The 56049-nt window shown below is 67.5% G+C and carries 53 protein-coding genes and 2 tRNA genes (1 of these 55 running past the window's edge); 32 read left to right on the top strand and 23 right to left on the bottom strand.

All coding sequences use genetic code 11. From position 1 onward, the window contains the following. Positions 1–837: the 5' portion of a YicC/YloC family endoribonuclease gene (locus OEJ37_RS13245; RefSeq protein ID WP_034182984.1), read on the bottom strand. It extends 87 nt beyond the left edge of the window; the window shows 837 of its 924 coding nt (coding positions 1–837); it begins with the start codon at positions 835–837; its stop codon lies off the left edge, out of view. Between the two features lie 175 nt (positions 838–1012). On the opposite strand from OEJ37_RS13245, the gene rph reads away from it, so the two are divergent. From rph to OEJ37_RS13200, 9 genes are all read left to right on the top strand, one after another. Beyond that, positions 1013–1753 (top strand): ribonuclease PH, encoded by a 741-nt coding sequence (rph, locus tag OEJ37_RS13240; protein WP_174417784.1) that lies wholly within the window; start codon positions 1013–1015, stop codon positions 1751–1753. Next, entirely contained in the window at positions 1746–2372 is a 627-nt protein-coding gene (gene rdgB / locus OEJ37_RS13235; RefSeq protein ID WP_174417785.1) for an RdgB/HAM1 family non-canonical purine NTP pyrophosphatase, read from the top strand. Before rph ends, rdgB begins: the two co-directional genes overlap by 8 nt. Before the next feature lie 34 nt (positions 2373–2406). Then, positions 2407–3621, top strand: coding sequence for a radical SAM family heme chaperone HemW (gene hemW, locus OEJ37_RS13230; RefSeq protein WP_263344496.1), 1215 nt, complete (start codon positions 2407–2409; stop codon positions 3619–3621). Positions 3622–3714: 93 nt separating this feature from the next. After that, a tRNA-Ser gene (locus tag OEJ37_RS13225) sits at positions 3715–3802 on the top strand. 139 nt (positions 3803–3941) lie between these two features. After that, the gene (locus OEJ37_RS13220; RefSeq protein WP_174417787.1) at positions 3942–4337 is read left to right on the top strand and encodes a hypothetical protein; all 396 of its coding nucleotides are present in this window, start codon (positions 3942–3944) and stop codon (positions 4335–4337) included. 212 nt (positions 4338–4549) lie between these two features. Further along, the gene (locus OEJ37_RS13215; RefSeq protein ID WP_152855466.1) at positions 4550–4843 is read left to right on the top strand and encodes a hypothetical protein; all 294 of its coding nucleotides are present in this window, start codon (positions 4550–4552) and stop codon (positions 4841–4843) included. Between the two features lie 336 nt (positions 4844–5179). Next, the gene (locus tag OEJ37_RS13210) at positions 5180–5671 is read left to right on the top strand and encodes a TonB C-terminal domain-containing protein (RefSeq protein ID WP_263344495.1); all 492 of its coding nucleotides are present in this window, start codon (positions 5180–5182) and stop codon (positions 5669–5671) included. A 293-nt stretch (positions 5672–5964) separates the two neighbouring features. After that, on the top strand, positions 5965–7275 hold the full coding sequence (locus OEJ37_RS13205) for an MFS transporter (RefSeq protein ID WP_263344494.1): 1311 nt from the start codon (positions 5965–5967) through the stop codon (positions 7273–7275). A 104-nt stretch (positions 7276–7379) separates the two neighbouring features. Beyond that, positions 7380–7559 carry a hypothetical protein gene (locus OEJ37_RS13200; protein WP_152855469.1) on the top strand — a complete coding sequence of 60 codons (180 nt, stop codon included), beginning with the start codon at positions 7380–7382 and terminating at the stop codon, positions 7557–7559. A 24-nt stretch (positions 7560–7583) separates the two neighbouring features. Here OEJ37_RS13200 and waaC read toward each other — a convergent pair whose 3' ends face one another. Further along, the gene (gene waaC, locus OEJ37_RS13195; RefSeq protein ID WP_263344493.1) at positions 7584–8582 is read right to left on the bottom strand and encodes a lipopolysaccharide heptosyltransferase I; all 999 of its coding nucleotides are present in this window, start codon (positions 8580–8582) and stop codon (positions 7584–7586) included. Positions 8583–8754: 172 nt separating this feature from the next. Between waaC and OEJ37_RS13190 the strand changes: the two genes are divergently transcribed. Beyond that, positions 8755–10296 (top strand): chloride channel protein, encoded by a 1542-nt coding sequence (locus tag OEJ37_RS13190; RefSeq protein ID WP_263344492.1) that lies wholly within the window; start codon positions 8755–8757, stop codon positions 10294–10296. A 116-nt stretch (positions 10297–10412) separates the two neighbouring features. Here OEJ37_RS13190 and OEJ37_RS13185 read toward each other — a convergent pair whose 3' ends face one another. The 5 genes from OEJ37_RS13185 to OEJ37_RS13165 form a co-directional block, all read right to left on the bottom strand. Further along, on the bottom strand, positions 10413–10814 hold the full coding sequence (locus OEJ37_RS13185; RefSeq protein WP_174417792.1) for a YXWGXW repeat-containing protein: 402 nt from the start codon (positions 10812–10814) through the stop codon (positions 10413–10415). A 158-nt stretch (positions 10815–10972) separates the two neighbouring features. Further along, positions 10973–11227, bottom strand: coding sequence for a cell division topological specificity factor MinE (gene minE, locus OEJ37_RS13180; RefSeq protein ID WP_006486661.1), 255 nt, complete (start codon positions 11225–11227; stop codon positions 10973–10975). A 12-nt stretch (positions 11228–11239) separates the two neighbouring features. After that, entirely contained in the window at positions 11240–12055 is an 816-nt protein-coding gene (minD, locus tag OEJ37_RS13175; protein ID WP_034182973.1) for a septum site-determining protein MinD, read from the bottom strand. Positions 12056–12114: 59 nt separating this feature from the next. After that, a complete protein-coding gene (gene minC, locus OEJ37_RS13170; RefSeq protein ID WP_174417793.1) occupies positions 12115–12894 on the bottom strand; it encodes a septum site-determining protein MinC in 780 nt (259 codons plus the stop codon). Between the two features lie 169 nt (positions 12895–13063). Beyond that, positions 13064–13726 (bottom strand): GNAT family N-acetyltransferase, encoded by a 663-nt coding sequence (locus OEJ37_RS13165; RefSeq protein WP_254624527.1) that lies wholly within the window; start codon positions 13724–13726, stop codon positions 13064–13066. A gap of 518 nt (positions 13727–14244) precedes the next feature. On the opposite strand from OEJ37_RS13165, the gene OEJ37_RS13160 reads away from it, so the two are divergent. Further along, complete coding sequence (locus tag OEJ37_RS13160; RefSeq protein WP_263344491.1) at positions 14245–15405, top strand: alkane 1-monooxygenase; 1161 nt, start codon at positions 14245–14247, stop codon at positions 15403–15405. Positions 15406–15519: 114 nt separating this feature from the next. Here the strand turns inward: OEJ37_RS13160 and OEJ37_RS13155 are convergent, their stop codons facing one another. From OEJ37_RS13155 to serS, 3 genes are all read right to left on the bottom strand, one after another. Next, positions 15520–17055 (bottom strand): methyl-accepting chemotaxis protein, encoded by a 1536-nt coding sequence (locus OEJ37_RS13155; RefSeq protein WP_263344489.1) that lies wholly within the window; start codon positions 17053–17055, stop codon positions 15520–15522. Positions 17056–17486: 431 nt separating this feature from the next. Then, positions 17487–17577, bottom strand: a tRNA-Ser gene (locus OEJ37_RS13150). 115 nt (positions 17578–17692) lie between these two features. After that, on the bottom strand, positions 17693–18994 hold the full coding sequence (gene serS, locus OEJ37_RS13145; RefSeq protein ID WP_034182968.1) for a serine--tRNA ligase: 1302 nt from the start codon (positions 18992–18994) through the stop codon (positions 17693–17695). A 248-nt stretch (positions 18995–19242) separates the two neighbouring features. Between serS and OEJ37_RS13140 the strand changes: the two genes are divergently transcribed. After that, entirely contained in the window at positions 19243–19512 is a 270-nt protein-coding gene (locus tag OEJ37_RS13140) for a DUF2164 domain-containing protein (protein ID WP_111017623.1), read from the top strand. Positions 19513–19550: 38 nt separating this feature from the next. Here OEJ37_RS13140 and OEJ37_RS13135 read toward each other — a convergent pair whose 3' ends face one another. The 3 genes from OEJ37_RS13135 to OEJ37_RS13125 all read right to left on the bottom strand — a co-directional run bounded on the left by OEJ37_RS13135 (position 19551) and on the right by OEJ37_RS13125 (position 24117). After that, positions 19551–20861 carry a replication-associated recombination protein A gene (locus OEJ37_RS13135; protein WP_175947534.1) on the bottom strand — a complete coding sequence of 437 codons (1311 nt, stop codon included), beginning with the start codon at positions 20859–20861 and terminating at the stop codon, positions 19551–19553. Positions 20862–21071: 210 nt separating this feature from the next. Beyond that, positions 21072–21761: an outer membrane lipoprotein chaperone LolA gene (gene lolA / locus OEJ37_RS13130; RefSeq protein WP_152855478.1), complete on the bottom strand. Its 690-nt coding sequence runs from the start codon at positions 21759–21761 to the stop codon at positions 21072–21074. Between the two features lie 46 nt (positions 21762–21807). Then, positions 21808–24117: a DNA translocase FtsK gene (locus OEJ37_RS13125; RefSeq protein WP_174417798.1), complete on the bottom strand. Its 2310-nt coding sequence runs from the start codon at positions 24115–24117 to the stop codon at positions 21808–21810. 400 nt (positions 24118–24517) lie between these two features. Here OEJ37_RS13125 and trxB point away from each other — a divergent pair, with 400 nt between their 5' ends. From trxB to OEJ37_RS13110, 3 genes are all read left to right on the top strand, one after another. Next, entirely contained in the window at positions 24518–25480 is a 963-nt protein-coding gene (gene trxB / locus OEJ37_RS13120; RefSeq protein ID WP_152855479.1) for a thioredoxin-disulfide reductase, read from the top strand. Positions 25481–25615: 135 nt separating this feature from the next. Next, complete coding sequence (locus tag OEJ37_RS13115) at positions 25616–26395, top strand: Smr/MutS family protein (RefSeq protein WP_263344488.1); 780 nt, start codon at positions 25616–25618, stop codon at positions 26393–26395. Beyond that, positions 26382–27005, top strand: coding sequence for a trimeric intracellular cation channel family protein (locus OEJ37_RS13110; RefSeq protein ID WP_175918959.1), 624 nt, complete (start codon positions 26382–26384; stop codon positions 27003–27005). Before OEJ37_RS13115 ends, OEJ37_RS13110 begins: the two co-directional genes overlap by 14 nt. A 91-nt stretch (positions 27006–27096) precedes the next feature. On the opposite strand, the gene OEJ37_RS13105 is transcribed toward OEJ37_RS13110, so the two are convergent. The 4 genes from OEJ37_RS13105 to OEJ37_RS13090 form a co-directional block, all read right to left on the bottom strand. Then, positions 27097–28215: an ABC transporter ATP-binding protein gene (locus OEJ37_RS13105; RefSeq protein WP_131947152.1), complete on the bottom strand. Its 1119-nt coding sequence runs from the start codon at positions 28213–28215 to the stop codon at positions 27097–27099. Positions 28216–28325: 110 nt separating this feature from the next. After that, positions 28326–29183 carry a carbohydrate ABC transporter permease gene (locus OEJ37_RS13100; protein WP_072436117.1) on the bottom strand — a complete coding sequence of 286 codons (858 nt, stop codon included), beginning with the start codon at positions 29181–29183 and terminating at the stop codon, positions 28326–28328. Continuing rightward, positions 29173–30111: a carbohydrate ABC transporter permease gene (locus OEJ37_RS13095; RefSeq protein ID WP_174417800.1), complete on the bottom strand. Its 939-nt coding sequence runs from the start codon at positions 30109–30111 to the stop codon at positions 29173–29175. The genes OEJ37_RS13100 and OEJ37_RS13095 overlap by 11 nt, the downstream gene beginning before the upstream one ends. A gap of 138 nt (positions 30112–30249) precedes the next feature. Then, a complete protein-coding gene (locus OEJ37_RS13090; RefSeq protein WP_152855482.1) occupies positions 30250–31497 on the bottom strand; it encodes an ABC transporter substrate-binding protein in 1248 nt (415 codons plus the stop codon). A gap of 432 nt (positions 31498–31929) precedes the next feature. Here OEJ37_RS13090 and zwf point away from each other — a divergent pair, with 432 nt between their 5' ends. From zwf to OEJ37_RS13075, 3 genes are all read left to right on the top strand, one after another. Further along, positions 31930–33399 carry a glucose-6-phosphate dehydrogenase gene (gene zwf / locus OEJ37_RS13085; RefSeq protein WP_174417801.1) on the top strand — a complete coding sequence of 490 codons (1470 nt, stop codon included), beginning with the start codon at positions 31930–31932 and terminating at the stop codon, positions 33397–33399. A gap of 88 nt (positions 33400–33487) precedes the next feature. Continuing rightward, complete coding sequence (pgl, locus tag OEJ37_RS13080) at positions 33488–34168, top strand: 6-phosphogluconolactonase (protein ID WP_263344487.1); 681 nt, start codon at positions 33488–33490, stop codon at positions 34166–34168. Continuing rightward, positions 34146–36074 (top strand): bifunctional transcriptional regulator/glucokinase, encoded by a 1929-nt coding sequence (locus OEJ37_RS13075; protein ID WP_174417803.1) that lies wholly within the window; start codon positions 34146–34148, stop codon positions 36072–36074. The genes pgl and OEJ37_RS13075 overlap by 23 nt, the downstream gene beginning before the upstream one ends. Positions 36075–36173: 99 nt before the next feature. Here the strand turns inward: OEJ37_RS13075 and OEJ37_RS13070 are convergent, their stop codons facing one another. Further along, entirely contained in the window at positions 36174–37391 is a 1218-nt protein-coding gene (locus OEJ37_RS13070; protein WP_174417804.1) for a Bcr/CflA family multidrug efflux MFS transporter, read from the bottom strand. Positions 37392–37655: 264 nt separating this feature from the next. Here OEJ37_RS13070 and OEJ37_RS13065 point away from each other — a divergent pair, with 264 nt between their 5' ends. The 9 genes from OEJ37_RS13065 to OEJ37_RS13025 all read left to right on the top strand — a co-directional run bounded on the left by OEJ37_RS13065 (position 37656) and on the right by OEJ37_RS13025 (position 45926). After that, positions 37656–38108 carry a hypothetical protein gene (locus tag OEJ37_RS13065; protein WP_263344486.1) on the top strand — a complete coding sequence of 151 codons (453 nt, stop codon included), beginning with the start codon at positions 37656–37658 and terminating at the stop codon, positions 38106–38108. 188 nt (positions 38109–38296) lie between these two features. Continuing rightward, positions 38297–39580 carry a glutamate-1-semialdehyde 2,1-aminomutase gene (hemL, locus tag OEJ37_RS13060; RefSeq protein ID WP_014897811.1) on the top strand — a complete coding sequence of 428 codons (1284 nt, stop codon included), beginning with the start codon at positions 38297–38299 and terminating at the stop codon, positions 39578–39580. 15 nt (positions 39581–39595) lie between these two features. Beyond that, the gene (ribD, locus tag OEJ37_RS13055; RefSeq protein ID WP_174417807.1) at positions 39596–40717 is read left to right on the top strand and encodes a bifunctional diaminohydroxyphosphoribosylaminopyrimidine deaminase/5-amino-6-(5-phosphoribosylamino)uracil reductase RibD; all 1122 of its coding nucleotides are present in this window, start codon (positions 39596–39598) and stop codon (positions 40715–40717) included. A 14-nt stretch (positions 40718–40731) separates the two neighbouring features. Further along, positions 40732–41361 (top strand): riboflavin synthase, encoded by a 630-nt coding sequence (locus OEJ37_RS13050; protein WP_263344485.1) that lies wholly within the window; start codon positions 40732–40734, stop codon positions 41359–41361. A gap of 439 nt (positions 41362–41800) precedes the next feature. Further along, a complete protein-coding gene (locus OEJ37_RS13045; RefSeq protein ID WP_174417808.1) occupies positions 41801–42319 on the top strand; it encodes a DUF1993 family protein in 519 nt (172 codons plus the stop codon). Between the two features lie 185 nt (positions 42320–42504). Continuing rightward, entirely contained in the window at positions 42505–43647 is a 1143-nt protein-coding gene (gene ribBA, locus OEJ37_RS13040) for a bifunctional 3,4-dihydroxy-2-butanone-4-phosphate synthase/GTP cyclohydrolase II (protein ID WP_152864672.1), read from the top strand. Between the two features lie 53 nt (positions 43648–43700). After that, complete coding sequence (ribH, locus tag OEJ37_RS13035; RefSeq protein ID WP_174417809.1) at positions 43701–44228, top strand: 6,7-dimethyl-8-ribityllumazine synthase; 528 nt, start codon at positions 43701–43703, stop codon at positions 44226–44228. Then, on the top strand, positions 44225–44662 hold the full coding sequence (nusB, locus tag OEJ37_RS13030) for a transcription antitermination factor NusB (protein WP_152864676.1): 438 nt from the start codon (positions 44225–44227) through the stop codon (positions 44660–44662). Before ribH ends, nusB begins: the two co-directional genes overlap by 4 nt. Positions 44663–44729: 67 nt before the next feature. Further along, positions 44730–45926, top strand: a complete 1197-nt coding sequence (locus tag OEJ37_RS13025; protein WP_263344484.1) for a pyridoxal phosphate-dependent aminotransferase — start codon at positions 44730–44732, stop codon at positions 45924–45926. Between the two features lie 125 nt (positions 45927–46051). Here the strand turns inward: OEJ37_RS13025 and OEJ37_RS13020 are convergent, their stop codons facing one another. After that, complete coding sequence (locus tag OEJ37_RS13020; RefSeq protein ID WP_174417811.1) at positions 46052–47164, bottom strand: lytic transglycosylase domain-containing protein; 1113 nt, start codon at positions 47162–47164, stop codon at positions 46052–46054. Between the two features lie 595 nt (positions 47165–47759). On the opposite strand from OEJ37_RS13020, the gene OEJ37_RS13015 reads away from it, so the two are divergent. Beyond that, positions 47760–49316 carry a UbiD family decarboxylase gene (locus OEJ37_RS13015; protein ID WP_175918965.1) on the top strand — a complete coding sequence of 519 codons (1557 nt, stop codon included), beginning with the start codon at positions 47760–47762 and terminating at the stop codon, positions 49314–49316. A 58-nt stretch (positions 49317–49374) separates the two neighbouring features. After that, positions 49375–50043, top strand: coding sequence for a LysE family translocator (locus OEJ37_RS13010; protein WP_174422300.1), 669 nt, complete (start codon positions 49375–49377; stop codon positions 50041–50043). Between the two features lie 117 nt (positions 50044–50160). On the opposite strand, the gene OEJ37_RS13005 is transcribed toward OEJ37_RS13010, so the two are convergent. Next, positions 50161–50466, bottom strand: a complete 306-nt coding sequence (locus OEJ37_RS13005; RefSeq protein WP_027783774.1) for a hypothetical protein — start codon at positions 50464–50466, stop codon at positions 50161–50163. A 515-nt stretch (positions 50467–50981) separates the two neighbouring features. Between OEJ37_RS13005 and OEJ37_RS13000 the strand changes: the two genes are divergently transcribed. Both OEJ37_RS13000 and OEJ37_RS12995 read left to right on the top strand, forming a co-directional pair. Next, positions 50982–51911: a Rossmann-like and DUF2520 domain-containing protein gene (locus OEJ37_RS13000; protein WP_263344483.1), complete on the top strand. Its 930-nt coding sequence runs from the start codon at positions 50982–50984 to the stop codon at positions 51909–51911. Positions 51912–51987: 76 nt separating this feature from the next. Beyond that, on the top strand, positions 51988–52551 hold the full coding sequence (locus OEJ37_RS12995) for a YggT family protein (protein ID WP_152864691.1): 564 nt from the start codon (positions 51988–51990) through the stop codon (positions 52549–52551). A gap of 40 nt (positions 52552–52591) precedes the next feature. Here the strand turns inward: OEJ37_RS12995 and OEJ37_RS12990 are convergent, their stop codons facing one another. Next, complete coding sequence (locus OEJ37_RS12990) at positions 52592–52942, bottom strand: DUF190 domain-containing protein (RefSeq protein ID WP_175918967.1); 351 nt, start codon at positions 52940–52942, stop codon at positions 52592–52594. Between the two features lie 23 nt (positions 52943–52965). Continuing rightward, positions 52966–53352, bottom strand: a complete 387-nt coding sequence (crcB, locus tag OEJ37_RS12985) for a fluoride efflux transporter CrcB (RefSeq protein WP_034182940.1) — start codon at positions 53350–53352, stop codon at positions 52966–52968. 415 nt (positions 53353–53767) lie between these two features. Between crcB and OEJ37_RS12980 the strand changes: the two genes are divergently transcribed. Beyond that, the gene (locus OEJ37_RS12980) at positions 53768–54979 is read left to right on the top strand and encodes a S53 family peptidase (protein ID WP_263344482.1); all 1212 of its coding nucleotides are present in this window, start codon (positions 53768–53770) and stop codon (positions 54977–54979) included. Positions 54980–55016: 37 nt separating this feature from the next. Here the strand turns inward: OEJ37_RS12980 and OEJ37_RS12975 are convergent, their stop codons facing one another. Further along, a complete protein-coding gene (locus OEJ37_RS12975; protein WP_174420095.1) occupies positions 55017–55883 on the bottom strand; it encodes an SIR2 family NAD-dependent protein deacylase in 867 nt (288 codons plus the stop codon). Positions 55884–56049: the final 166 nt, after the last annotated feature.

The raw sequence follows: 56049 nt of genomic DNA, 5'->3' as shown, positions 1-56049 counted from the left end.
CTTCGAGCCGAGCGTGTTCGCTTCGCGATTCAGTTCCTGCATCATGAAGTCGAGACGCTTGCCGACGCGGCCGCCCTTCTCGATCACGTGACGCGTTTCGTTCAGGTGCGCGGTGAGCCGCGACAGCTCTTCCGCGATGTCGATCCGGATCCCGTACATCGTCACTTCCTGACGAATGCGCTCCGCGGCTTCCTCGCGCGTCACGATCGGCGCGCTGCCTTCGGGCGCCGCGATGCCGAGCGCTTCCTGCAGCCGCTCGACGATCTTCTGCTGATGCTTCGCGATCAGCTCCGGCACGAGCGGCGTGATGCGCGCGACGATCGCTTCCATCTCGGCGACGTTCGACAGCAGCATCGTCGCCAGTTGCGCACCTTCGCGCGAACGCACGACGACGAGCTCGCCGATCGCTTCCTTGCCGCACGCGAGCACCGCGTCGCGGATCGCGTCGGCCGACACGCCGCTTTCGGCGATCACGCCGGGCCAGCGCAGGATCTCGCCCGCACGCAGGCGGCCGACGCCCGGGAACGAGTCGAGCACCGCGCGCTCGAGATCGGCAAGCTGGCCGAGCGCCGACTGGTTCAGCGCGCCCGCGCCGATGCTCTGTTCGCCGCGCTGCAGGTTGATGCGCACGTCGACCTTGCCGCGCGACAGCTTGTTCATCAGCATTTCGCGCAGCGCGGGTTCGCACGCGCGCACGTCGTCCGGCATCCGGAAATTCAGGTCGAGGAAGCGCGAATTCACGGTGCGCAGTTCGACCGACACGCTGGTGCCGCCGTTGCCGGTGGCCGTCGCGAGTTCGCGCGTCGCGCTCGCGTAGCCCGTCATGCTGTAGATCATGGTTCGTCTCGCCGTCTGGGTGCCCTCGCGGGCGGGGGATAAGTCGAGGCGCCCGGCGCATCGGATAAGCGCGGGGCGGGAAGCGCGCATTATCCCATTTTTGCGGACCACCCCGCCGGGCAAGCCCGCCGTTCGGCGCTAAAATCGCGGTTTCCTCTCCTTCCGCGATTCCCACATGACGTCCTCCCTTTCCCGCCCGAGCGGCCGCCGCGCCGACGAACTGCGCAAGGTCGCCCTCACGCGCCACTACACAAAACATGCCGAAGGCTCCGTGCTGGTCGAATTCGGCGACACCAAGGTGCTCTGCACCGCGAGCGTCGCCGAACGCGTGCCCGAATTCCTGCGCGATCGCGGGCAAGGCTGGCTGACCGCCGAGTACGGGATGCTGCCGCGCGCGACGCACACGCGCAGCGACCGCGAAGCCGCGCGCGGCAAGCAGACGGGCCGCACGCAGGAAATTCAGCGCCTGATCGGCCGCGCGCTGCGCGCGGTGTTCGATCTCGAGGCGCTCGGCCCGCGCACGATCCACATCGACTGCGACGTGATCCAGGCCGACGGCGGCACGCGCACGGCGAGCATCACCGGCGCATTCGTCGCCGCGCACGACGCCGTGTCGAAGCTGATCGCGGCCGGCAAGCTCACGCGCTCGCCGATCACCGACCACGTCGCCGCAATCTCGGTCGGCGTGTACGAAGGCGCACCGGTGCTCGACCTCGACTACGCGGAAGATTCGCAGTGCGACACCGACATGAACGTCGTGATGACGGGCGCAGGCGGCTTCGTCGAAGTCCAGGGCACGGCCGAAGGCGTGCCGTTCTCGCGCGCCGAGATGAACGCGCTGCTCGACCTCGCGCAGGGCGGGATCGCCGAGCTCGTGCAACTGCAGAAGGACGTCCTGGGCGCCGGCCATGCCTGACGATCGCACCATCGCGCCGCTGTCGCGCATCGTTCTCGCGTCGAACAACCCCGGCAAGCTGCGCGAATTCACCGCGCTGTTCGCGACGGTCGGCATCGAGATCGTGCCGCAGGGCGACCTTGAGGTGCCCGAAGCGGACGAGCCGTTCGGCACCTTCATCGAGAACGCGCTGACGAAGGCGCGGCACGCGTCGCGGCTCACCGGGCTGCCGGCGATCGCCGACGATTCGGGCCTGTGCGTGCGCGTGCTGCGCGGCGCGCCGGGCGTCTATTCGGCGCGCTACGCGCAGCGTGCCGGCCGCGGCCAGGGCGACGCGGCGAACAACGCGTATCTCGTCGAGCAGTTGCGCGGTGTCGACGACCGGCGCGCATACTATTGCTGCGTGCTCGCGCTCGTGCGCCATGCGGACGATCCCGAGCCGCTGTTCGCCGAAGGGCGCTGGGCCGGCGAGATCGTCGACGCGCCGCGCGGCGAGCACGGATTCGGCTACGACCCGTATTTCTACCTGCCGTCGCTCGGCGCGACGGCAGCCGAACTCGAGCCGGACGTGAAGAACACCCACAGCCATCGCGCGCTTGCGCTGAAGGCGCTGCTTGCGCGGCTCGCGGAGGAAGCATGACCGTGCCAGATACCCATCCGCTGCAGGAGGTTGCATGAGCCAGGCCGCGGAAACCGGCGCGCGCGTCGTCGCGACGTTCACGTCGCCCGGACAGGTGCGGCTCACGTCGCTGCCGCCGCTCGCGCTGTACGTGCATTTTCCGTGGTGCGTGCGCAAGTGCCCGTACTGCGATTTCAACTCGCACGAGTGGAAAGGCGAACGATTCCCTGAAACCGAGTATCTCGACGCGCTGCGCGCCGATCTCGAGCAGGCGCTGCCGCTCGTGTGGGGACGGCAGGTGCATACCGTGTTCATCGGCGGCGGCACACCGAGCCTGCTGTCGGCGGCGGGTCTCGACCGGATGCTGTCCGACGTGCGCGCGCTGTTGCCGCTCGACGCCGATGCCGAGATCACGCTCGAGGCGAATCCGGGCACGTTCGAGGCCGCGAAGTTCGCGCAGTTCCGAGCGAGCGGCGTGAACCGGCTGTCGGTCGGCATCCAGAGCTTCAACGAGGCGCACCTGAAGGCGCTCGGCCGGATTCACGACACCGCGGAGGCGCGCGCGGCCGTCGAGATCGCCGCGAAGAACTTCGACAACTTCAACCTCGACCTGATGTTTGCGCTGCCGAACCAGACGCTCGACGAATGCCGCACGGACATCGAGACCGCGCTGTCGTTCGCGCCGCCGCATCTGTCGCTGTATCACCTGACGCTCGAGCCGAACACGCTGTTCGCGAAGTTCCCGCCCGTCGTCCCCGACGACGACGCATCGGCCGACATGCAGGAATGGATCCACGCGCGCACGGCCGAGGTCGGCTACGGGCGCTACGAAGTTTCCGCTTACGCGAAGCCGAATCATCAGTGCAAGCACAACCTGAACTACTGGCGCTTCGGCGACTATCTCGGGATCGGCGCGGGCGCGCACACGAAGCTGTCGTTCCCGAACCGGATCCTGCGGCAGGCACGCTACAAGCATCCGGCAACTTTCATCGAGCAGGCGATGACCGGCGCGGCGGTGCAGGAAGAACGCGAGGTCGGCGTACGCGACCTGCCGTTCGAGTTCATGCTGAACACGCTGCGGCTCGTCGAGGGCTTCCCCGTGCACAGCTTCGCCGAACGCACGGGCCTGCCGATGAGCACGATCGAGCCGGCGCTGAAGGAAGCGGAACGGCGCGGGTTGATCGAGCGCGATTTCACGCAGATCGCGCCGACGCCGCTCGGCCAGCGGTTCCTCAACGACCTGCAGGAATTGTTCCTGCGCGACGATTGACGCGATGAATGCAAAGCATGGGACCGGAGTAAGCACTGAAGTGCCAACTCCGGTCGACAGGCACGGCATTTCGGTTACAATGCCGCCTCGCGTGGAAGCGTGGCCGAGCGGTTTAAGGCACTGGTCTTGAAAACCAGCGACGGGAAACTGTCCGTGAGTTCGAATCTCACCGCTTCCGCCAGGAAATTCGCCAAACCCCGTCCATTCGCTGAATGACGGGGTTTTTGTTTGCCCGCACGCCCCTGCCCCACGTTCCGACGCATCGCGCCGGATGCCGTTACAATCCCGCGCTCCGATTCGCGAAACGGGAAACCCACGTCATGAAGCCCTTCCTCGCCTCATCGCTCGTCGCCATGCTGGCTGCCGTCAGCACGCACGCTGCGGCCGATACCGCCTCCGGCAGCGGCGCGCAGGCGTCGTGCGCGATCGCGTACGTGACCGGCGTCGGCGGCTCGCCGCGCGGCCTGAGCGAATACCTCGCGAGCCCGTCGCCCTACAACTACCTGAAGGACAACGATCTCCAGTGCAAGGTGTCGGACGACGGGCGCACGTCGAACTGCACCGGCGTGACCTACCTCAGGAACGAACAGGTCAGCGTATACGACGATTCCGATCCGGCAACGCTGACCGTCGTGGCGCGCGTGGAACTCGACCACGGCCAGAAGTACCCGGTGATCGTCGTCGTGCTGCGAAAGGACGCGCGCTGCAAACAATGACGCAGCCACGCGTGCGAGCCCGTCCGTCGGGACGGCACGCGCGCTCGCGGCAGCGCACAACCGAATCCGCGTAACGGCCGCTGTCGCGCCGCGCCGGAAGCCTCCCGGCCCGCCCCGCGATCACCTAGAATTCGTTCAACACGGCGGCACGACCGCCGCCGCGTACTCGATGCCGCACGCGCCACCCCTGCGCGCGGCACACGGAGATCGCCATGACCGAACTGTCGACACCGACGGGACACGTCGATTACGAAGGCTTCGAGATCCATGTCGTGCCGGCCACCGCGCCAGGCAGCGACACGCGCTACACCTACACCGGCTACGTGTGCCATCCGGGCGCGAATCCCGCGCTGCCCGGCCACGCGGTACCGTTCCACGCCGACGGCGAGGAAAGTTTCGCGAGCATCGACGAGGCGGTCCACGAAGCCGTGCACATCGGCAAGAGCATCATCGACGGCACGCACCCCGACCTGTCGGTGCTGTCGCTCGTCACGCACGGCTTCTGAACCCGGCGATCGGCATCGCAAGCGATTGTGCGGACGTCGGTCGCGGTGCCGCACTCGGCGAACGCTGCGTGCAGCCGGACGATCGTCGCGAGCCTGCGCGTGACTCGCGTGCCGCGCCTTTCAAGCTTTCAAACTTGCAACATGTGCACAGGCGCCGTGACGCCAGCGAGTCGAGCGCGCTGTCACATGTCACGTCACATCGCGACGTGCGGTGCGGCGCCCGGCCGTCATCATCAGCGATCGCAACGTCCCGCATCGCGCGTTATGCGTTTCTCCCGATATCGACTTGCGTGCGCACGCCTATCATTTTTTTATAGTCACTTCTGGCTATCTCCCATGCGCCCCGTTCTTACTCCGCGCGTCGACCGGCTGCGTGCTGCTGCGCTGGCCGTCGTCGCCATGCTTGCCGCATGCACGATCACGCCGCCGCCGTCGCTGCACCCGGTCCTGACGATCCCGTCGATCACGCGCAGCGCGAGCCGCGAGCAGTATCGCGTCGAGATCGCGCAACGCGTTGCCGAACGCAATCCGTCCGGCGTACTGCACGGCACGCCGCAGGCGATGCTCCGCTCGCTCGTCGTCGTCGCATTCACCGTCGATCGCAACGGCCGCCTCGTCCACGCCTCCGTCTATCGCAGCAACGGCGACAGCGAAGCGGAAGCGCTCGCGCTCGCGTCGCTGCGCCGCTCGGCGCCGCTGCCGACGCCGCCGTCGCGACTGCTCGACGGCAACGGCCAGATCGAAATGATGGAAGGCTGGCTCTTCAACGACGACGGCCACTTCCAGTTGCAAAGCACTGCATCCGCGCAGGCGCAATCGCTCGACTGACCGCCCGCCGCGCCGCGATTGCCGGTGTGCGGCGGCGCTGGCTATAATTTTCCGCAATCGCGCGGCCATCACGCCGCGCGCGCGTTCGCGCGCCCCACCCGGCATGCGAGCCGACCACGCCGGCACCGGGCGGCGGCGACATACCCGTCTCCATCGTCGACCGGCGGGTGACGTTCGCACCACGGCGCGCGTCCACGCCGCCACCGCATCATCCGCTCGGCTGCCCCCGGTAGGCGTCCGCCTGCCCGGGCGCACGCACAGCCGACCGCCCCAACGACAAAACGGAGACATCCATGTCCGCATCTCCCCCGGCCGTTGCACACGCAACCGGTTCGGCCGGCGCCGTCAGCCACCGGCGCATTGTGTTCGCGAGCTTCATCGGCACCGCGATCGAGTTCTACGATTTCTACGTGTACGCGACGGCCGCCGCGCTCGTCATCGGCCCCGTCTTCTTCCCGCACGGCTCCGCGACCGCGCAGGCGCTGTCCGCATTCGTCACGTTCGGCATCGCGTTCATTGCGCGCCCGATCGGCTCGTTCCTGTTCGGGCATTTCGGCGACCGCATCGGCCGCAAATCGACGCTCGTCGCGTCGCTGCTCGTGATGGGCGTGTCCACCACCGCGATCGGCTTCGTGCCCGGCTACGATGCGATCGGCACGCTCGCGCCGGTGCTGCTGTGCGTACTGCGCTTCGGCCAGGGGATCGGCCTTGGCGGCGAATGGGGCGGCGCGGCACTGCTCGCGACCGAGCACGCGCCGCAGGGCAAGCGCGGCTGGTTCGGGATGTTCCCGCAGCTCGGGCCCTCGGTCGGCTTCCTGATGTCGAACGGGCTGTTCTTCGCGCTCGCGCTGTCGCTGTCCGACGAGCAGTTCCGCAGCTGGGGCTGGCGCATCCCGTTCCTGGTCAGCGCGGTGCTCGTCGCGCTCGGCCTGTACGTGCGGCTCAAGATCACCGAAACGCCCGCGTTCCAGGCGGCGCTCGACCGCAACGAGCGCGTGCGCGTGCCGGTCGCGACGCTCGTCACGCAACACTGGCAGCCGACGCTGCTCGGCGCGCTCGCGATGGTCGTCTGCTACACGCTGTTCTACATCTCGACGGTGTTCTCGCTGTCGTACGGCGTGTCGGCGCTGCATATTCCGCGCCAGAGCTTCCTCGGCCTGCTGTGTTTCGCGGTCGTGTTCATGGGGCTCGCGACGCCGCTTTCCGCGTGGGCGTCGGACCGTTTCGGCCGCAAGCCGGTGCTCGTGGTCGGCGCGATCGCCGCACTGCTGTCGGGGTTCGCGATGGAACCGCTGCTCGGCAGCGGCTCGATGCCGCTCGTCGCGCTGTTCCTGACGATCGAACTGTTCCTGATGGGCGTGACGTTCGCGCCGATGGGCGCGCTGCTGCCGGAACTGTTCCCGACCAACGTCCGCTATACGGGCGCGGGTGTCGCGTACAACCTCGGCGGGATCCTCGGCGCGTCGATCGCGCCGTATATCGCGCAACTGCTGGCTGCGCGCGGCGGGTTGTCGTGGGTCGGCGGCTACGTATCGGTCGCGGCGGCGATCAGCCTGATCGGCGTGCTGCTGATGCGCGAAACGCGCGACGCATCGCTCGTCTGAGCCTCCGGGGCGACCCGGGTTGTGCGGCGACCGGCGCTGCCTATACTCGATCCTGGGCGCGCCGCCGCGCGCCCCCGGGATCCCGCCTCGAAGGAGCCGCCGCGATGAACATCCACCTCGGCAATGCCGATCTCGTCCTGATCCTCGCGCTCGCGCTGGGTGGCGCGCTGCTGCTCGCACTGCGCTTCCGGCCGAAGACGTGGCGCGGCCTCGTGTTCGAGGCGTTGCTGGCGAATCTGGCGGCCATCGCCGCCGTCATCACGGTCGAGGCGCTGCTCGCCTGAACCGGCCCGGCCCGCCCCGCTGCGTCAGGCGGTCAGCCGCGCGCGCAGCGCGCCGCAGGCGGGGCTGACCACCCCGATCGCGTCGAGCGCCTGCTCGACGGACGGAATCGTGCCGGGCTCGCCGATCGACAGTGCATGCGGTGCGCCGCCGATGCCGCAATGGTGGCGCGACGTCGCGACGAAGATCATCACGGTCGGCCGCTGCAGCGCGTGCGCCATATGCACGAACCCCGTATCGACCCCCACCACGAGCGCGGCCCGGCCGAGCGCCGCGCCGAGTTCGCGCACGGTCATCGCAGGCAGCACGATCGCGCCCGGCGCGCGCGCGGCGATGTCCTGCGCATCGTCATGCTCGGCAGCCGATCCCCACGGCACCAGCACGCGCACGCCGCGCGCCATCATCTGCGTGGCGAGCGCGGCCCAGTGGCCGGCCGGCCATTGCTTGTCGGGATTGGATGTCGCATGGAACAGCAGCATGAACGGCGCGCCGTCGGTCACGACGGCCGGCAGGCTCGCGTCCTGCGGCGCGACGATGCCGTACGTGGCGACGCCTTCGGGCACGTAGCCGAGCGCCTCGCCGGCGCTCACGCGCATCCCGTGCCATGCGTCGCAGTCCGGCCGCGGGCCGAAGCGATGCGAATACGCGAAGCGTGCACCCGTTTCGCCGAGATCCTGCGTCTGGTAGCCGACGCGGCGCGCGGCGCGCGCCAGCGCCGAAATGATCGCGCTCTTGTAGACGCCGTGCAGGTCGATGACGGCATCGTAGCGGTGCGCGCGCAACGCACCGATCGATGCCGAGATCGCCTTCAGGTCGCCGGCACTCCGGAGTTTCTTGAAGCGGCGCAGTGGCGCGCACAGGACGGCGCTCACGCCCGGGTGCCAGCGCACGACCTCGGCGCACGATTCGTCGACAGCCCAGTCGACCGTCACGCCGGGAAAGGTGCGATGCAGGTCCGCGACGACGGGTAGCGTCTGGACGACGTCGCCGAGCGACGTCACTTTTACGATGAGGATGCGTTTCACGATATGTGGGGATTGACCGGCCATTTCGGCATGCTAGCGACGGTTGTCGTGCGCGAGCATTACTCCAACATTACATTTGCAACAAAATGCTACAAACTTGCAAAACACTGTCAACCACGGCGGGGCTCCGGTTCGTTCTTATAATGCGCTCTTTGCCTTCCGGCCCGCGCCGATGCCACGCCCCGCCCTTCCCGCGCTGTTTCCTGCTCTCACCCGCCGCTCGCTGCGCATCTGGCGCCAGTACGGCGTTTTCTGGCTCGGCGCGATCGTCGTCGGCCTCGCGGCCGTGCTCTACGCGCGGCTGATCGACTGGGGCTACGAGACGTTCCGCACGATGCGCGATCATGCCGCGTGGCTGCCGCTGCTGCTGACGCCGGCGATCGCCGCCGCGTCGGTGTGGATCACGCGCCGGTTCTTCCGCGGCGCCGAGGGCAGCGGCATCCCGCAGGTGATCGCGACGCTGCATGCGCGCCCGAGTGCGTTCGGCGCCCGGCTGCTGACGCTGCGTATCCTGTTCGGCAAAGTGCTGGTCTCGTTCCTGGGCATCCTGGGCGGCTTCACGATCGGTCGCGAGGGGCCGACCGTGCAGGTCGGCGCGGCGCTGATGTTCAACCTGCGGCGCTTCTACCCGCGCTCGAACGCGCAGATCGAGCGCCAACTGGTGCTTGCCGGCGCCGCAGCCGGGCTGTCGGCCGCGTTCAATACGCCGCTCGCCGGGATCGTGTTCGCGATCGAGGAGCTGACCCGCAGCTTCTCCGCGCGCGCGAGCGGCGTGCTGATCACCGCCATCATCCTCGCCGGCGTCGTCGCGCTCGGCCTGAACGGCAACTATACCTATTTCGGCACGATCGATGCCGGCCCCCATTTCCCGAAGCTGCTGGCGCTCGCGGTGCTGGTCACCGCGATCGTGACGGGCATCGCGGGCGGCCTGTTCTGCTGGCTGCTGCTCAACACGGGGCGCTGGCTGCCCGCGCAACTGCTCGGCCTGTATCGCGAGCGTCCGATCGCGTTCGCCGCGCTGTGCGGCTTCGTGATCGCCGTCGTCGGCCTCGTGTCGGGCGGCACGACGTTCGGCAGCGGCTACGCCGAGGCACGCGGCCTGCTCGACGGCCGCGAGCAGTTGTCGGTGTTCTACCCGTTCCTGAAAATGGTGTCGATGGTCGCGTCGTACCTGCCGGGCATCCCGGGCGGGATCTTCGCGCCGTCGCTGTCGATCGGCGCGGGGTTCGGCAATCTGCTGCACGTCGTGTTCGGCAACATGAGCCTGCCGATGCTGATCGCACTCGCGATGGTCGGCTACCTCGCGGCCGTCACGCAGTCGCCGATCACATCGTTCGTGATCGTGATGGAGATGATCAACGGCCACGCGCTCGTGATTTCGCTGATGGCCACCGCGCTGGTGTCGAGCCGCGTGTCGCGCTTTTTCGCGCCGCCGCTCTACGAAACGCTCGCCCAGCGCTATCTCGCGCCGCCCGTCGCGGCCGCCGAACCGGCCGCGGCAACTGCGACGGCGACGACCGGCGTCACCGAGCCGCAGGATGCGACCGCCGCGCCCGCCGATCCGCTCGATACGCTGCGCGACGAAGGCAGCGACGCGCCGGCCGCCGCTGCGCCGGGCGAACACGCGGCACACGCAACGGCGACGCACGACGAGGGGCCGGCGGCGTCCGGCGCGCACGGTCCGGTGCAGCACGGCCCACGCGACGCTCAGTAGATCACGACGGGTGCCGGCCGGTAGTAGACGGGCCGCGCCGGCACGACGATGCACCCGGCCAGCGTGATCGCGACGAGCGCGATGGCGATTGCGGTTCTTTTCATCACGCGCCTCCATCACGCCCAGTGACCGCGGGTCCAGAACCAGTTCGGACCGCGCTGGTCCCAGTGGCCCGGCACCCATTGCAAGCCGACGCGCTCGGCTTCCCAGTGACCGCCGATCCACACGTAGCGGCCATGGTCCCAGTGCCAGTGACCGCGCTCCCACACGTAGCCGACCCGCGCGGTCGGCACGACCTCGTAGCGCACGGGCGGCGGCGCATTCGGCGCGACGACGACGATTTCCTCGGTGCGCACGGCGACCGGCTCGGCGATGACCACGCGGCCCTGCGGTGCGATCACGGGTGCGCCGACGAGAATCTCGTCCGCATGCGCGGCAAACGGCGCGACGACGGCTGACAGGCCCGCGGCAAACAGCGCGAGCGAAACGATACGACGTTGAACAGTAGAGACAGCCATCACAACCTCCTGGTTGAACAAGTAACGCGAGCGTATTCGTTCAATGCGGGAGGACCGATAACGGCCGACATTCGCCGTGTTACGGCGTGCCCGAAAGTGCAACAGGGCGTAAGACGCGCACGGCGGCGAGTGCCGCCGTGCGGAGGGACAGCCAAGGGTCAGGCTTGCGGAATCTCGATCTTCACTTCGAGGACTTCGAGATCGTCCTGGCGCTCGAGGCTCACGCGGATGTCATCGTTCGAAATATGGACGTACTTCGAGATGACCGCGACCAGCTCCTTCTGCAGCGCCGGCAGGTAATCGGCCGGCGGCCGGCCGCCGACCCGCTCGTGCGCGATGATGAGCTGCAGGCGCTCCTTCGCGACCGATGCGGACTTCTTCTTCTCGCCGAGGAGAAACGAAAGGATGGACATGGGCGGCCTCCGTTACTTGCTGCCGAAGAGGCGCTGCAGCAGGCCCGGCTTCTGGTAATCGGTGAAGCGCAGCGGCTTGTCCTCGCCGAGGAAGCGCGCGACGACGTCCTTGTACGCTTCGGCGACGTCGGTGCCGTCGATGTGCACGGCCGGCAGGCCCTGGTTCGACGCGTGCAGCACGGCTTCCGACTCGGGCACCACGCCGATCAGCTTGATGCGCAGGATCTCGCTGATGTCCTCGAGCGACAGCATCTCGCCTTCGCTCACGCGCTTCGGGCTGTAGCGCGTGATCAGCAGGTGTTCCTTGATCGGATCCTTGCCTTCGGTCGCGCGCTTCGTCTTCGACGACAGAATGCCGAGAATGCGGTCCGAGTCGCGCACCGACGACACTTCCGGGTTCGTGACGATCAGCGCCTCGTCCGCGAAGTACATCGCGTGCAGCGCGCCGGCCTCGATGCCGGCCGGCGAATCGCAGACGATGTATTCGAAGTCCATCGCGACCAGGTCGTTCAGCACCTTCTCGACGCCGTCGCGCGTCAGCGCATCCTTGTCGCGCGTCTGCGACGCCGGCAGGATGAACAGGTTCTCGCACTTCTTGTCCTTGATCAGCGCCTGGTTCAGGTTCGCTTCGCCCTGGATCACGTTCACGAGGTCGTACACCACGCGCCGCTCGCAGCCCATGATGAGATCGAGGTTGCGCAGGCCGACGTCGAAGTCGATCACGGCCGTCTTGTGGCCGCGCAGCGCGATACCGGACGCAAAGCTCGCGCTCGTCGTCGTCTTGCCCACGCCGCCCTTGCCCGAGGTCACCACGATGATTTTTGCCATTTACCCAATACCCTGTGTTCGTCAATGAGAGCCGATCGATCCGGCGTGCGCCGCGTGAATTACGTCAGGCGCAGCGGTTCGATCATCAGTTTTTCCTCTTCGAGCCGGATCTGCACCGCTTTGCCCAGTACTTCGGCGGGCAACGGGTTCTCGGTTGTTCGATAGATGCCCGCGATCGAAATCAGTTCCGGTTCGAGACACGTGCAGAAAATGCGCGCGTCGTGATTGCCGTGCACGCCCGCGAGTGCGCGGCCGCGCAACGGCGCGTAGATGTGGATATTGCCTTCCGCGATGATCTCCGCGCCGTGACTGACCGGCGCGAGTACCACGAGGTCTCCTTTCGCGTAAATCTGCTGCCCCGAACGCAACGGCCGGTCGATCACGAGCGTCTGGCCGCCCGCCTGGTTCGACGCCGGCGCCGGCTCGGCCCCCTGTTCGGGCGCCGCCGCGGCTGCTGCGGCGACGACGGCCTCGGCGACCGGCGACGCTTCCGAGCCCTCGGCCGGCTTCGCGGCCGGCGCGCGGCGATCGCGCGCCTCGAGCAACGGCAGGCCGGCTTCCCCCGCCCAGCCCTGCGTTGCCGATGCGACCACGCCCACCGGACGCATCCGCACGTCGTTCAGCATCTGGCGGATATCGGCCAGCGCGACGCGCTCGCCCTCCGCCAGGCGGCGGACGTCGATCGCGACGACATCGTCGGCAAAAAACTCGGGAGTCGCTTCGAAGCGCTTGACCAGTTCGGCACGCAACGCGTCGAGATCGGTCGTCTTCACGGTGAACAGCAACGTATCGACCGATCCGCTGCGCAGCTCGAAGAATGGCGATTTTTTAAGCGACATGGACACTCTGCAAAAATTTTTTGCGTATTTTACAGGCGTCCACGCGCTGGGCCATTATTTTTGGGACGCCGGTTTGCTAGGGCCCCGGCGGGCGCGCGACCGGCAGGCGGGCAGGCAAGCGTGCGACCAGGCCTTCATCGCACCGCGCGGCCCGTGTTTTGACGTCACTTCAGTGCTTCACCTGCGACACGAACAGCGATTTCATCGCGCCGGGCATCCGCGCGATCGGCGCGTGTTCGCCGGTGTTGCCGAAACCCGCGCGCTCGTAGAAACGGATCGCATTGCGGTTCGCATCGGCGATCCATGCATAGACCTCCTGGGCACCGCGCTCGGCGAGCCACGCGGTGGCCGTTTCCAGCAGCAGCACGCCGCCGCGCAGGTGACGCACCGCGTGCGCGACCCACAGCTCGCTGACGAACGCGCGCCGCTCGGGCGTGTTGTCGAAATACGCGCCGATCATGCCGGCCGGATGGCCTTCGGTGTACAGCAGGAAAGTCGTCGACTCGTCGGACACGGCGCGTTGCGCGGCAATCGCCGACGCTGCGTCCGTTTCGACGTTCAGCAATTCGGCCTCCGGCGCTTCGCCGGGCGCGTAGGGCTCACGCAGCGACGCGGCGCGGAGTTCGCGATACACGCCGCCCTGGTCGGCAACGATACGACGAACGGTCAAGGTCGAACTCATGCAGGCACAGCCCCCTTCGGACAGCAAGCTAGTAGCTTCAACCGAAAGCGGGGCATGAGTCAAATCGTAATTTTCAAATGGCGGCACGAATCGAAAGGCGGCAGACGCCGCCGCCGGCGGTGTGCGCCAACCGGTGTGCAGGTGCAGCATCGGCGCATCGATACGCGCCGACGGACGGCAGTCATGGCCTCTTCGTTCGACGCATCGCTTCGTTCGCCTTGCGATGCACGGCAGGCGCGTTTCGGGCCGCTCCGCATCTCGTCCGGGGATCGTAATGATTCGTAATATATGTAGCTGAAATAGGCGCTCCGCCGATACCCGCCCCATTTCGCTTATTGCGACGCAACATTCGTTGTGAACCCGCGGAGCCGATACCTGCGAGCGTCACGCAGCGCCAATCAACTGACAAACAGATGGATCGCGCGGGCCGATCCGGCCTCCCGGGCATGTTTCAATCGGCGCGCGCCGGCCCTTCCCGGCATGCGTCGCACGCGGCCCTCCGTTTGGAGCCTCGCGCCTAGCGCCAGGGTTTGGAAAGCGTGCGCACGGGTCGTATAACAGGCAGAACCGGGCGACGATCCGGCGCCACCGCGCGTGTCGCGGGCCGACGAGAATTCGAACAACCGTGCATGCGGTCGCCCACCGGGCCGGCCGACTGGAGGGAGACAATGGCAATGACCGACGGATCGGCTTCGGGCTGGTCGGATGGCAAGCGTTATCTGTGGCTGCTCAGCGCGCTGACGATCACGTTACCGATCCTCTCCGCCCAGCTCGCGCTGGCGACAGGCCTTCACGTGTTCTGGTGGTTCGGTCCGCTATTCGCATTCGGCGTGATCCCGATCCTCGACACGCTGATCGGCGACGATCGCGACAATCCGCCCGAAGCCGTCGTGCCGCATCTCGAACGGGAGCGTTATTACCGGTTCATCGTCTATCTCGCGACGCTCGTCGAATACGTCGCGTTCTTCGTGTGCGTATGGATCGTCGGCACGCACACGCTCGCGTGGTACGACTACGTCGGCTTCGCGCTGTCGCTCGGCGCCGCGACGGGCATCTCGATCAATACCGCGCACGAGCTCGGGCACAAGACGAACCGCTTCGAACGCTGGCTCGCGAAGATCACGCTCGCGCCGGTCGCGTACGGCCACTTCTACGTCGAACACAACCGCGGTCACCATGTGCGCGTCGCGACGGCCGAGGATCCGGCGAGCGCGCGCTATGGCGAGTCGTTCTGGGTATTCCTGCCGCGCACCGTGGCCGGCAGCATTCGCTCCGCGTGGCGGCTTGAAAAAGTACGCCTCGAGCGGCTCGGGCATTCGCCGTGGACCTGGCGCAACGAGGTGCTGCACGCATGGGCGATGACCGTCGTCGTTTGGGGCATCGCGATCGCGATGGCCGGCAAGGCCGTGATCCCGTTCCTCGTGATCCAGGCCGTCTACGGCGCGTCACTGCTCGAAGTGGTGAACTACGTCGAGCACTACGGGCTCGGTCGCCGCAAGCTGCCGAGCGGCCGCTACGAGCGCTGCACGCCGCAGCATTCGTGGAACAGCAATCACGTCGTCACCAACCTGTTCCTGTACCAGTTGCAGCGGCACGCCGACCATCACGCGAATCCGACGCGCTCGTACCAGGCGCTGCGCCACTTCGACGATTCGCCGCAACTGCCGGCCGGCTACGCGACGATGATCCTGTTCGCGTACGTGCCGCCGCTCTGGTATCGCGTGATGAATCCGCGCGTCGTCGCGCACTACGGCGGCGACATGACGCAATCGAACATCAAGCCGTCGATTCGTGCCAGGGTGCTCGCGCAGTTTCCGGCCGCGGCGTGATTGCGGATGACCGACCGGCGGGAGTCGGTGCGCGCTCGCCACGTCGCGCGCCGCTGAAAGCCGCCGCCGCGCCGGCATCCGGTTCCTTCGGAACCCGGCGCGACGGCCACGCCGTCACGCCATTTCCGGCAGCCTGAACACGGCCACCGCGTGCCGCAGCGCGCTCGCCTGCTCGGCCAGCGCCTGCGTCGCGGCCGCGGCCTGCTCGACGAGTGCGGCGTTGCGCTGCGTCGCTTCGTCCATCTGCGTGACCGCGACGTTAACCTGCTGGATGCCGCCGCTCTGCTCCTGCGACGCCGACGAGATCTCGCCGACGATCGTCGTGACGCGCTGCACCGCGCCGACGATCTCGTGAATCGATTCGCCCGCGCGGCCGATCAGCACGGCACCCTCGTCGACCCGCTGCGTCGATTGCTCGATGAGCCCCTTGATCTCCTTCGCAGCCGACGCGCTGCGCTGCGCGAGCGTGCGCACCTCGGCCGCGACGACCGCGAAGCCGCGGCCCTGCTCGCCGGCACGGGCCGCCTCGACGGCCGCGTTCAGCGCAAGGATGTTGGTCTGAAACGCGATGCCGTCGATCACCGCGATGATTTCGCCGACCTTTGCCGCGCTGTCGGCGATGCCGTTCATCGTGTGGACGGCATCCGTCATCACGCCGCCGCCCGCGGACGCGATATTCGACGCGTCGCGCGCAAGCTGCGCCGCGTGCTGCGCGTGCTCGGCCGACTGGCGCACGATGCCCGTCAGTTCGGTCATGCTGGCCGCCGTCTCCTCGAGCGACGCGGCCTGCGACTCGGTGCGCGACGACAGATCGTGATTGCCCGACGCGATCTGCGCGCTCGCGGTCGCGACGGCTTCGGCATGCGTCCGCACTTCGAGCACGACGCCCGACAGGCTCGTCTGCATCGTCTGCAACGCACGCAGCAGATCGGCGATCTCGTCGTGGCCGGTCGCGTCGACGTCGCGTGTCAGGTCGCCGCCGGCGACCGCCTGTGCACACGCAACCGCACGGTCGAGCGGACGCAGGATCGCGCGGCTGAACAGGAACGCACCGACCATCGCAACGCCGAGCACGACCAGCATCAGCGCGAGACTCGCGGTGGTCGCGTGCTGCGCGTCGCGGCTCGCCTGCGCCGACACGGCGGCACTCTCGTCGGCGATCGACTTCGCGGCCCGCTCCAGCAGCGCCGCCGGTTCGCGGTCGACGCCCGCGACGGCGGCATCGCCTGTCGACGGCTCGAAGCCGGCCGCCTTGAACGCGTCGAAGCCGCGCCGGTAACCGTCGCCCATCGCCGTGTGCGCACGCATGAACTGCTCGACGAGCGAGCGGCTCTCGCCGGGCGGCAACTGACGCACGAGCTGCGCGGCGAGCGAATCGACCGTCCGCTCGCGCGTCTGGAATGCCTGCCAGTACCGGTCGAGCTTGTCGGGCTGCTTGCCGCGCAGCAGCGTGTCCTTCCACTCCTGCACCTGCAGCTTGAACTGCACGAGCGTGGCCGACACGAGGCGTTCGTTGCCGACGTTCGTCTGCACGTCTTCGGCGAACGTATCGATCGACCGGTTGAGGATGTGGATGCCATACAGCGCACCACCGAACATCAGCAACAGCACGGCGGCGAATGCGAGGGGAATCTTGTAGCTCAGCTTCATGGGACCTTCAATCGACGGGGGGACGATGCGGCTCGGCAAGGGTGCCGGCCGCCGCACCGTGTTAACGGCGCGGGACGAGAAGGCTTAAAGCTGAGGAAAGTGGCGAAGACCGACTCCGCATTGCCGAGCGTCAGCGCCATGCCGGCACGATGCGCGCCGCGGATGTCCACGACTGCGATGATGACAGTCAGCAGTGCAAAACCTTCGGGGCGTTCGACAGTCGGTTCGTCATTGGGTCGCGGTGCTTGCCATGCGGCGCAGCCGCATCGAAGACGCGATACGATCGTGCGCGCAGTTCGTCGCCATCGCATCTGCACGTCCGATGTGCCGATGGCCAAAGCCGTTGCCACTGCAACGGCAATCGACACATCGCGCCGCAGACCCAAAACGAAAAACCCCTTGATCCTTCCGGATCAAGGGGTTTCGTATTCTGGCGGAGAGGGTGGGATTCGAACCCACGGTACGGGGAAACCGTACGCCTGATTTCGAGTCAGGTACATTCGACCACTCTGCCACCTCTCCGTTTTACTGCATTTCCCGGTTGGTCATGTCCGGGAAAGAAAAGATTATAAAACGATCTTTTCTGAGCTGGCAACCCCTTCCGCAAATTTTTTTGCGAGGGCTTCGGCAGCCGATTTCACGACGCCTGTGCAGGCGCGTCGATCCGCTCCATGCCGCCCATGTACGGACGCAGTACTTCCGGCACCGTGACCGAGCCGTCCGCGTTCTGGTAGTTCTCCAGCACCGCGACGAGCGTACGGCCGACCGCGAGACCCGAACCGTTCAGCGTATGCACGAGTTCCGGCTTGCCCTGCGCGTTGCGGAAACGCGCCTGCATCCGGCGCGCCTGGAACGCCTCGGTATTCGAGCAGCTCGAGATCTCGCGATAGGTGTTCTGCGCGGGCAGCCACACCTCGAGGTCGAACGTCTTCGCGGCCGAGAAGCCCATGTCGCCCGTGCACAGCGTGATCACGCGGTACGGCAGGCCGAGCTTCTGCAGGATCGCCTCCGCATGGCCGACCATCTCGTCGAGCGCCGCGTACGACGTTTCCGGTGCGACGACCTGCACCATCTCGACCTTGTCGAACTGGTGCTGGCGGATCATCCCGCGCGTGTCGCGGCCGTACGAACCGGCTTCCGAGCGGAAGCACGGGGAGTGCGCGGTCAGCTTGATCGGCAGCGCGGACGCGTCGACGATCGACTCGCGCACGGTGTTCGTCAGCGAGATCTCGGACGTGGAGATCAGGTATTGCGTGACCGTGTTCTCCGCGCCGCCCTTCTCGACCCGGAACATGTCGTCCGCAAACTTCGGCAACTGGCCCGTGCCGTAGAGGATCTCCGGGTTCACGATGTACGGCGTGTACGTCTCGGTGTAGCCGTGCTGCTGCGTGTGCGTGTCGATCATGAACTGCGCGAGTGCGCGGTGCAGGCGCGCGATCGGGCCGCGCAGCATCGTGAAGCGCGCGCCGGCGAGCTTCGCGCCCGTCTCGAAATCGAGGCCGAGCGGCGTGCCGACGTCGACGTGATCCTTCACCTCGAAGTCGAACTGGCGCGGCGTGCCCCAGCGGCGCGCCTCGACGTTGTCGGCTTCGTCGTTGCCGACCGGCACGCTTTCGTGCGCGACGTTCGGCATGCCCAGCATCAGGTCGGACAGGCGTGCCTGGATGTCGCCGAGCTTGGCTTCTCCCGCCTTCATCTCGTCGCCGATCCCGCCGACCTCGGCCATCACGGCCGACGTGTCCTCGCCCTTCCCCTTCATCGCGCCGATCTGCTTCGACAGGCTGTTGCGGCGCGCCTGGAGCTCTTCGGTACGGGTCTGGATCGCGCGGCGTTCCGCTTCGAGTGCAGAGAACGCGGCGATGTCGAGGGTGTAGCCGCGATCGGCGAGGCGCTTCGCGACGCCGTCGAGGTCTTTGCGCAGCAACTGGATGTCGAGCATGGGAGGACTTGGAAAATCGTTGTGTAAGACGGGAATTCTAACGCACCGCGCGGCCGCCACGGCACTGGCCTGATGGACGATGCCCGAAAACGGCCGGTCGTGGCAGTATCGCCATGCCGGCTCGCCTAAGCGGCCGGGGCGTCACATCGTGCCCAACCACATTGCGGACGGCGAAACGCCTGCACCGGCCGCACGCAACGCGTCGTACGACGCACCCGCATCCGCATCACCGCCATTCAAGGAACCCGATGGCCATCGAACTGGACAAGGATGTACGCGACCGCGCAATCGCGTCGCTGCAACGCTATTTCACAGAAAACATGGACGAGCCGATCGGCAACATCCAGGCCGGCGCGCTGCTGCATTTCTTCGTCGAGGAGATTGCGCCCGCGATCTACAACCTCGCGATCGCCGACGCGCAGGAACGCCTGCACGCGCGGGTCGCCGAGCTCGACATCGACTGCCACGAAGAACCGTTCGAGTACTGGAAGAAACAGCAGCCCGGCCGCAAGCGCTAACGCATCCGATACGGCGCCGGCCGGGCGCGCGTCGCCCATCAACCCTTCTTGCCAGCCTCGCGGTCGAGCTCGCGCAGCCACGCGAGCTTGTCGGCGATCTTCGATTCGAGCCCGCGCGGCACCGGCTTGTACCAGTGTGGCTCGCGCACCCCGTCCGGCAGGTACGTCTCGCCGGCCGCATACGCGTTCGGTTCGTCGTGCGCGTAACGGTACGCGTGGCCGTAGCCGAGTTCCTTCATCAGCTTGGTCGGCGCGTTGCGCAGATGTACGGGCACCTCGCGCGACTTGTCCTGCTTCACGAACGCCATCGCCTGGTTGAACGCGTTGTAGCCCGCGTTGCTCTTCGCCGCGCACGCGAGATAGATCACCGCCTGCCCGAGCGCGAGTTCGCCTTCCGGCGAACCGAGCCGCTCGTAGGTCTCGGCCGCGTCGTTCGCCATCTGCAGCGCGCGCGGATCGGCGAGGCCGATGTCTTCCCACGCCATCCGCACGATGCGCCGCGCGAGATACTTCGGATCCGCGCCGCCGTCGATCATCCGGCAGAACCAGTACAGCGCGCCGTCGGGGCTCGAACCGCGCACCGACTTGTGCAGCGCCGAGATCTGGTCGTAGAAGTTGTCGCCGCCCTTGTCGAAGCGCCGCGCGTTCAGCGTCATCGCACTGCTGACGAATTCGGCGTCGATCGTCGCGACGCCAGCCGACGATGCCGCCGTCTGCGCCTGTTCGAGCAGGTTCAGGAAACGCCGCGCGTCGCCGTCCGCATAACCGACCAGTGTATCGATCGCCTTGTCGTCGAATGCGAGGCCATCGAGCGCGATTTCCTGCGCGCGCTTCAGCAACTGGCGCATCTCGTCGTCGTCCAGCGACTTCAGCACGTACACCTGCGCACGCGACAGCAAGGCCGAGTTGACCTCGAAGCTCGGGTTCTCGGTCGTAGCTCCAATGAAGGTCACGAGCCCCGACTCGACGAACGGCAGCAATGCATCCTGCTGCCCCTTGTTGAAGCGGTGGATCTCGTCGACGAACAGGATCGTGTGGCGACCGGTGCGGTTCAGCGTGTCCTTCGCCTGCTCCATCGACTCGCGGATGTCCTTCACGCCGCCGAGCACCGCGGACAGCGCAATGAATTCGCAGTCGAACGCGAGCGCGGTGAGCCGCGCGAGCGTCGTCTTGCCGACGCCGGGCGGCCCCCACAGGATCATCGAATGCGGCTTGCCCGATTCGAACGCGAGCCGCAGCGGCTTGCCTTCGCCCAGCAAATGCGTCTGGCCGATCACCTCGGCGAGCGTCTTCGGCCGCAGCGCCTCGGCGAGCGGCCGGCGCGGCTCGACTTGAAACAGGTCGGACATGAACCCTCGCTCCACATCAAACGATGGCGGCCGAACCGGCCGCCGGACCCGACATTATGACAGCCGCGCAACGGCGCCGCCGTGCCCGGTGCCCGGTGGCTCGCGCCTGATGCCCGCGCCCGGTGCCCGCGCCCGGTGCCCGCGCCCGGAAACGACACGGGCCTGCCGTCGCCGGCAGGCCCGTTGCAGAAGAGAGGCGCGTGGCGCCGGTCAGCCGTTGATCACGTCGGCGCCCTTCGGCACGACGAACTTGAACGTATCGCCCTTCAGCGGCGGATTCGTCTGGATGTTCGTAAACGTCAGCAGCGTGACGTTGCCGAACACGTCATGCAGCTCCATTGCGGCGAGCGTGCCGTTCCGGAAACCGATGCCGATCCGCTGGAACTGCGTGTCCTGCGCCTTCGGCAGCATCTCGAGCCACTCGATGCCACCCTTCTCGCCGGCATCGCGCAGCGTGTAGTTCTTGTCGAGATCGTTGCTGCCGAACAGGATCGCGGCGGGGCTCGCGCCCAGCGCGCCGTTCAGCTTGCGCTCGGTGACCTGGTTCAGGTCGCGGTCGTACACGTAGAGCTTGTCGCCGTCGGCCTGCAGCACCTGCTGGTACGGCTTCTGGTACGTCCAGATGAACTTGCCCGGCCGCGCGAACACGAACGTGCCGCTCGAATTGTCGGTGGGCTTCGGCGCGGCCTGCACGGCGCTCGCGCCCTTGGCCGGCGCCTTGACGATCTGCTGCGTGAAGTCGCCCTTCGCCGAGCGCACCTGCGACACGAAGGCCTTCAGTTGCTCGGTGCCGCCCGCGAACGCGTGCGTCGCCGCGAGCATCAGCGATGCGCCGGCGAACGCCGCACCGAGCCAGCGCCGCGTCGAACGAAGAGACATTGCGAACGAATGTTGCTGCATATTGCGGTTTTCTCCGTGGGTGGCCGGCGCTGCGGGCGCCGCGGACTCATTCCGCGTCGCGCGCCGGCACAAGAATTTCGCGGTTGCCGCTCGACGACATCGCCGATACGAGCCCCGACTGCTCCATCTGCTCGAGCAGCCGCGCCGCGCGGTTATAGCCGATCCGCAGATGACGCTGCACGAGCGAGATCGACGCGCGGCGGTTCTTGATGACGATCTCGACCGCCTGGTCGTACAGCGGATCAGACTCGCCGCCGCCTTCGCCGGTTCCCGCGCCGGCCGAACCCTCGTCGCCGTCGGCGGTGCCGCCTTCGAGCAGACCCTCGACGTAGTTCGGCTCGCCCTGCTCCTTGAGCTTCTCGACGACGCGATGCACTTCGTCGTCGCCGACGAACGCGCCGTGCACACGCACGGGCAGCCCGCTGCCCGGCGGCAGGTACAGCATGTCGCCCATCCCGAGCAGCGATTCGGCGCCCATCTGATCGAGGATCGTGCGCGAGTCGATCTTGGACGACACCTGGAACGCGATCCGCGTCGGCACGTTCGCCTTGATCAGGCCGGTGATCACGTCCACGGACGGGCGCTGCGTCGCGAGGATCAGGTGGATGCCGGCCGCGCGCGCCTTCTGCGCGATCCGCGCGATCAGTTCCTCGACCTTCTTGCCGACGACCATCATCAGGTCGGCCAGCTCGTCGATCACGACGACGATGTTCGGCAGGCGGCCGAGCGGTTCGGGATCATCCGGCGTCAGGCTGAACGGGTTCGGCAGCTTCTCCTCGCGCTTGGCCGCGTCGTCGATCTTGTTGTTGTAGCCCGCCAGGTTGCGCACGCCGAGCTTGCTCATCAGCTTGTAGCGGCGCTCCATCTCCGCGACCGTCCAGTTCAGCGCATGGCCGGCCTGGCGCATGTCGGTGACGACCGGGCACAGCAGGTGCGGAATGCCTTCGTAGACGCTCATTTCGAGCATCTTCGGATCGATCAGGATCAGGCGCACCTGCTCGGCGGTCGCCTTGTAGAGCAGCGACAGGATCATCGCGTTGATCCCGACCGACTTGCCCGAACCGGTCGTGCCGGCGACGAGCAGGTGCGGCATCTTCCCGAGATCCGCGCACACGGGCTTGCCGCCGATGTCCTTGCCGAGGCTCAGCGTCAGCGCCGACGATGCGGCCGCATACACCTCGGAGCCGATGATCTCGGACAGGTGCACGGTCTGGCGGCGCTGGTTCGGCAGCTCGAGCGCCATGTAGTTCTTGCCGGGGATCGTCTCGACGACGCGGATCGACACGAGCGACAGCGAACGCGCGAGATCCTTCGCGAGGTTGACGATCTGGCTGCCCTTCACGCCGGTGGCCGGCTCGATCTCGTAGCGCGTGACGACCGGGCCCGGATACGCGGCAACCACACTCGCCTCGACGCCGAAATCCTTCAGCTTCTTCTCGATCAGGCGCGACGTGAATTCGAGCGTATCGGCCGAAATCGCTTCCTGCGTCTTCGGCGCGGGATCGAGCAGCGACACCGGCGGCAGCGTCGAATCGCCCGGCAGGTCGGTGAACAGCGGCACCTGGCGCTCGCGCTCGACGCGCTCGGACTTCGCCGGCGTGACGACCGGCGGCACGATCGTCACGGGTTCGTGATCCTCGATGCGCACGCGCTCCTCTTCGACCTTGCCTTCGCGGCGCACGGCCGCGGCCTCGCCGAGCTTGCGGTCGCGCTCGGCCTCGCGGCGCAGCTTCGCGACGTTGACGGCGGACAGGATCGCGCCGCCGACGCGCTCGGCGACCGACAGCCACGAGAAGCGGAAATACAGCGACAGGCCAATTGCGAGCGCGATCAGCAGCAGCAGCGTGCCGCCCGTGAAGCCGAACGCATGCGACATCGCACCGGCGACGGCCTCGCCGACGACGCCGCCCGGCGCACGCGGCAACTGCACCTTCAGCGACCACATGCGCAGCGCCTCGATGCCGTCGCACGCCAGCACGACGAGCACGAACGCGAAGATCTCGGTGAGCCAGCCGATCGGCCGCTCGGGTTCGTCGGGAATCGCCTCGTGGCGCGTGATGCGGCGGTAGTTGACGGCGATGCGCCGCCCGAGCGGCACGATCAGCCAGTAGGCCGACAGGCCGAACAGCAGCAGGATGATGTCGGCCGTCCACGCGCCGACGCGGCCGGCCCAGTTCGAGATGTGGTCCACCTGCGCGGCGTGCGTCCAGCTCGGATCGCGCCGGCTGTAGCTCAGCAGGGCCATCACCAGAAATGCGCAGAGCGCGACCTGGAGAATCCAGCGGATCTCCGTGAGGAGCTTCGACATCCGGTGCGGCAACGCCTGTGCCTGGGCGGAATAAGGAGCTTTTGCCATGAATCCGTATAAAGAGGACGGGCCGTGCGCCCGCCTGTCGTTCGATCCCGCTTATTGTAAACGCTGCACCGGGCCGCCAAGTGTAAATGACGGTTACATAACAGGGACGGGGTGCCGAACCGCGCGCCGCACGCGAGCGCAAGCCGGCCGGACGGCCGCTCCCTTGACCGGACCTGCGACAACGCACCGCCGCAAGCCGGCAGCCTGCCCGGCCTGCCGCGCCGGCGCGGGAGGCTCGCCGCCAAACGCTATCGGCACGATTGAAACTCTCGTTCGGCAACGCAGCAACGGGGCCTTTATAATGCGCGACTGATACCCATCTATGACGGCATCCCGGTCAACCCGGATCGTACGGCGAGCCTTACCCCGCCCGCCGCGGCCGCCTTTTACGGATTCGCACATGTCCACGCCCAAACACGCCAAAGTCCTGATTCTCGGTTCCGGCCCCGCCGGCTACACGGCTGCCGTTTACGCAGCACGCGCCAACCTGTCCCCGGTGCTGATCACCGGCATCGCGCAGGGCGGCCAGCTGATGACCACGACCGATGTCGAAAACTGGCCGGCAGACGCGAAAGGCGTGCAGGGTCCGGAGCTGATGGCGCGCTTCCTCGAGCACGCCGAGCGCTTCAACACCGAAATCGTCTTCGACCACATCCACACCGCGAAACTGCACGAGCAGCCGATCCGCCTGATCGGCGACTCGGGCGAATACACGTGCGACTCGCTGATCATCGCGACCGGCGCGTCCGCGCAGTATCTCGGCCTGCCGTCCGAAGAGGCGTTCATGGGCAAGGGCGTGTCGGCCTGCGCGACCTGCGACGGCTTCTTCTACCGCGGCCAGGAAGTCGCGGTGATCGGCGGCGGCAACACGGCCGTCGAGGAAGCGCTCTACCTGACGGGCATCGCGAAGAAGGTCACGGTGATCCACCGCCGCGACAAGTTCCGCGCGGAGCCGATCCTGATCGACCGCCTGCTGGAAAAGGAAAAGGAAGGCGTCGTCGACATCAAGTGGGATCACGTGCTCGACGAGGTGACGGGCGCGGATTCGGGCGTCACGGGCCTGCGCATCAAGAACGTGAAGACCGGCGCGAAGGAAGACCTCAACGTGCAGGGCGTGTTCGTCGCGATCGGCCACAAGCCGAACACCGACCTGTTCCAGGGCCAGCTCGAGATGAAGGACGGCTACATCCTGACGAAGAGCGGCCTGCACGGCAACGCGACGTCGACGAGCGTGCCGGGCGTGTTCGCCGCGGGCGACGTGCAGGACAACGTGTACCGCCAGGCGATCACGAGCGCGGGCACGGGCTGCATGGCCGCGCTCGACGCGCAGCGCTACCTCGAAAGCCTGCACGACAAGAAGTAAGCCGCAAGCCTTGCCGCGCCGGGCGCTACAATGGCGTCCGCTGCCGCGAAGCGGGCCCGACCGGAAAGCCGCTGCCGCCGCGCAGCGGCTTTTTTTTGCCCGCGCGCCCGAACGCGCCTGCCCTGCTACCGAATCATGGCGAAGAACCAGCCCCATCCGAGCGATCCCGCGAAGCGACAGATCGCCGCCCGTCCCGCGAACCCCGCGCCGGCCGCCGCGCCGCCCGCGCCCGATCCGGCCGCGTTGCGCGGCCAGGGCCTCGCCGGCCTCGGCGCGCTGCGCAAGTCGCTGCAAGGCGAAGCCGATCGCCGCGAACGCGAGCGCATCGAAACCGCGAAGGCCGAACGCAAGGCGGAAGCCGACGCGAACCTGTTCCGCAACGAAATCGGCGCGATCCGGCCGCTGAACGCGCCGTCGCGCGCGGCGTCCGGCCGCATGCCGCCCGACCCGGTGCCGAAGCAGACGCAGCGCGACGAGGAAGCCGTGCTGAACGCGACGCTGTCCGACGAATTCGATCCCGAAACGCTGCTCGACAGCGACGACTCGCTGTATTACCACCGCCCCGGCATCAGCCGCGACGTGGTGCGCAAGCTGAGGAGCGGCGCGTGGATCGTGCAGGCGCAGCTCGACCTGCACGGGATGCGCCGCGACGAGGCACGCGACGCGCTTGCCGAATTCATCCGCGAAGCCGGCAAGAAGGGGCTGCGCTGCCTGCGCGTGATCCACGGCAAGGGGCTCGGCTCGATCGGCAAGGAACCCGTGCTGAAAGGCAAGGTGCGCGCGTGGCTCGTGCAGAAGGAAGAAGTGATCGCGTTCTGCGAGGCGCGCGGCAACGACGGCGGCGCGGGCGCGGTGCTCGTGCTGCTGCAGCCGCTCGCGGCGCCGGCCGACCGGGGGCCGCGTGCCGCATCCTAGGCTGACGCTCGCGATCGCCGTACTGGAGGCGATCGCCACGCTGGCATTTGCGATTTCGGGTTTCATCGAGGCGCGCAAGAACCGCCTCGACTCGGTCGGCACGTTCGTCGTCGCGCTCGCCACCGCGTTCGGCGGCGGCACGCTGCGCGACATCCTGCTCGAGCGCCGGCCGTTCTACTGGGTCGTGCACGACGACTACGTGATCGCGATCTTCGTGCTCGCGCTGTTCGCGCCGTTCGTGCTGCGGATGCTGTCACGGCTGTCGGCCGAGCGGCTGCTGCTGGTCGCCGACGCGATCGGACTCGGCATCTTCAGCATCTCGGGCACGGCGATCGCGCTCGACGCCGAAATGCCGCGCTTCATCGCGGTGATGATGGGCGTGATCACCGGCGTGGTCGGCGGGATCATCCGCGACGTGCTGTGCAACGATATCCCGCTGATCCTGCGCGATTCGCGGCCGTACGCGACCTGCGCGTTCGTCGGCTGCTGGTTTTACCTGCTGCTCGTGTGGCTGCAGTTCGATTCGGTATACAGCGTGCTGCTCGCGACCGGCTTCATCCTCGCCACGCGGCTGGCGACGTTCAAGTTCGACGTGCGGCTGCCGCACTGACTGCCGCCGCAGCGCCAACCGCATCGCCAGAAACAAAAGGGGCCGCTCATTCGAGACGGCCCCTTCTCCTTCATTCAGCGCGAACGCCGCATCACGCGATCCGCTCTTCCGATGCCGGATCGAACAGCACGGCCTTCGACACGTCGAACAGCAGCGACTGCGTCTGCCCCGGCTGCGGGTTCGCGGCCGGATGCACGCGGCTCACGATGCGCTTGCCGTTCACCTGCGCGAATACGTGCGTGTCCGGCCCGGTCGGCTCGGTCACGTCGACGCGCACGTCGATCGGCTGCAGGCTCGACGCCTCGCCGTTGTGCGCGTTGCGTGCGTCGGTGATGCGCTCCGGACGCAGGCCGAGGATCACCTCGCGGCCGACGTGGCCGTTCATCCGCTTCGCGTCGAACGGCAGCTTCAGCGCGCTGCGCGCGAGGCCCGTGTCGATCTCGAGCGCGATCCCGCTGCCCTGCTCGACCAGCTTGCCGTTGATGAAGTTCATCGGCGGCGCGCCGATGAAGCCCGCGACGAACAGGTTCGCCGGCGAATCGTAAATCTCCTGCGGCGCGCCGAACTGCTGGACCACGCCGTCCTTCATCACCGCGATCCGGTCGCCGAGCGTCATCGCCTCGATCTGGTCGTGCGTCACGTAGACGATCGTCGTGCCGAGGCGCTGGTGCAGCAGCTTGATTTCCGCGCGCATCTCGATGCGCAGCTTCGCGTCGAGGTTCGACAACGGCTCGTCGAACAGGAACAGCGAAGGATCGCGCGCGAGCGCGCGGCCCATCGCGACGCGCTGGCGCTGGCCGCCCGACAACTGGCCCGGCTTGCGGTCGAGCAGGTGCTGGATCTGCAGCATCTGCGACACGCGGTCGACGATCTGCTGCTGCTCGTTCTTCGGCACCTTGCGGATGTTCAGGCCGAACGAGATGTTCTCGCGCACCGTCATCGACGGATACAGCGCGTACGACTGGAACACCATCGCGATGTCGCGATCCTTCGGCGACAGGTCGTTGACGACCTTGCCGTCGATGCAGATCTCGCCGCTCGTCACGGTTTCGAGCCCGGCGATCATGTTGAGCAGCGTCGATTTCCCGCAGCCCGAACCGCCGACCAGGATCAGGAACTGTCCGTCCTCGATCTCGATGTCGACACCCTTCAGGACCGGCACCCCGTTCGGGTAGGTCTTGTACACGTCACGGATGGAAAGGCTTGCCATGCTGTGAATCCTCTGTCTCGTCTCGCGCGGCGCTACGGCGCCGCGTCGGGTTCGTTTCGATGCGCCGCGCGACGTGCGCGGCCGGTTCGTCGTATCGGATAAGGCCGCGCCTACCCCTTCACCGCGCCCGCCGTCAGCCCGCGCACGAAGTAGCGGCCGGCGACGATGTAGACGAGCAGCGTCGGCAGCGCGGCGATGATCGCGCCGGCCATGTCGACGTTGTACTCCTTCACGCCCGTCGACGTGTTGACGAGGTTGTTCAGCGCCACCGTGATCGGCATCGAATCGACGCCGGAGAACACGATCCCGAATAGGAAGTCGTTCCAGATCTGCGTGAACTGCCAGATCAGGCACACCATGAAGATCGGCAGCGACACCGGCAGCAGGATCTTCGTGAAGATCGTGAAGAAGCCCGCGCCGTCGATACGCGCGGCCTTCACGAGCTCGGACGGCACGCTCACGTAGAAGTTGCGGAAGAACATCGTCGTGAACGCGATCCCGTACACGACGTGCACGAACACGAGGCCGGGAATCGTGTTGGCGAGGCCGAGCATCCCCTGCAGGCGCGCCATCGGCAGCAGGATCACCTGGAACGGGATGAAGCAGCCGACCAGCATCATCGTGAACAGCGCGTCCGCGCCGCGAAAGCGCCAGTGCGTGAGCACGTAGCCGTTGAACGCGCCGATCAGCGACGAGATCAGCACGGCCGGGATCACCATCTGCAGCGAATTCAGGAAAAACGGCTTCATCCCGTCGCAGCGCACGCCGGTACACGCGCCGCTCCACGCCTTCACCCACGGCTCGACGGTCCAGCTGGTGGGCGGCGTCAGCAGGTTGCCGGTGCGCAGCTGGTCGAGGTCCTTGAACGACGTCGACAGCATCACGTAGATCGGGAACAGGAAATACAGCGCGAACAGGATCAGCGCCGCGTAGATCACTGCCCGGCTGATCGTCATCTTAGGCTGCATTGCGGGTGCTCCTCGATTCCATATACATCAGCGGCACCAGCACCGCGACCACGGTCGCGAGCATCATCACCGACGACGCCGCGCCGAGCCCGAGCTGGCCGCGGTTGAACGAAAACGTATACATGAACATCGCCGGCAGCGACGACGACGTACCCGGGCCGCCCGCCGTCAGCGCGACGACGAGGTCGAAGGTCTTGATCGTGATGTGGCAGAGGATCAGCAGCACCGAGAAGAACACCGGGCGCATGCTCGGGATCACGATCTTGCGGTAGATGGTCGGCAGCGTCGCGCCGTCGACCTGCGCGGCCTTGAAGATTTCGGCGTCGACACCGCGCAGCCCTGCCAGGAACAGCGCCATCACGAAGCCGGTCGACTGCCACACGGCCGCGATCACCACGCAGAAGATCGCCTTGTCCGGATCGTCGAGCCAGCCGAACGAGAAGCTCGTCCAGCCCCAGTCGTGCATCACCTTCTCGAGACCGAGGCCCGGGTTCAGGATCCATTGCCACGCGGTGCCGGTGACGATGAACGACAGCGCCATCGGGTACAGGAAGATCGCGCGCAGCGCGCCTTCGTTGCGGATCCGCTGGTCGAGCAGGATCGCGAGGAACAGCCCGAGCGCAACGCAGACCGCGATGAACGGAATCCCGAACCAGCCGAGGTTCGCGGCGGAGGTCCACCACACGTCGTTCTGGAACAGGTCCGAGTAACGGCCGAAGCCGTCGAATTCGTAGTTCGGCAACAGCCGCGAGTTGGTCAGCGACAGATAACCGGTAATCAGGATGAAGCCGTAGATGAACACCACGGCGATCGCGACGCTCGGCGCAAGCACGAGCTTCGGAATCCAGCGATCGGCGAAGGCCGACATCGGCGACGTACGCCGTGCGGCGGTATCACCGGATCCGTTTCCGCTAAGAGGGGCAGCCACTTGATTCGACTCCTGGAACGAGGGCGGCGCAGGCCGGGCCGGCGCCGGGTACGGCGCGGGCCCGCGGGCGAGCCCGTTTGCTGCACTTGCAAAAACGCCCGGCCGATGAAGCGTGTCCGGCCGGGCGCCTGTCGCGCGTTACTTGACCTTCGCGGCCTTCGCGAGCGCGGCGACCGCGCTCTTCGAATCCTGCTGCGAGTTCATGAACTTCGTCACGACGTCCGTGATCGCGCCGGCGGTCGCATCGCTCTGCGCCATCCCGTGTGCGAGCGACGGCACGAAGCCGCCCGACTTGATCGCGGTCTGCTCGTCCGCATACGACTTCTTCGCGCAATCGTCGAACTTGTCCATCTTCACGCCGAGGCGCACCGGCACCGAGCCCTTCAGCAGGCTGAACTGCTCCTGGAAGTCCGGCGTCATGATCGTCTTCGCGAGCGCGATCTGGCCCGGCGTCGCGGCCTTCTCGCCCTTCTGCTGGAAGAACACGAACGAATCGACGTTGAACGTATACGCATTCGCCGTACCCGGCACCGCCGCGCAGATGTAGTCCTTGCCCGCCTTCTTGCCCGCGTTCTCGAACTCGCCCTTCGCCCAGTCGCCCATGAACTGCATGCCGGCCTTGCCGTTGATGACCATCGCGGTCGCGAGGTTCCAGTCGCGGCCGTTACGGCCCGTATCGAAGTAGCCCTGGATCTTGCGCACCGTGTCGAACACGGACAGCATCTGCGGCGACGTCAGCGTCGCCTGGTCGAGGTCGACCAGCGCCTTCTTGTAGAACGCCGGGCCCTGCGACAGCACGACGTCTTCCCACAGCGTCAGGTCCTGCCACGGCTGGCCGCCCATCGCGACCGGCTGGATGCCCGCGGCCTTCAGCTTGTCGGCCACCGCGAAGAATTCAGGCCAGGTGGTCGGCACCTTCGCGCCGATCTTGTCGAGCGCGGCCTTGTTGATGTACAGCCAGTTCACGCGGTGCACCGAGAACGGCGCGGCGACGGTGTGGCCCTTGTACTTGATGATCTTGTCGATTTCCGGCGGCAGGTTCTGCTTCCAGTCTCCGGCGGCGGAATCGATGTTGACGAGCACGCCCTGGTCGGCCCAGTCCTGGATCAGCGGGCCCTTGATCTGCGCGGCCGACGGTGCGTCGCCGCTGATCACCTTGGTCTTCAGCGCGGTCATCGCCGCGGCGCCGGCGCCGCCCGCGACCGCGAAGTCCTTCCACACATAACCCTGCTTCTGCACGTCGTCCTTCAGCACGCCGACGGCCTTCGACTCGCCGCCCGAGGTCCACCAGTGCAGCACCGTTACATTCTCGGCTGCCTGCGCCGCCACGGCGCCAGCCATCAGACCTGCCGCGCAGAGCGCGCCCATGATCGAGCGAACTTTCATTACTTATCTCCTCCAGACTGAATCAACTCGTGAGGTTCCCTGACCGGGAACCGGCTTCTTGATAACGACGGGGAAATCGAGCCGCGGGACGCATGCAGCGTACGGGGCCGATGACCGGCCGGGCTCTTACAGAAAGCGTGAATCGAGATTCAACGGTGTGTCTCCTCTTTGTGTTTCTGGCCCGCCGCGATGATGCGACGCGAGCCCGGGGCCAACGGTGCGCGGACGATGCGCGCCGTCAATGTCCGATAACATTCGGCACAAGGCGCTCCCGAAGGCGAAGCTCGCGCAGTTCATCGACCGCACTTCTTTTTTTCTTCACCCAGGTGCTACCCCTTGCGGCGGATTGTAGTTAAACTACAATTCAGTGTCAAAAATATTTTTATCGCACTACGGATCGCTTCCAAGCACCCCCAAACCCGGCGGAGACACATGCATACCGATTCCAGCTTTACCTTCGTACTTTTCGGCGGCACCGGCGATTTGTCGATGCGCAAGATCCTGCCCGCGCTGTTCGAAGCGCACCGTGCGAACATGCTGGCGGAGAGCGGCCGGATCGTCGCAGTGGCGCGGCACGAATCGGATCAGGCGGGTTATCTGGAGTGGGTCGATACGCATGTGAAGCCGCATGCGGTCAAGGCGGCCGGCAAGGCGTTCGACGAAGCCGCGTGGAAGTCCTTTCTCCAGCGCATCGAGTACGTGAAGCTCGACCTCGGCCGCGCGGAAGACTACGTCGTGCTGCGCGACGCGATCGCATCGCTGCCCGGCATCCGCGTGTTCTATCTGGCGACGGGCCCGTCGCTGTTCGTACCGATCTGCAACGCGCTCGCGTCGGTCGGCCTGAACGAAGGCTCGCGCATCGTGCTCGAGAAGCCGCTCGGCTACGACCTGCGCTCGTCGAATGCGATCAACGACGCGGTCGGTGAAATCTTCGCGGAAGGCCAGATCTACCGGATCGACCACTATCTCGGCAAGGAGCCGGTGCAGAACCTGCTTGCGCTGCGTTTCGGCAATGCGCTGTTCGAGCCGCTGTGGCGCCGCGAATGGGTCGAGAGCATCCAGATCACGATCGCCGAGGAACTCGGCGTCGAAGCGCGCGGCGATTTCTACGACAATACGGGCGCGCTGCGCGACATGGTGCAGAACCACCTGCTGCAACTGCTGTCGATCGTCGCGATGGAGCCGCCGCACTCGATGGATTCCGACGCGGTGCGCGACGAGAAGCTGCGCGTGCTGCGGGCGCTGAAGCCGGTCGATCCGCGCGACATCGGCAAGGTTGCCGTGCGCGGCCAGTATCATGCGGGCGTGATCAAGGGCGCGCAGGTGCCGGCCTACGCGACCGAGCCGGGCGTGAAGACCGACAGCCAGACCGAAACCTTCGTCGCGCTGAAGGTCGAGATCGAGAACTGGCGCTGGGCCGGCGTGCCGTTCTTCCTGCGCACCGGCAAGCGTCTCGCCGATCGTGTCGCGGAGATCGTCGTCAACTTCCGCCCGGTGCCGCACTCGGCGCTCGGACCGACCGCGCTGCGCCCCGGTTCGAACCGCCTCGTGATCCGGCTGCAGCCGAACGAGACGATCCGCCTGTACTGCCTCGCGAAGCAGCCCGGCGAAGGGATGAACCTCGCGAGCGTGCACCTCGACCTCGCGTTCGACCGGTTCTTCAAGGAAGGGCAGATGGAGGCATACCAGCGCCTGCTGCTCGACGTGATCAACGGCCGGCTCGCGCTGTTCGTGCGTCGCGACGAACAGGAAGCCGCATGGCGCTGGGTCGAGCCGATCCTGAACGAATGGGCGCGCTCGCTGAAGCCACCAAAGCCGTACGCGGCGGGCACGTGGGGGCCGGCCGCGGCGAGCGCGATGCTCGCGCAGCACGACACCTGCTGGCTCGAAGAAGAAAACTGATGCAAGCCGTTGCCGCGCGCGTGACCGCGTCCGGCAACGTGCCCCACGATTCGTACGATTTGAACATACAAAGCAGTCCGGAGGAGATGTGATCGAGATCCACGCTTTCGACACCCAGGAAGCGCAAAGCGAAGCGCTCGCGCGCGCCGTCGGCGATGCGCTGCGCGCCGCGCTCGCCGGCCCCGCGCGCCCGACGCTCGCGGTGTCCGGCGGCACGAGCCCGCGCCCGTTCCTGCAAACGCTGTCGCATGCCACGCTCGACTGGGCCGGCGTCGACGTGACGCTGGTCGACGACCGCTGGGTGCCGGAGGACGACGCGGCCAGCAACGCGCACCTCGTGCGCGATACGCTGCTGCAGCACGCGGCGGCCCCTGCCCGCTTCCTGCCGCTCGTCGACACGCGCGCCACGCTCGACGCGCACGTCGCCGCGCTGAACGCGAACGCCGACTACCGCGTGCCGAACGTCGCGGTGCTCGGCATGGGCGAGGACGGCCACACCGCGTCGATCTTCGCAGACGCGCCCGAGTGGGACCACGCGATCGCGACGTCCGAGCGTTTCGTCGCCGTGCATCCGGGCGCCGCGCCGCACGCGCGCGTGAGCTTTTCGCTCGATGCGCTCAAGCGCGTCGAGCGGCTGTTCCTGCTGATCGCGGGCCCCGCCAAGCGCGCCGTGCTCGACGCCGCGGCCGCGTCGCTGCAGAAAAACGCGATTTCCCAACTGGCCAACGACAAGGGGACTCAGCTCGATGTCTACTGGTGCGCAAAGTAAGGCGGTCGTCGCGGGTCAGCATGCCGACGGCCCGCGCCTGCTCGCGGACGTCGGCGGCACCAACGCGCGCTTCGCGCTGGAAACCGGTCCGGGCGAGATCACGCAGATCCGCGTGTATCCCGGCGCCGACTATCCGACGATTACCGACGCGATCCGCAAGTACCTGAAGGACGTGAAGATCAGCCGCGTGAACCACGCGGCGATCGCGATCGCCAATCCGGTCGACGGCGACCAGGTCACGATGACCAACCACGACTGGAGCTTCTCGATCGAGGCGACGCGCCGTGCGCTCGGCTTCGACACGCTGCTCGTCGTCAACGATTTCACCGCGCTCGCGATGGCGCTGCCGGGCCTGACCGACGCGCAGCGCGTGCAGGTCGGCGGCGGCACGCGCCGCCAGAACAGCGTGATCGGGCTGCTCGGGCCCGGCACGGGGCTCGGCGTGTCGGGGCTGATCCCGGCCGACGACCGCTGGATCGCGCTCGGCAGCGAGGGCGGCCACGCGTCGTTCGCGCCGCAGGACGAACGCGAGGACCTGGTGCTGCAGTACGCGCGCAAGAAGTTTCCGCACGTGTCGTTCGAACGCGTGTGCGCGGGCCCCGGCATGGAGATCATCTATCGCGCGCTCGCCGCGCGCGACAAGAAGCGCGTCGCCGCGAGCGTCGACACGGTCGAGATCGTCGAGCGCGCGCAGGCGGGCGAAGCGCTCGCGCTCGAGACGGTCGAATGCTTCTGCGGGATTCTCGGCGCGTTCGCGGGCAGCGTCGCGCTGACGCTCGGCGCGCTCGGCGGCGTATACATCGGCGGCGGCGTCGCGCTGAAGCTCGGCGAACTGTTCACGCGCTCGTCGTTCCGCGCGCGCTTCGAGGCGAAGGGCCGCTTCACGCACTATCTCGAGAACATCCCGACCTACCTGATCACCGCCGAATACCCGGCGTTCCTCGGCGTGTCGGCGATCCTCGCGGAGCAGTTGTCGAACCGCTCGGGCGGCGCGTCGTCGGCCGTGTTCGAGCGGATCCGCCAGATGCGCGATGCGCTGACGCCGGCCGAGCGCCGCGTCGCCGATCTCGCGCTGAACCATCCGCGCTCGATCATCAACGATCCGATCGTCGACATCGCGCGCAAGGCCGACGTGAGCCAGCCGACCGTGATCCGCTTCTGCCGCTCGCTCGGTTGCCAGGGGTTGTCGGACTTCAAGCTGAAGCTCGCCACCGGCCTCACCGGCACGATCCCCATGAGCCACAGCCAGGTGCATCTCGGCGACACCGCCACCGACTTCGGCGCGAAGGTGCTCGACAACACGGTGTCGGCGATCCTGCAGTTGCGCGAGCACCTGAACTTCGAGCATGTCGAGAACGCGATCGAGATCCTGAACGGCGCGCGGCGCATCGAGTTCTACGGGCTCGGCAACTCGAACATCGTCGCGCAGGACGCGCACTACAAGTTCTTCCGCTTCGGGATTCCGACGATCGCGTACGGCGACCTGTACATGCAGGCCGCATCGGCCGCGCTGCTCGGCAAGGGCGACGTGATCGTCGCGGTGTCGAAGTCGGGGCGCGCGCCCGAACTGCTGCGCGTGCTCGACGTCGCGATGCAGGCCGGCGCGAAGGTGATCGCGATCACGTCGAGCAACACGCCGCTCGCGAAGCGCGCGACCGTCGCGCTCGAGACCGACCACATCGAGATGCGCGAGTCGCAGTTGTCGATGATCTCGCGGATCCTGCATCTGCTGATGATCGACATCCTCGCGGTCGGCGTCGCGATCCGCCGCGCGTCGCCGAACGGCGAGCTGCCCGACGCCGTCGCGCAGGCGAAGGCGCGCGCGAGCGACGACGAAACGGCCGACGTGCTCGACTGGCTGAGCCACGGCGCGTCGCCGGCGGCGAAGGACGTCGCGCGGGATTGACGCACGGCGCGGCGTCAGCCGCTTCGCGCACCCCAAGAAAAAACGCCACCGGCGCATCGCGCGCGGTGGCGTTTTTCTTTATGTCGCCGGGCTGGCGGATCAGGCGCCCGCTGGCACGGGCCGCCCGTGCCAGCGCAGCACGAGGTAGCGCCCGGCGAAACACAGCACGCCCGTAACGCCGATCGTCACGCCCATCGCAAACGGCGTGCCGTCCGCGAGTGCGCCGATCGCGACGCTCGCGAGCGCGCCAAGCGCGAGCTGCATCGCGCCGAACACGGCGGCTGACGCGCCCGCGTTGTGCGGATAACGATGCATGAGGTCGGTCGTGCAGTTCGCGGACAGGATCCCGACCACGCCGACGACGAAGAACAGGCATACGACGATCGACCACAGCCCGCCCCACCCGGTCAGCGCGACGAGCGCGACCGCGAGCGACGCGATGCAGCTCACGAGCGACGCGGCCGCGATGATGCGCAGCGAGCCGACGCGGCCGACGAGCCGCGTGTTCGCGAAGTTGCCGATCATGATCCCGACGACGTTCAGGCCGAACAGCAGCCCGTAGTGCTGCGGCGACACGTGGAAATACTCGATGTACACGAACGGCGTCGCGGTGATGTACGAGAACATCGACGCGAATGCCATCCCGCCGCACAGCATGTGCCCCCATGCGACGGGGTCGGACAGGATGCGCCCGTACGAAGCGAACGACGCGAGCACGGCCGCGCTCTTGCGCCGCTCCTTCGGCCAGGTTTCGGGCACGCGCAGGTACGCGGTCGCCGCGCACACCGCGCCGAACACGGCCAGCACGACGAACACGCCGCGCCAGCCCGAGAAGCGCAGGATCTGGCCGCCGATCAGCGGTGCGAGCAGCGGTCCGACCGCGGTGACGATCGCGACCATCGACAGCACCTTCGCCGCGTCGCTCGGCTCGTGCGCGTCGCGCGCGATCGCGCGGGCCAGCACCGACGCGGCGCCGGCGCCGAGCGCCTGCAGGAAGCGCACGACGATCAGCATGTCGATCGAGCCCGACACGAAGCAGCCGATGCTCGCGAGCGTGAACAGCGCGATGCCGCCGAGCAGCACGGGGCGGCGGCCCCACGTGTCGGACAGCGGGCCGTACAGCAGCATGCCGATCGAGAAGCCGGCCATGAAGCTCGTCAGCGTGCGCTGCGCGGCGCCGGGGCTGACGGAGAAGCCGTCGGCGATCGACGGCAGGCTCGGCAGGTACATGTCGGTGGCGATCGGCCCGCAGGCGGCGAGCGCGCCGAGCAACAGGATCAGCCGGGCATCGGGCCGGCGCCGGACGACGTGAGACATGGGTATCCGGAATGGAGCCCGCGCGCATCGGGGCGCGCGTGGCGGTGAAGACGGGAGGCCGCGCCGCGGACGGCGCGTTCAGGCCCATGATTGTACGCGCAACTTTTTTTCGTGCTGAGGGCCGCATGCGGGGGGCAGGCCGGAAAGCACCTGCGCGGCGCCCGTCGCGCTGGATCGCTGGATCGCTGGATCGCGCGCGGATTCGATTAAGCTTGCTGCTGCCCTGCTTCTCTTGTCTGACCAATTCGACGCACGACCGAACCGATGACCGCTTTCCTGCTGATCTGGAGCCCCAAGAAATGGCCATGGCCCGAGCTGCCCGACGTCGCCGCACGCGTGAAGGCCGGCGAGGCCGTGCGTGACATGTGGGGCTGCGGCTTCGCGCGCGGCATCCTGCCGGGCGACCGCGTATTCCTGCACCGCGTCGCGAAGGAGCCCAAGGGCGTGTTCGGCTCCGGCTACGTGACACGCGCGCCATACGAGGTGCCCGATCCGTCGACGAAGCGCGGTTACCGGCTGTGCATCGACTTCGTGTACGACTGGCTGGTCGACGCGCACCAGGACGTCGTGATCGCGCGCGACGCGCTGCGCGTCCACCCGTATTCGGCGCAGACCTGGGATGCGCAGACGTCCGGCACGTCGATCAAGCCAATGGTCGAAGGCCCGCTCGAGAAGCGCTGGGCGGAGCTGACCGGCAAGCGCAAGCCGCCGCTATAACCGGATCGACGGCCGGATCGAATCGGCCCCTCGTTTCCGGTCCCCGTGCATCAATCCTACGCGCTGAAAGGCCGCAGACCAGCCTGCCGGCCCGCCGCGCGCGTCTCCGGTACAATCAGACGATCGTTCCGCCCAGGCGCCGCGGCCCGTGCACAGGCCCCCGCGCCCTTCTCTCGCAGGTTTCGCCCATGTCCAACAATCAGATCCTCTTCGAACGCGCCCAGAAGACCATTCCCGGCGGCGTCAACTCGCCGGTGCGCGCATTCCGTTCGGTCGGCGGCACGCCGCGTTTCGTCGCGCGCGCGCAAGGCCCGTATTTCTGGGACGCCGACGGCAAGCAGTACATCGACTACATCGGCTCGTGGGGCCCGATGATCGTCGGCCACGTCCATCCGGAAGTGCTGTCGGCCGTGCAGAACGTGCTCGCCGACGGCTTCTCGTTCGGCGCGCCGACCGAGGCCGAGATCGAGATCGCCGAGGAAATCTGCAAGCTCGTACCGTCGATCGAGCAGGTGCGGATGGTGTCGAGCGGCACCGAAGCCACGATGAGCGCGCTGCGTCTCGCGCGCGGCTTCACGGGCCGCAGCCGCATCGTCAAGTTCGAGGGCTGCTACCACGGCCACGCGGACAGCCTGCTCGTGAAAGCCGGCTCCGGCCTGCTGACGTTCGGCAACCCGACGTCGGCCGGCGTGCCCGCCGACATCGCGAAGCACACGACCGTCCTCGAATACAACAACGTCGCCGCGCTCGAGGAAGCGTTCGGCGCGTTCGGCGACGAGATCGCCGCGGTGATCGTCGAGCCCGTCGCAGGCAACATGAACCTCGTGCGCGGCACGCCCGAATTCCTGAACGCGCTGCGCGCGCTGTGCACGAAGCACGGCGCCGTGCTGATCTTCGACGAGGTGATGTGCGGGTTCCGCGTCGCGCTCGGCGGCGCACAGGCGTACTACGGGATCACGGCCGACCTCACCTGCCTCGGCAAGGTGATCGGCGGCGGGATGCCGGCCGCCGCGTTCGGCGGCCGCCGCGACATCATGGCCCACCTCGCGCCGCTCGGCGGCGTCTACCAGGCCGGCACGCTGTCGGGCAACCCGATCGCGGTCGCCGCGGGCCTGAAGACACTGCAACTGATCCAGGCGCCCGGCTTCTACGATGCGCTCACCGCGCAGACGAAGCGTCTCGCCGACGGCCTCGCTGCCGAAGCGCGCGCGGCCGGCGTGCCGTTCGCGGCCGACTCGATCGGCGCGATGTTCGGCCTCTACTTCGCGGAGCGCGTGCCGACCAGCTTCGCGGAAGTCACGAAGAGCGACACCGAGCGCTTCAACCGCTTCTTCCACCTGATGCTCGACGAGGGCGTGTACTTCGCGCCGTCCGCGTATGAGGCAGGTTTCGTGTCGAGCACGCACGACGACGCGGTGATCGACGCGACGCTCGCGGCCGCGCGCCGCGCGTTCGCGGCACTCGCCGCCTGACCCGGGGCCGCGCGCATGTTCTCGGATACCGATTTCGCCCATATGGAGCGCGCGCTCGCGCTCGCCGCGCGCGGCATGTACACGACAGCGCCGAATCCGCGCGTCGGCTGCGTGATCGTCAAGGACGGCGACGTGATCGGCGAAGGCTTCACGCAGCCGGCCGGCCAGGACCACGCGGAAGTGCAGGCGCTGAAGGACGCGCGCTCGCGCGGCCACGACGTCGCGGGCTCGACCGTCTACGTGACGCTCGAGCCGTGCAGCCATTTCGGCCGCACGCCGCCGTGCGCGAACGCGCTGAGCGAAGCGCGCGTCGCGAAGGTCGTCGCGGCGATGGAAGACCCGAATCCGCAGGTGTCGGGGCGCGGCCTCGGCATGCTGCGCGACGCGGGCATCGACGTACGCTGCGGGCTGCTCGCGCACGAAGCCGGCGAACTGAACATCGGCTTCGTGTCGCGGATGACGCGCGGCCGCCCGTGGGTGCGGATGAAGACCGCCGCGTCGCTCGACGGCCGCACCGCGCTGCCGTCCGGCGAAAGCCAGTGGATCACCGGCGAGGCCGCGCGCCTCGACGGGCACGCGTGGCGTGCGCGCGCCTGCGCGATCCTCACCGGCATCGGCACCGTGCGCGAGGACAACCCGCTGCTGACCGTGCGCGGCATCGACACGCCGCGCCAGCCGCAGCGCATCCTGGTCGACAGCCGCCTCGACCTGCCGCTCGACGCACGGCTGCTCGAAGGCCCGCCGCTGCTGATCTTCTGCGGCCGGCTCGACGCGAGCGGCGAAGTGCGCGCGAACGTGTTGAAGGCGCGCGGCGCGGAAATCGTGCCGCTCGCGAATGCGCACGGCAAGGTCGACCTGCCCGCGATGCTGGCGGCGCTCGGCGAGCGCGGCGTCAACGAGTTGCACGTCGAGGCCGGCCACAAGCTGAACGGCTCGCTGCTGCGCGAGCAATGCGTCGACGAATTGCTCGTCTATCTCGCGCCGAGCCTGCTGGGCGCCGACGCGGCCGGCATGTTCGACCTCGCCGCGCCGGCGAGCCTCGACGCCCGCACGCGGCTGTCGTTCCACGGTATCGAACGGATCGGCGACGATCTGCGGATCCTGGCGCGCTTCACGCAGCCCGACGCCACTCACTGAACGGGGCCGTCACGATGTTTACCGGAATTGTCGCGGCCGTCGGCCGCATCGAATCGATCGATCCGCTCGGCACGTCGGCCGATGCCGGTATGCGCCTGACCGTACTGGCCGGCGGGCTCGACCTCGCCGATGTCGCGCTGGGCGACAGCATCGCGATCCAGGGCGCGTGCATGACGGTGATCGAAAAGACCGACGCCGCGTTCGACGTCGACGTGTCGCGCGAAAGCCTGAACCGCACGGTCGGCCTCGCCCAACCCGGCGAAGTGAACCTCGAGAAGGCACTGCGCGCGCACGACCGCCTCGGCGGGCACATCGTGTCGGGCCACGTCGACGGCCTCGGCACCGTGTCGCGCTTCGCGCCGGTCGGCGAGTCGCATGAGCTGCGGATCGTCGCGCCGCGCGAGCTCGGCCGCTATCTCGCGTACAAGGGGTCAATCACGGTCAACGGCGTAAGCCTGACCGTCAACACGGTCGACGATCGCGCGGACGGCTGCGAATTCTCGATCAACCTGATTCCGCATACGGTCGAGGTGACGACGCTGCGTCACCTGAAGGCCGGCGACAAGGTCAATCTCGAAGTCGACATGATCGCGCGGTATGTGGAGCGGATGCTGTCGACGTCGCAGGGCGTGCATCAGGACTGATCGTCCTTTTTCGTGCTTTCTTGAGAATCGGGGTCGGCCGGTTCGGCCCCGGGCCGTCCGGGTCCGCATCGCCGCCGTTTTCTGCCAATCGCCGGCCGTCGTACACGAACCGCAACGTGTACCGGCGAGCCGCTCCATCAGCGCGTTGGCGCCCGCTCCGCCTTTCAGCGCTTCACTGCCTCGTCGATGACGGGGCGACGCCCTGGCCCCATTTCCAACCGCAGCCTGTCCGGTCGGCCAGTCGATTCCGATATCTGCGGACCATCGAAACAATTCCCGTCGCATCCGCTCGTCGACCCGGTGGCCCGATCCTCGGCCGAACGGCCAACGACGCGCACGGGTCATCCCGTCGCGCTAAGATGCGTCGACAGCGGTTTCAACGCCGCAACGCACGACGCGCCGCGCACCGGCCGCCCCTCTTCCCACAGGAGTCGTTCCCATGTCCATCTCGATGTACCAGGCTTCGCTGCCCGTCCTGATCCGCGGCCTGACCAACCTGCAGCACATCCTCGGCAAGGCTCAGGCGCACTCGGCCGAGAAGCAGATCGACCCGTCGGTGTTCGTCGGCGCTCGCCTCTACCCGGACATGCTGCCGCTCGTCCGCCAGGTCTACATCGCGACCGATACGGCCAAGGGCTGCGCCGCGCGGCTCGCCGGGGTCGAGATCCCGAGCTACCCGGACGTCGAGCAGACCTTCGACGAACTGCATGCGCGCATCCAGAAGACGATCGACTACCTGAAAAGCTTCGACGCCGCGCAGATCGACGGCAGCGAGGCGCGCCAGATCGTGCTGAAGATGCGCGTCGGCCCGATCGAGTTCAGCGGCCAGTCGTACCTGCTGAACTTCGTGCTGCCCAATTTCTTCTTCCACGTGACGACCGCGTACGACATCCTGCGCCACAGCGGCGTCGAGCTCGGCAAGCTCGACTACCTCGGCGGACGCAACGAGCACGCATGACGCGCGGCCGGGCAAAACCCGGCCCGCACCCGCGCGTGCAGGCAACGCGCGGCGGCCCGGCCGGGCCTGCCGCGCGGGCCGGCCGCACCGCCTTCCGGAGCGCTTGCCGCCCGAGCGCAACCCGCGCCAGCCGAAACGTCGTCCGGCTGGCGTAAAATACGCACTTTCCTCTTTCTCGCCCCCTTATGACGCTCGCCTCCACGCTCGACATCATCGCCGAGCTGAAAGCCGGCCGGATGGTGATCCTGGTCGACGAAGAAGACCGTGAAAACGAGGGCGACCTCGTGATCGCCGCCGAATTCGTCACGCCGGAAGCGATCAACTTCATGGCCAGGTACGGCCGCGGCCTGGTTTGTCTGACGTTGACGCAGGAACGCTGCAAGCAGCTGCACCTGCCGCTGATGACCTACCGCAACGGCACGCAGTACGGCACCGCGTTCACGGTCAGCATCGAAGCGGCCGAGGGCGTGACGACCGGCATCTCGGCCGCCGACCGTGCGCACACGATCGCCACGGCGGTCGCGCACGACGTGCGCCCCGAGCACATCGTGCAGCCGGGCCACGTGTTCCCGATCATGGCGCAGCCGGGCGGCGTGCTCGTGCGTGCGGGCCACACCGAGGCCGGCTGCGACTTCACCGCGCTCGCGGGCCTCACGCCGGCCGCGGTGATCTGCGAGATCATCAAGGACGACGGCACGATGGCGCGCCTGCCCGACCTGATCGAATTCGCGAAGGAACACGGTCTGAAGATCGGCACGATCGCCGACCTGATCCACTATCGCAGCCGCACCGAATCGATCATCGAGCGGATCGCCGAGCGCACGATGCAGACCGCGCACGGCACGTTCCGCGCGGTGCTGTACCGCGACCAGCCGAGCGGTTCACCGCACATCGCGCTGGTGCGCGGCGCGCCGTCGCCCGACGTCGACACGCCGGTGCGCGTGCACGAGCCGCTGTCGGTGCTCGACCTGCTCGAAACAGGCGTGTCGACGCACTCGTGGACGCTCGACGCCGCGATGCGCGACATCGCGGAACGCGACCTCGGCGTGATCGTGCTGCTCAACTGCGGCGACACGAAGGAACACCTGATCGACGTCTTCAAGGCGTTCGACGAGGAAGAAAAGGCCGCTGCGCTGAAGCGCCGGCCGGTCGATTTCAAGACGTTCGGCATCGGCGCGCAGATCCTGCGCGATGTCGGCGTCGGCAAGATGCAGGTGCTGTCGAATCCGCGCAAGCTGGGCAGCATGTCCGGCTACGGCCTCGAAGTCACGGGCTTCATTCCGATGCCCGGCGGCGAAGCCAAGTCCTGCCCGGCGTCCAACGCGTAACCCGCCACGGCGCTTTCGCCTTATAACCGTTCATCCACACCACGGACAAGATCATGGAAATCGGACAATACCAACCGAATCTCGAAGGCGACGGCCTGCGTATCGGCATCGTGCAATCGCGCTTCAACGAACCCGTGTGCAACGGTCTCGCCGACGCGTGCGTCGAAGAACTGGAGCGCCTCGGCGTCACCGGTGAGGACGTGCTGCTCGTGTCGGTGCCCGGCGCACTGGAAATCCCGCTCGCGCTGCAGAAGCTCGCGGAAAGCGGCCAGTTCGACGCGCTGATCGCTCTCGGCGCGGTAATCCGCGGCGAGACCTACCACTTCGAACTCGTGTCGAACGAGAGCGGCGCGGGCATCACCCGCATCGGCCTCGACTTCAACCTGCCTATCGCGAACGCGGTCCTGACGACCGAAAACGACGAGCAGGCCGTCGCGCGCATGACCGAAAAGGGTCGTGACGCCGCGCGCGTCGCCGTCGAGATGGCCAACCTGACGATGGCGCTCGACCAGCTCGGCGACGACGAGGACGAGGACGAGGACGAAGAAGAAGACGAAGGCGACGAAGAGGAGCGCGCATGAAGAAGAGCGCCCGCCGACAATCGCGCGAGCTGGCGACGCAGGGCCTGTATCAGTGGCTGCTGTCGAACGCGGCCTCCGGCGAGATCGACGCGCAGCTGCGCGGCGCACTCGGTTACGACAAGGCTGACAAGGATCTGCTCGAAGCCATCCTGCACGGCGTGATCCGCGAGCACGCGACGCTCGTCGAAGCGCTGACGCCGTCGCTGGACCGCCCGATCGAGCAGTTGTCGCCGGTCGAGCGCGCCGTGCTGCTGATCGCGACGTTCGAGCTCACGCACCACGTCGAAACGCCGTATCGCGTGATCATCAACGAAGCCGTCGAACTCGCGAAGACCTTCGGCGGCTCCGACGGCTACAAGTACGTGAACGGCGTGCTCGACAAGCTCGCCGCGAAGCTGCGCCCCGCCGAAACGCAGGCGCGCCGCAACGGCTGATACCGTTTGTTTGTCCACGGGCGCGCAAGCGCCCGTTTTTCATTCTCTCCCCCGCCCCGCCCGACCGATGAATACCACCGCCGATTCGCTCGTCACGCTCGCCGCACGCGTCGACGCGATCCAGCCCTTCTACGTGATGGAACTGATGAAGGAGGCACAGCGGCTCGAGTCCTCCGGGCGCGATGTTATCCACATGGGCATCGGCGAACCGGATTTCACCGCGCCGGAGCCTGTCGTCGAAGCGGCCGCGGCCGCGCTGCGCCGCGGCGTCACGCAGTACACGAGCGCACTCGGCATTGCGCCGCTGCGCGAGGCGATCGCCGCGCACTACGCGCGCGCGTATGGCCTCACGATCAGCCCCGAACGGATCGTCGTGACGGCCGGCGCGTCGGCCGCGTTGCTGCTCGCGTGCCTCGCGCTCGTCGGCCGCGACGACGAGGTGCTGATGCCCGACCCGTCGTATCCGTGCAACCGGCACTTCGTCGCGGCGGCCGAAGGCCGCGCGGTGCTCGTGCCGAGCGGCCCGGACGCGCGCTTCCAGCTCACCGAGGACGACGTCCGCACGCGCTGGAGCAACCGCACGCGCGGCGTGCTGCTCGCGTCGCCGTCGAACCCGACCGGCACGTCGCTCGAGCCGGACGAACTGAGGCGGATCGTCGAAGCCGTGCGCGCACGCGGCGGTTTCACGATCGTCGACGAGATCTACCAGGGGCTCAGCTACGACGCGGCGCCCGTGTCGGCGCTGTCGTTCGGCGACGATGTCGTCACCGTGAACAGCTTCTCGAAGTATTTCAGCATGACCGGCTGGCGGCTCGGCTGGCTCGTCGTGCCGCCCGCGCTGGTCGGTACGTTCGAAAAGCTTGCGCAGAACCTGTTCATCTGCCCGTCCGCACTCGCGCAGCATGCAGCGCTCGCGTGCTTCGAGCCGGCCACGCTCGAGATCTACGAAGCGCGCCGGCTCGAATTCAAGCGCCGCCGCGATTTCATCGCACCGGCGCTCGAACGGCTCGGCTTCACGGTTCCGGTGATGCCCGACGGCGCGTTCTACGTGTATGCGCATTGCGGAGGCGTTGCCCACCCGGCGGCCGGCGACAGCGCCGCGCTGACGCAGGCGATGCTGCACGACGCGGGTGTCGTGCTGGTGCCCGGCATGGACTTCGGCGTCCACGCGCCGCGCGACTATATCCGCCTGTCCTATGCGACCGCCTATACGCGGCTCGAAGAGGCGGTCGATCGGCTGGCAACGCTGTTCGGGCAGCACTGACGCCGCGGCCGGCACAGCGGCCGCTCCACACGCCACAAAAGGAAAAGGCACCCGGATCATCGGGTGCCTTTTCCTTTCCTGCCGGCCGGAACCGCGCGGTACGCGTCAGCGCGGTACGCGTCAGGTTACGCGCCGAGCTCCGAATGGTCGCCGTGCGCCTGCTTCGCGGTATCGACGCTCGCGTCGTCCTGCGGCGACGTTTCCTTGGACGCCGTCGTCTTCGCCGACGTCGCGGTTTCGAGCGTCGCACGCACGCGCTTCGCGCCGCCTGCCGATGCCGTCACGGCAGCGGCCGTGACGATCGGCTTCGCCGGCGCCTGCGGTGCATTGACCGGCACGCTGCGACCGTGCGACACGTCGCGCAGGCGGCCGCGCTCGGCCATCACCTTCGCGCCGTATGCGTTGTCGTCGGGGTTCGTCGAGCCGTTGTACAGCCGCAGGCCGTTCGCGAGCGAGCCGCCGCGGGCGATGCAGTCCTTCAGCACGAGCGCGCCGACCTGAAGGTTCGCGAGCGGCTGCAGTGCGGTATCGGTGCCGCCGAAATACTCGAACTTGTCGGAATGGACCTTCGACATGACCTGCATCAGGCCCTTCGCGCCGACGCCGCTTTCGGCATACGGGTTGAAGCCCGATTCGATCGCCATCACGGACAGCAGCAGCAGCGGATCGAGGCCGACGTCGCGGCCGGTCTGGAACGCGGCCTTGACGAGCTGGCCGAGCGGCTCCTGGGCGATGCGGTAACGGCGCGACAGATAGGTCGCGACGAGCGCCTGTTCGCGGTTCGACGCGAGCGCACGATCGTCGCGCGCATCGGCCGGCACCCGCTGGGTCGGGATCAGTTTCGCGAGCGCGACGGGCGACGGGCCGTTGCGGGCCGGATCGGACGCATCGCCCTGCGCGGCGGCTTCCGGTGCGACATCGAGGCCGACCGCAAGCGCGTCCGTTTCGGGACTCTCTTCCTGCTGCGGCTGCGCGCCGGCAGGCGCGAAGTTCGGCAGCGGATGGCCGGACAGCAAACGGGCAGGCCCGGCCTGCACGGCCGCGGATACGACCGGCATCAGCTTCGCGGCAAGCGTGCCGCGTACGGTTGGCAGCAGCCACAGTGCAAGCGCAACCGCGACAGCGAGACAGCCGACAACGCTGAATAGATGGTGACTGACACGCGTCCCGCGACGCAGCATGTTGCGCACGATTTGCGCATGCTGCTCAGTGGGACGCCACGATAACCAAGCGTTCATTCAGATCATCTCCCATGAACATGACTCGTGCGGCTCGCTCAGCTCGATGGCGAGACAGAAACGCGCCGCGGAATCACGACGCCGCACGCCTTGGTTGGGACGTGCAAGCATCGGGGAAACGGTATAAGTACCGTTCGAGGCCACGGTGCAAGAAGGCCGACGCCTTCGCACACTGGGCGAGACGGGCATACGCGGTGGCACCCACGCAAAAAACCAGCGTCTGGTAGCGCTGGCTGGGACTACGACTAAGGCCGTCGAATACGCCGTGCAGGGTTCGGCGGACGGTGACGCGCTGCGTCAAAGATCGGTGATTGGCGGCTCGAAGCCTTTTACCCTGCAACCAATGTGAGCGGATTCTAGCAGGGTTTTATAGATCGTCAACACTATAAAATCTCGAAATCATAACAAAAAGTAATTTAAAACCACTCTTCAGATCGGGAGCCCCGTGCCGTAGAGGGTTTGCGCGCGGTCGACTTTTTTCGCGGCCGGGCGTCCATGCGGCGGGCCGGGTAAAATCGTCGGTCGATTCGGGGCCGCAGCCGGCCGCTGCGCCCGCCCACCGTCGCCCGCCATGCGGGCGACCCGGACCTTCTTCATGAAATACAAAGACTTACGCGATTTCATCCAGCGCCTCGAGGCGCTCGGCGAACTGCGGCGCGTCACGCAACCCGTGTCGCCCGTGCTCGAAATGACCGAGCTGTGCGACCGCGTGCTGCGTGCCGGCGGCCCTGCGCTGCTGTTCAACGCGCCGCCCGGCCATGCGTTTCCCGTGCTCGGCAACCTGTTCGGCACGCCGCGCCGCGTCGCGCTGGGGATGGGCGTCGATGCGGGCGACGACGCCGCGCTCGATTCGCTGCGCGATCTCGGGCGCCTGCTGTCCGCGCTGAAGGAGCCCGATCCGCCGAAGAGCCTGAAGGACGCCGGCAAGCTGCTGTCGCTCGCGAAGGCCGTGTGGGACATGGCGCCGAAGTCGGTGTCGTCGCCGCCATGCCAGGAGATCGTCTGGGAAGGCGCCGACGTCGACCTGCACAAGCTGCCGATCCAGACCTGCTGGCCCGGCGATGCGGGGCCGCTTGTCACGTGGGGCCTGACGGTCACGCGTGGGCCGAACAAGTCGCGCCAGAACCTCGGCATCTACCGCCAGCAACTGATCGGCCGCAACAAGCTGATCATGCGCTGGCTCGCGCATCGCGGCGGCGCGCTCGACTTCCGCGAATTCGCGCTGCAGAACCCCGGCAAGCCGTATCCGGTCGCGGTCGTGCTCGGCGCCGATCCGGCCACGACGCTCGGCGCGGTGACGCCCGTGCCCGATTCGCTGTCCGAATATCAGTTCGCCGGCCTGCTGCGCGGCAGCCGCACCGAGCTCGCCAAGTGCCTGACGCCCGGCGTCGATACGCTGCAGGTCCCCGCACGCGCGGAGATCGTGCTCGAAGGCTTCATCCATCCGCAGGACGGCACCCCAGCCCCCGCTCCGGCCGGCGCGCCGCCGCGGCCGGCCGGCAACGCGTCCGCCGCGTACGAGCACGCGCTCGAAGGGCCGTACGGCGACCACACCGGCTATTACAACGAGCAGGAGTGGTTCCCGGTATTCACCGTCGAGCGCATCACGATGCGCCGCGACGCGATCTACCATTCGACCTACACGGGCAAGCCGCCCGACGAGCCCGCGGTGCTCGGCGTCGCGCTCAACGAGGTGTTCGTGCCGCTGCTGCAGAAGCAGTTCGCGGAGATCACCGACTTCTACCTGCCACCCGAAGGCTGCAGCTACCGGATGGCCATCGTGCAGATGAAGAAGAGCTACGCGGGCCACGCGAAGCGCGTGATGTTCGGCGTGTGGAGCTTCCTGCGGCAGTTCATGTACACGAAGTTCATCGTGGTCGTCGACGAGGACGTGAACATCCGCGACTGGAAGGAGGTGATCTGGGCGATCACGACGCGCGTCGACCCCGTGCGCGACACGGTGATGGTCGACAGCACGCCGATCGACTATCTCGATTTCGCATCGCCGGTTGCCGGTCTCGGCTCGAAGATGGGGCTCGACGCGACCAACAAGTGGCCCGGCGAGACGAACCGCGAATGGGGCCGCCCGATCGAGATGGACGCTGCCGTGAAGGCACGCGTCGACCGGCTCTGGCAGGAGATCGGGCTCTGAGGCCGTACGGCCGGCGCCCGCCGGCCCGTGCATCGCACCCACCACAAGAACGACGAAGATGAGCTTTCCTCCCGCCTCGATGCTGTCCGACGGTTTCTTCCTGTCGCTGTCGCTGTGTCTCGACATCGGCCTCGTGAACGTCGCGATGCTGTCGCTGACGCTGTCGCACGGCTTCCGGCCGGGCTTCTGGCTCGGCGTCGGCTCGTGCGTCGGCGATCTCCTCTACGCGGCGCTCGCGCTTGCGGGGATGGCCGTGCTGCTGCAGTTCGAGGCCGTGCGCTGGATCGTGTGGATCGGCGGCGGCGCCGTGCTGCTGTTCCTCACGTGGAAGATGGCGCGCGAAGCGCTGGCGCCGGCCAGCGCGGCCGACGACGACGCGGACGAGGCGCCGCCGCCGCGGGCGAGCGCGCGGCGCAGTTTCCTGCGCGGCATGTTGCTCGCGATGTCGTCGCCGAGCGCGATCCTGTGGTTCGCGGCGGTCGGCGGCGCGCTGATCGCGAAAGCCGGCGCGACCACGCCGGCCACCGCGTCGGTGTTCCTGTCGGGTTTTTTCCTTGGCGGCCTCGCGTGGACGCTCTTTATGTGCACGCTCGCGAGCCAGGGCCGCAAGCGCGCCGGCGCCGGGCTGATGCGCGCGTGCCACATCGCGTCGGCGCTGCTGTTTGCGTATTTCTCGTACAGCGTGATCGTCGGCGGGTACCGCGACCTGATCGTGCACGCGGCATAAGCGAAGCCGACCTGCACGGGCGGCGCGTCGAGCGACGGCACCAATGAAAAACGGCGCAGCGCCCCTCCCGGGACGTTGCGCCGTTTTGTCACGCGCGGTCAGGCCGCGCGGGACGGATCAGCGACGCCAGTAGCCGTGATGGCCCCAGCCGCCGTAACCATGACGCCAGTACGGACGACCGTAGTAACCACCGTAGCCGCCGACGACCACGGCGGGCGGCGGTGCATAGTAGGCCGGTGCCGGCGCGTAATAGACGGGCGGAGGCGGCGGCGCGTAGTACACGGGCGGCGGCGGTGCATAGACCGGATACGCGGGCGCGACCGGGATACCGATGCCGACCCCGATCGACACGTGAGCCTGCGCGGCGCTTGCGGCACCCAGGCCCAGCGCGGCGGCGGCGATGAACGGAATGAGCTTTTTCACTTCGATTCTCCTGCTGGAGCGGCATTTTATGCGCTCCTGTCGGCAACGGCGGGCATGCACGTCGCATGGAAGCAATGTAGCGAAAACCCGCTTCTCACGCGTCGCGCATTTGTTGCAAATTGCAATTGCACGCGGCCGCAGCCACCGTGCGGCGTGGCTTCCGCGTCCTGCGGCGACCCTTGCAGATCGCGCGATTCCGTCCGACGAGTCAGGTCGCAACGCGACGGCCGGTCAGTCTTACCGGATACGGCGCGCGCGGCGGGCACGCGTACGTAATGAACGATTACAAATTTGAGACAAGACGCCGACAATTCAAGCGGGACGCACGCGCGGCGCGTTTCGGGGTCGGATTCGAAGATCACGATTCGGCCGCAATGCCGGACGCAGATGCGCATGTGGATCGCACCGCATACCGGTAACGACTACATGCGTCCGCGCGGCAATCGACCTTCCGCGACCGCGCCTTTATTCCTGCGATACTGGCGGCTGCTTCGTTTTCGCTCACGTCCGCTGCCATGCCCCTCCCCGACACACCCCGTCTCGGCTTCATCGGCGCCGGCCGGCTCGCGCGCTGCGTCGCGCAGCGCGTCGCGCAGGCCGGCTTTCCCGTCGTCGCGATCGCGAGCCGCACGCCCGAATCGGCCGCGGCGCTCGCCGCACGCATCGACGGCTGCCGGGCCGTCGACACGCCGCAGCAGGTCGCCGACGCCGCCGACCTGATCTTCCTGACGGTTCCCGACGACCATCTCGCGTCGACCGCCGCGGCACTTCGCTTCGACGCGTCGCGCGCCGCCAGCCAGGCAATCGTCCACTGCAGCGGCGCGTCGGCGGTCGCGCTGCTCGATCCGGCGAAACGGCAAGGCACCGCCACCGGCGGCTTTCATCCGCTCTACCTGTTCGGCGGCACCGACGCCGACCTCGCGCGCATCGACGGCTGCTCGGTCACGATCGAAGCCGACGGCGCACTGCACGCGACGCTGATGCGACTTGCTGCCGCACTCGGCTGCCATCCGCTGTCGATTCCGGCCGGCGGCCGGATGCTCTATCACGCGGCCGCGCACTACGCGGCGAGCTTCGCACTGTGCGGGCTGTCGGAAGCGGTCGAACTGTGGCGCGGCCTCGGTTTCGACGAGGACGCCGCGCTGCGCGCGCTGCTGCCGATGCTCGCCGGCACGATCGAGACCGCGCGCGACAAGGGGCTCGCGAACGCGCTCGCCGGCCCCGTGTCGCGCGGCGATACGGGCATCGTCGAACGCCAGCTCGCGCTGCTCGAAGCGCGCGGCGGCGATCACGCGACGCTGTACGCGCTGATGACGCGCCGCGCGGTCGCGCTCGCGGCGAAGCGCGCCGCGCCGCCGGCGTCGCTGCCGGCGCTCGCCGAAGCCGTCGAAACGTCGCTCGCGCGCACCGCCGCGCACCCCTCCCCGCCGCGAGACGAGGCGTGATAAGGTGTCGGCCGATGCGCCGCCATCCGGCGTTGGCGGCCGCACGCTACTCGACTGTATAAAAAGGATGCCAACGATGTTCGGCGAGATCGCCCGTTTTCTGCTCAATACCATCTTCACGCTGTTCGGCGCCGCGCTGATCCTGCGCGTCTGGATGCAGGCCGTCCGCGTGCCGCCGTACAACCCCGTCACGCAGGCCGTGCTGCAGGCGACCAACTGGCTCGTGCTGCCGCTGCGCCGCGTAATCGCGGGCGTACGCGGCATCGACTGGGCCAGCATCGTCGCCGCGCTGCTCACCGCGCTCGTCTACGTCGTGCTGATGGTCGTGATGGCCGGCTTCGACCCGGCCGCGGTGATCGCGACGCTTGTCGTGGTCGCGCTGCTCACCGTCGTGAAGTGGGCGCTCAACCTCGTGATCTGGATGACGATCCTGATGGCGCTGCTGTCGTGGCTCAACCCGCGCTCGCCGGCGATGCCGATCCTCTACCAGCTCACCGCGCCGTTCCTGAACCCGCTGCGCCGCGTCATCCCGAACCTCGGCGGCATCGACCTGTCGCCGATCCTGCTGTTCGTGATCGTGCAGGTGCTGCTGATGATCGTCACGCGCGCCGCCGTGTCGCTGACGATGTTCGGCATCTGATGCCCCTGGGGCCTGGTCACGTCAATGACGGACACAGGCCCTACGCCGCCGGCCCCTGCGCCGGCGGCGCGCCGAGCGTGTCGATCACGCCGAAGCGCGCCGGAATCATCGCGTAGCACACGCGCACTTTTTCGCGCGACAACCGCTCCAGCAAACGCTGTGCTTCGTCCTCGGTGACGATGAATTCGACCTCGATCGCGAGCGAACCCTGCAGCTCGAAGAAGCGGTCCTCGTGCAGCACGCGATGCTGGCCGAAGCCGGCCATCGCGCGAAACGCGGAACCGCCCGCGACGCCCATCCGGTTCGCCTCCTCCAGCAGCCATTCCCACAGCGGCTTCCAGTGCAGCCGGTGCTGCTCGTGCAGGTAGAAGCGCAAGAAGATCCTGTCCATCGCTCCCTCCGGTGGCGGCGCGTTCAGGCCGCCGCGAGCCACGCGCGCGCGGTCCACATGCCGAGCGCCGTCAGCGCGAACGATCCAGTCAAGTGTAGGGCAGCCACCGCAAACGCCCATCCGAATTCGCCCTGCAACGCGTGCGTCATCACTTCGACGGAATAGGTCGAGAACGTCGTGAGGCCGCCGAGGAAACCCGTGATCACGAACAGCCGCCACTCGGGCGGCAGCCCGACGCGGGTCGTGAACACGACGGCGGCAATGCCGATCACGTAGCCGCCGATCAGGTTCGCGGCGAGCGTGCCGAGCGGCACCTCGGGAAAGAATTCGTTGAGCGCGAGGCTCAGGAACCAGCGCAGCAACGCGCCGAGCCCGGCGCCGACGAAGATCGCGACGATCGAATAGAACAAGGGCACTCCTCGCTGACGACGCCGCGTGGCGGATGCGGCCTACGCTGAACTGTATGCGGAATCGCGCCGCAGCGGCAACGCCGGCGGAGCGGGCCGTCGTACGCCGGATCGTGTCGCACGGGCACGATGCATTTCATTATTCCCCCGAATCCGCCGCACTCGATATTTTCCGACGCATTACGCAGGACATTACAAATCAATTTAAAACAATTGATTATCTAGCCGCTTTTTCAAAAATCGGCAAAGCCGCTTCATCCTCTGCGCGCCAACCTTGAAAACCCCATATTTCAAGGGGATTCCGCGTAGTTTCCCTTATCAGACATTCCCGTATCCGGCCGATATTCCATGCAATTGACTTCGCCGATTTTGTAGACTGGTTCGGCCAACCCACTCCATCGACATGGAGACTCGAAAAATGAACAATATCCGCCCGTCATCCATGTTGATTCCGGCGCTGTGTGTGTCGCTGCTCGCATCGAGTGTCGCGCTCGCCGATGGCAACGGACCGCCGTCCTATGTCGAAGGCAACCGCGCGCCGAAAGGATACGCGCGCCCGCCGTTCCACACGAAGCCGCGCGCGAGCACGGCGTCGATCTCCGGCCTCACGCCCGCGCTCACCCGACACGCGTACGGGTTCGACACGATCGCCAACCAGGGCGACGGGATGGTCGTCGCGATCGTCGATGCGTACGACGACCCGAAGATCGAGGCCGATCTCGGCGTGTTCAGCAACGCGTTCTCGCTGCCGGCCTGCACGTCGTCGAACGGCTGTTTCACCAAGGTGTACGCACGCGGTACACGGCCCAAGACCGATTCGGGCTGGGCGCTCGAGATGTCGCTCGACGTCGAGTGGGTGCATGCGATCGCGCCGAAGGCCAAGATCATGCTCGTCGAGGCCGCGTCCGCCAGCTTCAGTGACCTGCTGGCCGCGGTCGACGTCGCGGTCAAGCACGGCGCGTCGGTCGTGTCGATGAGTTTCGGCGGCAGCGAGTTCGGCAGCGAGACCGGCTTCGACAGCCACTTCAACGTCGCAGGCGTTACGTTCGTCGCGTCGTCCGGCGACAGCGGCACCGGGACCGAATACCCGGCCGCGTCACCGTACGTGGTGGCGGTGGGCGGCACGACGTTGTCCATCGATACGTACGGCAACTACGTCGGCGAGGCGGCGTGGAGCGGCAGCGGCGGCGGCGTGAGCAGCGTCGAGGCCGAGCCGGCCGGCCAGGCCGCGTGGCCGGTTCCGGTCGCCGGCAAGCGCGGTGTGCCCGACGTCAGCTACGACGCGAATCCGTCCAGCGGTTTCGCGGTGTACGACTCGGTCACCTATCAGGGGCAGGCGGGCTGGTTCCAGGTCGGCGGCACGAGCGCGGGCGCGCCGCAATGGTCGGCGCTCGTCGCGATCGCGAATTCGCTGCGCGCGGCGGCCGGCAAGAGCCGGTTGAGCGGCACCTACGACTCGCTCTATACGGTCGGGAAAACCGCGTACGGCAGCGACTATCACGACGTGACGACCGGGTCCAACGGCAGTTGCGGCAGCGTCTGCAGCGCAGCGGGCGGCTACGACTACGTGACGGGTCTCGGTTCGCCGCAAGCACCTGCGCTCGTGCAGGCGCTCGTCGCCCAGCCCTAACCGCGCGGCCGTCGCCGGTCGGCCCGTGGCGTGGCGTTCAGCCGCCACGCCATGCGCGGTCGAGCGCAGTCAGCGTCGCCAGCGCACCGCCCTTCAATCCGATCACGTCCGCACGGCGCGCATGCGCTTCGCGCGCGTTGATGCGGATCACGTCGGCACCGAGCCGTTCGCTCAACAAGCGCACGGTCGGAATCGCGGTACCCGCGCCGATCTCGACCACGGCGACGCGCCCGGCCCGCGCGATCCAGTCTTCCAGCGCACGTTCCTGCGCGTCGTAGCGCGCACCGAGCCAGCCGGTGTCGCCGAACATCAGGATGTTCGGCCGCGCGAGGCCGCCGCAGTGCGGGCAGCGCGGCGCTTCGCCGACCAGCCGGCAGGTGGCTTCGTCGACGTCCGGCACGAACGGTGCCGCGTCCCACGTGTCGTCCGAACAGGGCCGCAGGCACTGCATCGCATGAATCGAGCCGTGGATCTCGACGATCCGCGCCGGATCGAAGCCGGCTTTCTGGAACTGGCCGTCGACGTTGCTCGTCAGCACGAAGCCGCCGTTCGGCATCGCGTCGATCCAGCGGCGCAGGATCGCGAAACCCGCATGCGGCACCGTCGCACGGTAGAGCGCGAGACGGTGTCCGTAGAACCCCCACGCGAGCTGCGCACGCGCACGGAACGCGTGCGGCGACGCAATCTCGTGGAATTCGAAACGCTCGTGGCGCAGCGCCGGATACGCGCGCCAGAAGCCGTCGGTACCGCGGAAATCCGGCAGCCCGGAATCGACGCCGATGCCTGCACCGGCCGTCACGAGCAACGCGTCGGCGCACGCGAGCGCGTCAACGGCGGCAGCGACGAGATCGGCGGGAAGCTGCGTGGCGGCAGCGGTGGAGTCGTCGGAATCGGGGAACGGCATGATGGGGCGGCGGTAACGTCGAACGGTGCGCGAGTGGCGTCGCGATCATACGCCGGTTCGGGTGCCGTGCCGCATGCGCGATGCAGCGGCATGACGCGATCGCAACGTCGCGATCCGGCATGGCGCCGGGCTTTTCTCGCGGCAGCCGACGCAGGGAGGCACCGGC

This window comes from Burkholderia sp. BKH01 (assembly GCF_025685725.1).
GTDB lineage: Bacteria > Pseudomonadota > Gammaproteobacteria > Burkholderiales > Burkholderiaceae > Burkholderia > Burkholderia pyrrocinia_C.
The sequence above is the reverse complement of the archived record's forward strand: the minus strand, read 5'-3'. Positions and strand labels throughout refer to the sequence as shown.

Excerpts from the sequence above, each read along its gene's own strand:
- rph (WP_174417784.1), top strand. The coding sequence starts at position 1,013 with ATGACGTCCTCCCTTTCCCGCCCGAGCGGCCGCCGCGCCGACGAACTG.
- rdgB (WP_174417785.1), top strand. The coding sequence starts at position 1,746 with ATGCCTGACGATCGCACCATCGCGCCGCTGTCGCGCATCGTTCTCGCG.
- hemW (WP_263344496.1), top strand. The coding sequence starts at position 2,407 with ATGAGCCAGGCCGCGGAAACCGGCGCGCGCGTCGTCGCGACGTTCACG.
- OEJ37_RS13220 (WP_174417787.1), top strand. The coding sequence starts at position 3,942 with ATGAAGCCCTTCCTCGCCTCATCGCTCGTCGCCATGCTGGCTGCCGTC.
- OEJ37_RS13215 (WP_152855466.1), top strand. The coding sequence starts at position 4,550 with ATGACCGAACTGTCGACACCGACGGGACACGTCGATTACGAAGGCTTC.
- OEJ37_RS13210 (WP_263344495.1), top strand. The coding sequence starts at position 5,180 with ATGCGCCCCGTTCTTACTCCGCGCGTCGACCGGCTGCGTGCTGCTGCG.
- OEJ37_RS13205 (WP_263344494.1), top strand. The coding sequence starts at position 5,965 with ATGTCCGCATCTCCCCCGGCCGTTGCACACGCAACCGGTTCGGCCGGC.
- OEJ37_RS13200 (WP_152855469.1), top strand. The coding sequence starts at position 7,380 with ATGAACATCCACCTCGGCAATGCCGATCTCGTCCTGATCCTCGCGCTC.
- OEJ37_RS13190 (WP_263344492.1), top strand. The coding sequence starts at position 8,755 with ATGCCACGCCCCGCCCTTCCCGCGCTGTTTCCTGCTCTCACCCGCCGC.
- OEJ37_RS13185 (WP_174417792.1), bottom strand. The coding sequence starts at position 10,814 with ATGGCTGTCTCTACTGTTCAACGTCGTATCGTTTCGCTCGCGCTGTTT.
- minE (WP_006486661.1), bottom strand. The coding sequence starts at position 11,227 with ATGTCCATCCTTTCGTTTCTCCTCGGCGAGAAGAAGAAGTCCGCATCG.
- minD (WP_034182973.1), bottom strand. The coding sequence starts at position 12,055 with ATGGCAAAAATCATCGTGGTGACCTCGGGCAAGGGCGGCGTGGGCAAG.
- minC (WP_174417793.1), bottom strand. The coding sequence starts at position 12,894 with ATGTCGCTTAAAAAATCGCCATTCTTCGAGCTGCGCAGCGGATCGGTC.
- OEJ37_RS13165 (WP_254624527.1), bottom strand. The coding sequence starts at position 13,726 with ATGCTGCACCTGCACACCGGTTGGCGCACACCGCCGGCGGCGGCGTCT.
- OEJ37_RS13160 (WP_263344491.1), top strand. The coding sequence starts at position 14,245 with ATGGCAATGACCGACGGATCGGCTTCGGGCTGGTCGGATGGCAAGCGT.
- OEJ37_RS13155 (WP_263344489.1), bottom strand. The coding sequence starts at position 17,055 with ATGAAGCTGAGCTACAAGATTCCCCTCGCATTCGCCGCCGTGCTGTTG.
- serS (WP_034182968.1), bottom strand. The coding sequence starts at position 18,994 with ATGCTCGACATCCAGTTGCTGCGCAAAGACCTCGACGGCGTCGCGAAG.
- OEJ37_RS13140 (WP_111017623.1), top strand. The coding sequence starts at position 19,243 with ATGGCCATCGAACTGGACAAGGATGTACGCGACCGCGCAATCGCGTCG.
- OEJ37_RS13135 (WP_175947534.1), bottom strand. The coding sequence starts at position 20,861 with ATGTCCGACCTGTTTCAAGTCGAGCCGCGCCGGCCGCTCGCCGAGGCG.
- lolA (WP_152855478.1), bottom strand. The coding sequence starts at position 21,761 with ATGCAGCAACATTCGTTCGCAATGTCTCTTCGTTCGACGCGGCGCTGG.
- OEJ37_RS13125 (WP_174417798.1), bottom strand. The coding sequence starts at position 24,117 with ATGGCAAAAGCTCCTTATTCCGCCCAGGCACAGGCGTTGCCGCACCGG.
- trxB (WP_152855479.1), top strand. The coding sequence starts at position 24,518 with ATGTCCACGCCCAAACACGCCAAAGTCCTGATTCTCGGTTCCGGCCCC.
- OEJ37_RS13115 (WP_263344488.1), top strand. The coding sequence starts at position 25,616 with ATGGCGAAGAACCAGCCCCATCCGAGCGATCCCGCGAAGCGACAGATC.
- OEJ37_RS13105 (WP_131947152.1), bottom strand. The coding sequence starts at position 28,215 with ATGGCAAGCCTTTCCATCCGTGACGTGTACAAGACCTACCCGAACGGG.
- OEJ37_RS13100 (WP_072436117.1), bottom strand. The coding sequence starts at position 29,183 with ATGCAGCCTAAGATGACGATCAGCCGGGCAGTGATCTACGCGGCGCTG.
- OEJ37_RS13090 (WP_152855482.1), bottom strand. The coding sequence starts at position 31,497 with ATGAAAGTTCGCTCGATCATGGGCGCGCTCTGCGCGGCAGGTCTGATG.
- zwf (WP_174417801.1), top strand. The coding sequence starts at position 31,930 with ATGCATACCGATTCCAGCTTTACCTTCGTACTTTTCGGCGGCACCGGC.
- OEJ37_RS13075 (WP_174417803.1), top strand. The coding sequence starts at position 34,146 with ATGTCTACTGGTGCGCAAAGTAAGGCGGTCGTCGCGGGTCAGCATGCC.
- OEJ37_RS13070 (WP_174417804.1), bottom strand. The coding sequence starts at position 37,391 with ATGTCTCACGTCGTCCGGCGCCGGCCCGATGCCCGGCTGATCCTGTTG.
- OEJ37_RS13065 (WP_263344486.1), top strand. The coding sequence starts at position 37,656 with ATGACCGCTTTCCTGCTGATCTGGAGCCCCAAGAAATGGCCATGGCCC.
- hemL (WP_014897811.1), top strand. The coding sequence starts at position 38,297 with ATGTCCAACAATCAGATCCTCTTCGAACGCGCCCAGAAGACCATTCCC.
- ribD (WP_174417807.1), top strand. The coding sequence starts at position 39,596 with ATGTTCTCGGATACCGATTTCGCCCATATGGAGCGCGCGCTCGCGCTC.
- OEJ37_RS13050 (WP_263344485.1), top strand. The coding sequence starts at position 40,732 with ATGTTTACCGGAATTGTCGCGGCCGTCGGCCGCATCGAATCGATCGAT.
- OEJ37_RS13045 (WP_174417808.1), top strand. The coding sequence starts at position 41,801 with ATGTCCATCTCGATGTACCAGGCTTCGCTGCCCGTCCTGATCCGCGGC.
- ribBA (WP_152864672.1), top strand. The coding sequence starts at position 42,505 with ATGACGCTCGCCTCCACGCTCGACATCATCGCCGAGCTGAAAGCCGGC.
- ribH (WP_174417809.1), top strand. The coding sequence starts at position 43,701 with ATGGAAATCGGACAATACCAACCGAATCTCGAAGGCGACGGCCTGCGT.
- nusB (WP_152864676.1), top strand. The coding sequence starts at position 44,225 with ATGAAGAAGAGCGCCCGCCGACAATCGCGCGAGCTGGCGACGCAGGGC.
- OEJ37_RS13025 (WP_263344484.1), top strand. The coding sequence starts at position 44,730 with ATGAATACCACCGCCGATTCGCTCGTCACGCTCGCCGCACGCGTCGAC.
- OEJ37_RS13020 (WP_174417811.1), bottom strand. The coding sequence starts at position 47,164 with ATGAACGCTTGGTTATCGTGGCGTCCCACTGAGCAGCATGCGCAAATC.
- OEJ37_RS13015 (WP_175918965.1), top strand. The coding sequence starts at position 47,760 with ATGAAATACAAAGACTTACGCGATTTCATCCAGCGCCTCGAGGCGCTC.
- OEJ37_RS13010 (WP_174422300.1), top strand. The coding sequence starts at position 49,375 with ATGAGCTTTCCTCCCGCCTCGATGCTGTCCGACGGTTTCTTCCTGTCG.
- OEJ37_RS13000 (WP_263344483.1), top strand. The coding sequence starts at position 50,982 with ATGCCCCTCCCCGACACACCCCGTCTCGGCTTCATCGGCGCCGGCCGG.
- OEJ37_RS12995 (WP_152864691.1), top strand. The coding sequence starts at position 51,988 with ATGTTCGGCGAGATCGCCCGTTTTCTGCTCAATACCATCTTCACGCTG.
- OEJ37_RS12990 (WP_175918967.1), bottom strand. The coding sequence starts at position 52,942 with ATGGACAGGATCTTCTTGCGCTTCTACCTGCACGAGCAGCACCGGCTG.
- OEJ37_RS12980 (WP_263344482.1), top strand. The coding sequence starts at position 53,768 with ATGAACAATATCCGCCCGTCATCCATGTTGATTCCGGCGCTGTGTGTG.
- OEJ37_RS12975 (WP_174420095.1), bottom strand. The coding sequence starts at position 55,883 with ATGCCGTTCCCCGATTCCGACGACTCCACCGCTGCCGCCACGCAGCTT.